Genomic DNA, 56,154 nt, shown 5'->3' with positions numbered 1-56,154 from the left:
CGGTCGGTGCTGGCCGTGGATCTCGACGGCCCGTTCCTGTGCGCGCAGCGGGCGGCCCGGCGCATGGTCGCGGCCGGCCGGGGCGGCCGCGTGGTGAACGTCACCAGCGTCCACGAGGAGTACCCGAAGGTGGGCTCGGGGCCGTACTGCGCGGCCAAGGGCGGGCTGCGCCTGCTCAGCCAGGTCCTGGCGCTGGAGCTGGCCGACCACGGCATCACCGTCAACACGGTGGCGCCGGGCGAGATCGCCACCCCGATGACCGGGCAGGAGGACGTGCCGCCGCAGACGGGCAGCCGGCCCGGCAACCCCATCCCCAGGCCGGGCGACGCCCGCGAGGTGGCCGCCGTGGTGGCCTTCCTCGCCGGGCCCACGGCGTCGTACGTCACGGGGGCGACGGTGTTCGTCGACGGCGGCATGACCCTGATGGGGCCGCAGGGCGCCTCCGCCCTCGGCACCGGCGACTGGCGCGCGATCTAGACCGATGGCAGGGTCGGGGGCATGACCCGGCCCTCGATGTACGAGTACGCGGGCGGCGAGCCGGCCTTCCTGGCGCTCGCCGCCGCCCACCACCGGCGCTGCCTGCTCGACCCCGTGCTGAACCACCCGTTCTCCCGGGGGACGCGTCCCGACCACGTGCGGCGGCTGGCCGGCTACTGGGGCGAGGTGTTCGGCGGTCCCGACCGCTACTCGCGGGCCTCCGACGGCCATTCCGGGATGCTGGAGCTGCACGCGGGCAACGGCATGGAGGAGGACCTGGGCGAGCGTTTCCTGGCCTGTTTCCTGGGGGCGATCGACGACGCCGGGCTGCCCGCGGACCCGGAGCTGCGGGCGGGCCTGCGCGCGTACATGGAGTGGGCCGTCCGGGAGGTGCTGGCCTGCTCGCCGCGTGACGCCGAGGTGCCCGCCGGGCTGCCCGTGCCGCGCTGGTCCTGGCAGGGCCACGTATAACCGCAGGGGTAGGTCACCCTTCCGGGGCCGCCAGGATTCCTGTCTGCCAGGAGACTCTACGCACAGTATCCATTTGATTACTTTTAGTAGCGACTGCCTGCCGACCTCCGGAGGAAAGATGCCCGCGGAGCCGACGGAATCCCGGCTGAGCCTGGACACCCGGGCCGCTCGTAACCTGGCCACCACCACCAAGACCCGCCCGCAGATGCAGGCCATCACCTCCCGCTGGCTGCTGCGCATGCTGCCCTGGGTCGACGTGCGGGGCGGGACGTACCGGGTCAACCGCCGGCTGACGCACCGGCCCGGGCGGGGGCGCGTCGGCGTGGCGCGTCACGGGGCCGGCGACGTACGGATCGTCCCGGAGACGCTGACGGAGATCCCCGCGCTGCGCGGCTTCGCGGACGCCGAGGTGCTGGCGGCGCTCGCCGGCACGTTCACCGCACGCGAGCTGCGGCCGGGCGAGATCGTCGCCGAGGCGGGCCGGCCCGTCAACGGGACCTGCGTCATCGCCCACGGCCGCGTCGAGCGCCTGGCCACCGGCAGGTACGGCAACCCCCAGTTCCTCGGCGTCATCGCCGACGGCGACCAGTTCGGCGACGAGGCGTTCGGCGAGCAGGACCCGCGCTGGCCGTGCACCTACCGGACCGCCACCGCCTGCACGATCCTGGTGTCGCCGCGCAACGCGTTCGAGCGGATCTCCGAGCAGTCCCCCGCGCTGCGCGAGCACATCGGCCGCTACCTGGACACCCTGCGCAGGCCGGTCAACCGCCGCGGCGAGGCGGCGGTGGACATCGCGGCCGGGCACTCCGGTGAGCCGGCCATCGGCGGCACGTTCGTGGACTACGACCTGGAGCCGCGCGAATACGAGCTCAGCGTCGCCCAGACCGTCCTGCGCGTCCACACCCGCGTGGCCGACCTCTACAACGACCCGATGAGCCAGATCGAGCAGCAGCTCCGCCTGACCATCCACGAGCTGCGCGAGCGCGAGGAGTGGGAGCTGCTCAACAACCGCGAGTTCGGGCTGCTCCACAACACCGACTACGGCCAGCGCATCTACCCCTGGTCCGGCCCGCCGACCCCCGACGACCTCGACGAGCTGATCAGCATGCGCCGCAAGACGCGGCTGCTGCTGGCCCACCCCAAGGCGATCGCGGCGTTCTTCCGCGAGTGCAACAAGCGCGGCCTGGTCGTGGGCAGCACCGAGGTGAACGGGCACGAGGTGCCGGCCTGGCGGGGCATCCCGATCTTCCCCTGCGGCAAGATCCCCGTCTCGGAGGATCGCACCACCTCGATCCTGGCCCTCCGTACGGGTGAGGACGATCAGGGCGTCGTCGGCCTCCACCAGACGGGCATCCCGGAGGAGTACGAGCCCGGCCTCAACGTGCGGTTCATGGGCATCAACCCGCAGGCCGTGATGTCGTACCTGGTCAGCGCCTACTACTCGGTGGCGATCCTGGTGCCCGACGCGATCGGGATCCTGGAGGACGTCGACGTCGCCGCCCCGCGCTCCTGACCGGCCGATCCTAGGAAGAGGCGCGCCATGCCAGACTTTTCGCCCTTTGACGTCGCCGCCGCGGTGCCGGCCGGTCCGACGGGCCTGGGCTCGTACACGCTGAGCCTCCGCTCGGCGCTCCTGCCGTCCCGTCCCCGGTTCGAGGAGGGGGACGGGCACGAGGACGGCGGCCGGCTCCCGTCGGCGGCCGGCGGGAGCCTCGCCCCGCTGGCCTACCACCAGCGCGAATGGGGGGACGGGACGTACCCGCCGCTCTACTGCCCCGAGACGGCCCGGGTGGACGACGCGCTCGGTGCCGAGGTCGACCGGCGGCTGGTGGCGTGGGCGGAGCGCATCGGGCTGCACGAGGGGCGGATCGAGGAGTTCGCCGCCACCGGGTTCGGGCGGCTGGCCATGCTCGCCCACGCCGACACCGACGACCCCGACCAGCTGCTGATCGCGGCGCAGATGAACGCCGCGTGGTGGGCCGCCGACGACTACTACGCCGACGAGACCGACCTCGGCGCCACGCCGACGGAGCTGCCGCCCCGGCTCGCGCTGGTGACCTCGGCCATGGACCCGCCGCCCGACGCCGGCGACTACACCGCTCAGCTGGAGGAGCAGATCCGGGGCGACCCCGTCCTGGTCTCGCTGCGCTCGGCCAGGAGCCACGTGTCCCGCCACGCCACCCCGTCGCAGATCATGCGGATCTGCAACATCACCAGCCAGATGTACGTGAGCTGGGCGGCCTACGCCGCCTGGCGGTACCTGGAGACGCCCCCGCCCGTCTGGCGCTACCTGGCCGCCCGCCAGCACGACAGCTTCTACACCTCCATGACGCTCATCGACATCGTCGGCGGCTACGAGCTGCCCGCCAACCTCTTCGCCGAGCGGCGCTTCCACACCGCGCTCATGCAGGCCGGCACCGCCAGCGTCCTGGTCAACGACCTGCACTCGGCGGCCAAGGAGGCGGCCGACGAGCTGCCCGACTCCAACGTGATCCTGCTCATGGCCGCCGAGGAGGGCTGCTCGACCCGCGAGGCCACCGAGCGCACCGTCCACCTGCACAACGCATTCGTCCGCGGCTTCGAGCAGAGCCAGCGGGCGCTGGCCGCCGTGCCCTCCCCCGAGCTCAAGCGCTACCTGCGCGGCGCGCAGGCGTGGATGGGCGGGTGCCTCGAATGGCACGGCAGCACCACCCGATACCAGTCCTGACCACGAACCGACCGCACCTGTAGGAAAGGAACCCGCGGTGACCGTTACCCCGAATGCCGTCCCCGTACTGAGCAGCCTCTACCAGCAGTCTGTCGCCGACTATTGGAACGCCGAGGAGAACCCCGTCAACCTGCGACTGGGGGAGGTGGACGGCCTCTACCACCACCACTACGGCATCGGCGAGGTGAACTGGTCCGTCCTGGACGCGCCCGCCGAGTCCAGGGAGAAACGCGTCGTCCAGGAGCTGCACCGGCTGGAGTCCGCGCAGGCGGAGGCGCTGCTCGCGCACCTCGGCCCGCTGGGCCCCGACCACCGGGTCATGGACGCCGGCTCGGGCCGCGGCGGCTCCAGCATCCTGGCGAACATGCGCTTCGGCTGCCAGGTGGACGGCGTGTCGATCTCCGAGTCCCAGGTGGCCTTCGCCAACCAGCAGGCCAAGGAGCGGGGGGTGGACGACCGGGTGCGCTTCCACTTCCGCAACATGCTCGACACCGGCTTCCCGACCGGGGCCTTCCAGGCGATCTGGAACAACGAGAGCACGATGTACGTCGAGCTGTCCCTGCTGTTCTCCGAGCACGCCCGGCTGCTGCGGCGGGGCGGCCGCTACGTGTGCATCACCGGCTGCTACAACGACGCCTACGGCCTGCCGTCCCGGGCCATCAGCCAGATCAACGCCCACTACATCTGCGACATCCACTCCCGTAGCACGTACTTCAAGGAGATGGCGGCCAACCGCCTCGTCCCGGTCAGCGTGGTGGACCTGACGGCCGCCACGATCCCGTACTGGGAGCTGCGCGCCAGGACCCACCTGGCCACCGGCATCGAGGAGGCCTTCCTCGACGCCTACAAGAGCGGCAGCTTCCAGTACCTGCTGATCGCCGCCGACCGCGTCTGACGGTCTCCTCCTCGCGCATCGTCCTCGGCCCGGCAGCCGCCGGTCCGGCCATCCTCTCAGCGGGACGAGGACGATCAGGAGCCCCCGTACGCCCGGCCCAGACCCGCTGCGCGAACATCCTGTGGATCTTCAGTACGGGAGCGGCCGCCACGCGAAGCCGTCCCCGCGCCGCTCGACCAGGCCCAGCCCCGGGAACGGCATGTGGTAGGCGTGGACGGGGAGGCGCTCGTCGGCCGCCCACTCCAGGATCCGGCGGCGGCTGGCCACCGACCGCGCGGCGTCGTGGTCCCACGGCGTGCGCCAGGCGGGACGGGCCAGCTGGAGCGGGTCGTAGAAGGTGTCGCCGACGCACAGCAGCCGCTCGCCGCGGGAGCGCAGCAGGATCGCCGTGTGCCCCGGGGTGTGGCCGGCGGCCTCGACGGTGTGGACGTGGGGCAGGATCTCGACGCCGTACTCGACGGGGCGCAGCCGCTCGCCGAAGAGCCTGATCGCCTCCAGCGCCGGGCGGCGCTGCTCCTCGGGGAGTGCCGTGGTGAGGTCCGACCAGAACACCACCTCGGCGGCGTGCGCGAACGCGACCGCCTCGGGGAACGTCGGCTCACCCGACCAGACGGCGCCCCGGATGTGGTCCTCGTGGAGGTGCGTGAACACGACGGCGACCGGCCCGGACGCCGGGAACCCGGCCTCGGCCAGCCCGTCGCCGAGGCGGCCGACCAGGGGCGTGATGCCCGGGCCGTAGCCGAGGAACCTCCTGCCCAGCCCGGTGTCGATCACCGCCGGACCGGCCGGTGTCTCCACGCACACGCAGTTGTACCCGCACGTCAACGTCGCCCTGCCGGCCCCTTCCCGGGCCACGGCGTCGCTCAGCTCGGCCTCGGGCACCCCGGAACCGGGGGTGAAGAACTCGGCCAGCGGGGGCTCCCAGGGTGGCTCCGGCTGGCCGTCGCTGATCACCGCGCAGGACAGATCGCCGACGGAGAAGCGATGAATCACCTGCCACCCACCTCCACGCCCCGACCCTACCGCCGGCCGTCCCACGGACACCGCCATGAGCGCGCGGACGTGGCGGCGCGCCGACGAGCAGCGAGCACGATCGACACAGCGCCCCGCTTCGGCGTGCGTTCCTCACCGCCACCGGCAACTCCCAACTGACCGGCACCTGACCGTCACGCGCATGCGCACCGCCGAAGGGTGACAGCGCCGGCACCGTGCACGAAGGCCGTCAGCGGACGAGGGAGCTCCGCGCCGATGACGTGCGGAAAAGGCGGGGCCGGGCCGACACCACGGCACCGTGACCCGCCATGAGAGAATCCTTCGCGATATATCCAGACTTTGACCGTGGAGTGTGATGATGTACGCGATCTCCCTCGGCGACGACGGCGCTGAGCTGCGCCCGCTGGAGCCGTGGCTGGCCGGGGAGTTCCTGGCCAACATCGACCGGGGGCGGGAGTTCATCGGGCAGCACATCGCGCTCCCCGACGTGGTGACCGACTTCGAGTCCAGCCGCGCGTTCCTCCAGGCGTACGCGGAGAGGGCGGCGGCCGACAAGGGGCGCATCCACGGCATCTGGACGGGCGGCGAGCTGGTCGGCGGGGTCCTCTTCCGTACGATGGACGTCCAGCTGGGCGTCGCCGAGGCGGGCTGCTGGCTGGAGCCGTCGGCCGTGGGCAAGGGCCTCGTCACCAGGGCGATCCGGGTGATCATCGACTGGGCCATCGAGGAGCGCGGCATCCACCGCATCGAGTGGCACGCCTCGTCGGCGAACGAGCCCAGCATCGCCGTGGCCCGGCGGCTCGGGATGACGAAGGACGGCGTGCTGCGGGAGAGCTACCCGTACCGGGGGAAGCGGCTGGACATGGAGATCTGGTCGGTGCTCGCGCCCGAGTGGCGGGCCGCCAAGTAGGCGTGCCGGCCCGAAGGGCACCCGCGTGGCGGGCCGCCAGGTGGGCGTACCCGCCCGAGGGGCACCCGCGTGGTTGGTGAGCCGCCAGGTAGGCGTGCCCCCGAGGGGCACCCGCGTGGCGAGCGCCAGACCCCGTCGGAGGCGCCCGGCTGGCGGCGGGCCACCGGAAATCGGTTGCCGGGCAAGGCGCGCATCCCCGATGATCTGGCCTTGTGACGACCAGGACCCCGGATGAGAGCCGCCCGCTCGCCCTGGTGACCGGGGTCGGCCGCACCGTCGGGATCGGCGCGGGCATCGCCCGGCGGCTCGCCTCCTCCGGGTGGGACGTCGCCTTCACGTTCTGGGCTCCGTACGATCAGCGCATGGCCTGGGGCCCCGAACCCGGCGCCGCCGACGCCATCGCCGCGGAGCTCACCGAACTCGGCGCCGCCACCGCGGCCGTCGAGGCCGACCTCTCCGACCCCGACGCACCCACGCTCGTCCTCGACGAGGTCGAACGCCGCCTCGGCGGCGTCACGGCCCTGGTGATGTGTCACTGCGAGTCGGTCGCCTCCGGCCTGCTCGACACCTCCGTCGAGAGCTTCGACCGCCATTTCGCGGTCAACGCGCGTGCCACCTGGCTGCTGATCCGCGAGTACGGCCGGCGCTTCACCGGCGCTCCCGGCACCGGCCGGATCGTCGCCCTGACCAGCGATCACACCGTCGGCAACCTGCCCTACGGGGCCAGCAAGGGCGCCCTGGACCGGATCACCCTCGCCGCCGCACACGAGCTGTCCCACCTCGGCGTCACCGCCAACGTCATCAACCCCGGACCGGTGGACACCGGCTGGATGTCCGGCGAGATACGCGAGCAGGTGATCAGCCACACGCCCCTGGGCCGCCTCGGCACTCCCCAGGACACCGCACACCTGGTGGACTTCCTCTGCTCGCCCCAGGGCCAGTGGATCAACGGGCAACTGCTGATGAGCAACGGCGGCCTCGCCTGACCTCCACCCTCCTCGGCCCCGCACAGCCCGCAGCCGCCCTCCTCACCGGCCACCCCCTGCGGCTCGGACCACCCTTCGCATAGACCGCCCCTGGCGCGCCGGGCCATCCCATCCCTGTCAACACCGCAGGACCGTCCCGCGCCGGTCAAGCCGGCGCGGCGTTGATCACAGGACCATGGTCGCTCCACTTCGCGCGGCGTTGACGAGTGGGCAGGTGCCCACTATGGTGGGCGCATGCCCACTTCATGGCCTTCAGAGAACGAGCCGCATCGGCACCGGCAGGTGGCCGAGTCGTTCGGCACGGACGCCGACCGCTACGACCGGGCCCGGCCCCGCTACCCCGACGCCCTCATCGAGCGGATCGTCGCCGCCAGCCCCGGGCCCGACGTGCTCGACGTCGGGTGCGGCACCGGCATCGCCGCCCGCCAGTTCCAGGCCGCCGGCTGCCGGGTGCTCGGGGTCGAGCCCGACGCGCGGATGGCCGAGGTGGCCAGGCGACAGGGGCTGGAGGTCGACGTGGCGACGTTCGAGGACTGGGATCCGGCCGGCCGGTCGTTCGACACGGCCATCGCCGCGACGGCCTGGCACTGGGTCGACCCGGTCGCCGGAGCGGCCAAGGCCGCCCAGGCGCTGCGGCCCGGCGGCCGGTTCGCGGCGTTCTGGAACGCCTTCGAATTTCCGCCCGCCCTGGGGGAGGTCACCGCGGAGGTCTGCCGGCGGGTGATCCCGGACTCGCCGTTCGACTTCCAGGCCCTGGCGAAGTCATCCGTCGACGGTTACCAGCCGCTGCTCGACAAGACTGCCGACGGGTTCCGGGAGGTGGGCGGGTTCGGCCGTCCGGAGCAGTGGCGGCACCACTGGGAGTGGTTCTACACGCGGGACGCGTGGCTGGACCAGATGCCCACCACGGGCGCCTTCACCCGGCTCCCGCCGGACCAGCTGGCGGAGGTGCTGGAGGGGGTCGGCGCCGCCCTCGACGAGATGGGTGGGGGCTTCACGATGCGCTACGCGACGGCGATGGTCGCCGTCACACGCACCCCTACCACCTGATCGCCCGCGCCGGGCCCCCGCGATTCGACCGGTGGGCGGGATCCTGCATCGGTCCCTCGGTTCCGTCATAGGAGGTGCAGGCAGGCATGGCGGAGATGCTCTCAACGGCATCACCGTCAGGCAATCGAGTATTTCGGCATTCTTGCTTCATAGGCAAGAAGGCATGTCGGAGGTGCAAGGCGCGCGTAGGGTCGGAGGCATGGCACACGACCACCAGCACGGCGGCCCAGCGCACCGTGACCACCAGCACGGCCGGCACGAGCACCACCAGCACCAGCACCAGCACGGTGGTGGGGATGCGGCGGACGTCGCCGCGATGGCTGAGATGTTGGATCTCGACGCCGAGGTGCTGCACTCCTACCTGTCCGACCTGACCGCCTGGATCCGGGAGCTGGCCGGTGAGCGGCCTCCCCGCCGCATCCTCGACCTGGGCAGCGGGACCGGCGCCGGCTCGTTCGCGCTGCTCGAACGCTTCGACGGAACCGAAGTGATCGCGCTGGACGCGTCCGAGCCCATGCTGCGCCACCTGGAGGCCGCCGCCCGGGAACGCGGGCTGGCCGACCGGATCCGTACCGTGCAGGCGGACCTCGACGCGAGCCGGCCGGAGCTGGAGCCCGTGGACCTGGTGTGGGCCTCGGCGTCGCTGCACCACATGGCCGACCCCGACCGCGTCCTGGCCGACGTCCTCACCATGCTCCGCCCCGACGGGCTCATGATCGCGGTGGAGCCGGACGCCTTCCCCCGCTTCCTGCCCGACGACCTGGGCTTCGGCCGTCCCGGGCTCGAGGAGCGCTGCCACGCGGCGATGGCCGAGTGGCGGGCCGCTCAGATGCCGCATTTCGGCGCCGACTGGGGCCCGCTCCTGGCGAAGGCGGGCTTCAGCGTGGAAGCCGAGCGGGTCTTCACCATCGACCTGACACCGCCGTTGCCGGACTCCGCCGGGCGTTACGCCCAGGCGTCGTTGCGGCGGATGCGGACCGGACTGGACGGCGTGCTGGACAGCGACGACCTGGCCGCTCTCGACCGCCTGCTCGACGACGACGGCGGGCCCGGGAGCGTCCTGCGGCGCGATGACCTTCACGTACGCGCCCGCCGGATGGCCTGGGCCGCCCGGCGGCCGCAGACGACATAGCGGGCGCCTGGGCCGTGGTGGCCGGTGCGACTGCGACTGCGCGTGCGGTGCGGGTGCGGCTGTCCCAACCTTTGCCATGCACTGGTCTGGGCGGGAGCTCGAACGCCGGGCATACGGGAAGGTTCGTGGTCGGATCGGCTCAAACTCACCGCACCGGGAGATGATCGTGCCCATCATCAAAGGCAAGACCAAAGCGTTGAAGCATTCGGGCAGCCAGCCGTGGCTGCACGTGGACGGCACCGAGATCCAGGAATTCGGCACTGTCCGGACGTGGCCGCTGGCCGTGTCGGGCGAGGCCCGCAGCTACTCCTGCGAGCGGCTGAACCAGATCCTGTCCGACACGCAGATCCTCTACCACCTGTACAAGAAGCACCACTGGCTGATGCGCGGCCCGACCTTCTACCAGCTGCATCTGCTGCTGGACAAGCACGCGGGAGAGCAGCTCGAGCTCGTGGACATGATGGCGGAGCGGATCCAGACGCTGGGCGGCATCGCGGTCGGCGACCCGCGGCACGTCGCCGAGATCACCGTGGTCCCGCGGCCGCCCAACGGCGCCGAGGAGGTCCCGGCGATGCTCTCGCGCCTGATCGAGGCGCACGAGACCATCCTCGTCGCCGCCCACGACGCGGCCGCCCGCGCCGCCGAGATGGGCGACGACGGCACCAACGACCTGCTGGTCTCCAACGTCATCCGGACCGGCGAGCTGCAGACCTGGTTCCTGGTCGAGCACCTCGTGGACACCCCGCTCGTCGAGACGCCCGGCAACGGGCACGGGCGCGGGACGCGCCACTCCCGCCGCGGCGGGAGATAGCGCGGGGTCCACGTACGCCATGACGCGAGGTCCGTTGTGCGTGACTCCGGCGGGAGCCTGGCCGAGCCGGCCGGGCGCTGCTACCGTCAATCCTGGTGCGCCGGGAAGTCTGGTCGGCAACGTCACATCGGACCGGCCTCATGGAGGCGCGCATGGCGAACAACCCTGCCATCCTGGTCAGTGCCCTGACCAAGAGTTACGGCAAGATCCGTGCCCTCGACGGGCTCGAACTCACCGTACGGACCGGGGAGGTCCACGGCTTCCTCGGCCCGAACGGCTCGGGCAAGACCACCACCCTGCGCATCCTGCTCGGCCTGCTCCGCGCCGACGGCGGCCATGCCGAGCTGCTCGGCGGCGACCCCTGGCGGGACGCGGTCGAGCTGCACCGGCGGCTGGCGTACGTGCCCGGCGACGTCGTCCTGTGGCCCACCCTGACCGGCGGCGAGGCCATCGACCTGCTCGGCCGGCTGCGCGGCGGGCTCGACCGGCGGCGCAAGGCCGCCCTGCTGGACCGCTTCGACCTCGACCCCACGAGGAAGGGCCGCACCTACTCCAAGGGCAACCGCCAGAAGGTGGCCCTCGTCGCCGCCCTGGCCTCCGACGTCGAGCTGCTCCTGCTGGACGAGCCCACCGCCGGGCTGGACCCGCTCATGGAGGCGGCCTTCCGCGACGCGATCGCCGAGGAGCGCGGCAACGGCCGTACGGTGCTGCTGTCCAGCCACATCCTGTCCGAGGTCGAGGCGCTGTGCGACCAGGTCACGATCGTCCGCGACGGCCGCGTCGTGGAGACCGGCACGCTGGCCCAGCTCCGCCACCTCACCAGCACGTCGATCACCGCCGAGCTCGACAGCGTCCCGGCCGGCCTGGCGAGCCTCGAAGGCGTCCACGACCTGGTCGTGGACGGCTCCCATGTCCGCTTCCAGATCGACTCCGAGCGCCTGGACGAGGTGTTACGCCTGCTCACCGGCTCCGGCGTCCGCGGTCTGACCTGCCGGCCACCCACCCTGGAAGAGCTGTTCCTGCGCCACTACCAGGTCGCGGCGTGACCGGCACGGTGGCGCTGGTGCGGCTGGCGCTGCGCCGCGACCGCGTGCTGCTGCTCGTCTGGATCGTCGTCGTCGTCGTCGGCCTGATCGCCGCCAGCGCGTCGGCCATCGCCGAGCTGTACCCCCAGGCGGCTCAGCGGATCGCGCTGGGTGCCACCATCGGCACCGCGCCCGCCCTGCAGGCCCTGACCGGGCCGGTCTTCGACGCGACGTCGGTGGGCGGGCTCACCGCGTGGCGCGGCACCACCATGGCGTCGGTGCTGGCCGCCCTGATGAGCATCGCGGCGGTGGTCCGGCACACCCGCGCCGAGGAGGAGACCGGCCGTGCCGAGCTGGTCGGCGCCTGCGCGGTCGGCCGGGCCGCGATCCCGGCCGCGGCGGTGCTCGTCGCCGGGGCGGCCAACCTGCTCATCGCCCTATTGGTGACGCTGGGCCTGGCCGGGCAGGGGCTGCCCGTGGCGGGGGCGCTCGCGCTCGGCCTGGCGGTGGGCGGCACGGGCTGGGTGTTCACCGGCGTCGCGGTCCTGGCCGCGCAGCTCACGGCGCACGCGCGGACCGCCGTCGGCATCGCCGCCGCGGCGCTCGGCCTGGCGTTCCTCCTGCGCGCGCTGGGTGACGCCGCCGGGATCGAGACGCTCTCGTGGATGTCGCCGCTGGGCTGGGCGCAGCGCGTACGGGCGTTCGCGGACGAGCGCTGGTGGGTGGTCGCCCTGCTGGCGGTGGCCGGGCTGGCCCTGGTGGCGGTGGCCGCGGTCCTGGCCCGGCGGCGGGATCTGGGCGCGGGGCTGATGGCGCCGCGCACCGGGCCGGGGGACGCGGCCCGGTACCTGGCGGGCCCGCTGGCACTGGCGTGGCGGCTGCAGCGCGGGGCCCTGCTCGGCTGGACGGTGGGGTTCGCGCTGGTGGGGGTGATGTTCGGGGCGCTGGCGGACAGCGTGGGCGACATCGTCCGCGACAACCCGCAGATCGCCGCCATCCTGGCCATGGTGGGCGGGGCGGGCGCGCTGATCGACTCGTTCCTGTCCGCCGAGACGGCGCTGCTGGGCCTGGTCGCGGGCGGGTACGCCGTCCAGGCGACGCTGCGGCTGCAGGGTGAGGAGGCGGCGGTCCGGGCCGAGCCGGTGCTCGCGGGGGCCGTACCGCGCTGGCGCTGGACGGCCGGTCACCTGGTGCTGGCGCTGGGCGGCAGCACGCTGATCCTGGCGGCGGGCGGGCTGGCGGCCGGGCTCGCGCACGGCGTGCGGATCGGTGACCCGGCCGGGCAGGCGGCGCGTCTGCTGGGCGCGGCGCTGGTCCAGGCGCCCGCCACCTGGACGCTGGCGGGGATCGCGATGCTGCTGTTCGGGCTGGCGCCCCGGCTGACCTCGCTCGCCTGGGCGGCGCTGGTGGCCTTCGCCCTGCTCGCCCAGCTCGGCGAGCTGCTCCAGATCGACGAATGGATCAGGGATCTGTCGCCGTTCGCGCACGTGCCGCAGGCGCTGGGCCGGGCGGTGGACGCGGGCCCGCTGCTGTGGCTGGCCGCCGTCACCGCCACGCTGCTGCTGGCCGGGGTCACCGCCTTCCGGCTGCGTGACCTGAGAGGGAACTGATCGGGATCCGGAGGGGGCGGGTCCGCCCCCTCCGGATCAGGTCAAGCTCAGAACGGCTGGTTGACCAGCGAGTTCACCTTGATCGAAGTGATCTTCACCTGCAGCATCCGCACCTGCGGCGTGCCCGCGGGCTTGGTGCAGGCGAAGCTGACCTGTCCCGAGGTGGTGAAGTTGTGCACGACGTTCAGGAAGACACCCGCCTTGCTGTGGGGCGGCAGGGTGACCTCCGCGAGGTCGGTGTCGGCGCCGCCGGCCGCGCTGATCACGCACGAGTAGTTGATCGCCGTCGCGCCCGTGTTGCTCGCCGTGAGCTTGGCGGTGATCGTGTACGGTCCCGCGGACAGGAACTGGCTGAAGCCGGGGCTCAGCGCGTTGCTGTGCACCAGCTCGTTGTTCCAGCGGCTGATCACCTCCGGCGGCACCGCCTCGGCCGACGTGGCGTTCCCCGCCAGCAGCGCGCCCGCGGCCACCGCGGTGGTCGCCACGGCGGCCAGCGCTGACAGGCGCAGCCGCCTGCCTCTGCGGGCGGGAACGATCGATGGCATGGTCATACGGATCTCCGAATCCTGGATGCGATGTCCCCGTGCGGGATCGCGCGGGGCGGCACGCCTGTCGCCGGGCGAGGCGGTGTCACCGGCTCGCGTGCACCCCGGGAACGTATCCGCCGGACGTCCTCGGGGACCGCGCACAAATACCCGTCCCTGGTGTGCCGCGCGTCATCGCGCCCGGTTCACCGGGTCAGGGCGGCGATGAGGGACGCGTCCGCGGCCGGGAGGCCGAGCGCCGCCAAGGCTTCCTCCGTCACGGCCGCGGCCTCGGGAAACGTGTGCGTGAGCCCTTCCGGCAACCCCGGCACGTACGTCCCCAGCCCCCTCACCAGCCGCGCCGCCGCCCCCGTTGCCCGCACCCCGTCCTCGAACGGGCTCCACGTCCCCGGGGCGGGGCCGCCCTCCGTGCCGAGCAGCCGCCCGACCCTCCCCACCAGGTGGATCAGCCCCTCCCAGTACGGCAGGTGCGCCACCAGCACCAGGTGCCCGTCCCCGCCGGGCGAGACCTCCAGCACCCCGGGGGCCCCGCCCACGGTGATCGTGCGCCGGTACGTGCCCCCGTCCACGACCTCCACGCCGGGGATCGCCCGTTCCGCCAGGCGGGCGCGTGCCGCGTCCCAGTCGTAGCCGGGCGCGTACGGCAGCCGCAGCGCCAGCCCGCCGTCGGCGGCCAGCCGGTCGGCGCGGTGCCTGCGCTCGCGCAGGGCGGTCGGCGCGGCCCGGAACACCTCCCGCATCGTCCGGTTGAACTGCCGCAGGCTCCCGAACCCCGACGCGAAAGCCACGTCGACCACCGGCAGGTCGGTGTCGTCGAGCAGCCGGCGGGCGAAGTGGGCCCGGCGGGAGCGGGCGAGCTGGTCGGGGGTCGCGCCGAGGTGCCGCAGGAACAGCCGGCGCAGGTGCCGCGGCGACACGCCGACCCGCTCGGCGAGGCCCGCCTCCGTGCCGCCGTCGAGGACCCCCTCGATGATCAGCCGCCACGCCCGGCACACCAGCTCGGGCGAGCCGGCGGCGAGCGGGGCCGCCACCCGGTACGGCCGGCAGCGCAGGCACGCGCGGAAGCCGGCGACCTCGGCGGCCGCCGGGTGCTCGTACGTGCGGGTGTTCCTGGCCAGCGGCCGGGCGCCGCAGCCCGGGCGGCAGTAGATGCCGGTGGTGACGACGGCGGAGTAGGTGGTCACGGCGCCGGCCCTCAGGGATGCGCGGGCCGGTCCTTGCCGAAGCCGTCGAGGGATTCGCGCTCGTCCTGCGTACGCAGCTCCTGGAAGACCGTGATGTGCAGCCCGGCGGGCGCGTCGAGCCGGGCGTTGAGCGACTCCCAGGGCGTGACCGTGGGCGGCGCGACCTCGGCCGCGCCCGCCGACACCAGCCGCTCGGTGGTGCCCCTGGCGTCGTCCACCTCGAAGGCGACCCGGATCTTGGGCGCGACCTGGCGGCCCACCTCGACCTCGTCGATCATCTCCTTCTGCGCCGGGTTGGCGATCTCCAGGGTGGCCCGGCCGGCGTCGAGGATCGTCACCCGCGCGCCGCCCCCGCCGGAGAAGGCCGCCTGCTCGGGCAGGCCGAGGACGTCGCGGTAGAAGGCCAGCGCGGCCTCGTAGTCCTCCGCCTCGACCACCAGCCGGAGCTGGTGGACGGCGGGGGGCTGGGGGTCTGCGTGCGTGCTCATGGCCGGCTCTCCTCGTGTACGGCGGGGGGCGGTCGCCCTTTCCTCGTGCCAACCCGTCCGCCGCGCCACTTCATCCCCGGGAACGAGGCCGAACGATCTCAGCCGCGGCCGTATCGGTCCTCGGCCCGCCAGAAGTACCAGAACCCGGCCGTGAGCGCGAAGAACGCCCACAGCAGGCACGACAGCCACACCATCTGCGGCGGGGTGTGGCCGCCGATGAGGATGTCGCGCATCCACTCGATGTAGGAGGCGGCCGGGTTCAGGTACATCGCGGTGGCCACCCACTCCGGCAGGCCCGCGCTGTTGACCACCTTGTCGTGGATGGCGAAGAACACGCCCGAGGCGTACAGCCAGGTGCGCATGATGAACGGCAGCAGCTGGTTGAGGTCGCGCATGGAGGAGCCCAGCCTGGCCAGGATCAGCCCGGCCCCGACGTTGAACATCGTCTGCAGCACCAGCACGACCGGGATCATCAGCCAGAACCAGGTCGGCAGCTCGCCGGTGATCACCACGATGACCAGCAGCACGCCCATGGAGATGGTGAGCTGCTGCAGCTCCTGGATCGTGTACGCGAGCGGCAGCGAGGCGCGCGGGAAGTGCAGGGCGCGGATCAGCGACAGGTTTCCGGAGATCGACTTGGCCCCCGCGGTGACGGTGCGCTGCGTGTACGTGAAGACGAACATCCCCGTCAGCAGGAACGCCGGGTAGTTCGGGATGTTCTTGCTGCCGCCCAGGATCAGGCCGAACATCACGTAGTAGATCGCGGCGTTCAGCAGCGGGGTGATGACCTGCCAGAGCTGGCCCAGGGCCGAGCCGGAGTATTTCGAAACGTTGCGCGAGGTCGCGTACGTCAGCACGAAGTGCCGCCGGTCCCAGAGCTGGCGAAGGTAGAAGGAGAACCTGGGCCGCGCGATGGCGGGGCGGAGCCCGTGCCGGCGGGCCAGCTCCGCCAGCGTCTGCGGCGCGGGGTCTTCCACTTGGCTCATGAGCACCTCGAAGCGTCGCGGTCACCGTGCGGCCGCCAGGTGACCGAAGGGCCGTCCGACTGACGATCATCCCCTGTCAGAGGGGGTGTCGGTCCAGTTTTGGCCCGGAGCGTCGCGGAGTCGAGCACTTTCACCCCGCCGGCGCGGGCCGGTATGGCGATCAGCCGGGCAAATAGGGGCGGAGCGTCTGGTCGAGAGCGTCGCGGATCGCGTCGGGGAGCGGGCCGTCGCCGGACAGGGCCCACAGGATGAGCGCGCCGTTGTAGGCCACCTGGACCGCGCGGGCCAGCGGGCCGAGCTCCGCCCCGCCCGCCAGCTCCCCCGCCGCCACCGCGTCCGCCAGCAGGCCGGCGATCTCGTCGCGGGTGCGCCAGGCGTGCTCGGCCGCGTACGCCCGGAACTCGGCGTCGGTCAGGTCGAGCTGCAGGAAGCCCAGGCTGCCGGCCAGCTCGACCGGCGTGGACACGCCCTCGGCCAGGCGTACGAGCGCGGCCCTCAGGGCCGCCAGCGGCGAGCCGTGCTCCTGCCGCGCCCGCTCGAACGGCTCCCCGGCCGTCCGGGCGGCGTGGGCGGCGAACGCCAGGAGCAGCCCCCGCTTCGACCCGAACCGCTGCACCAGCGTGGCCGGGGACAGCCCGGCCTCCTGGGCGACCGCGGCCAGCGTGAGGCCCTGCGGCCCGTGCCGCCCGATCGCGCGGGCGGTAGCACCGAGGATCGCCTCGTCGCTGGTCGTGCGCGGCCTGCCCATGCTCGCCCTCCCGCGGGACGGTTTACCGAATGCGCGTTCACAAACTAGCAGCCCGGCCCGGCAGGCGGCGCCTCGTGGCAGCGGAGTCAGTCAGGGGAGTCCGTCAGGGGAGTCCGTCAGGGGAGTCCGTCAGGGGAGTCCGTCAGGGGAGAGAGCCGCACGGCCCGCCGGTGGCCAGGTCGGGCAGGTGGCGGCGGGCATGCTCGATGAACGCCCTGGCCGCCGGGCTCTGCCGGCCACCCTCCCGCCACACCACGCCCATCCGGCCGCGCATGCTCGGCTCCGTCACCGCCAGCACGTGCAGCTCGGACGCGGCGGCGGCGACCGCCGATTCGGGCAGGACGGCCACGCCGAGCCCGCGCGCGGCCAGCTGCCCCAGCACGTAGGGCTCGCCGGCCTCGAACGCCACGTGCGGCGCGAACCCCGCCCGCCCGCACGCCTCCTCCAGCGCCGCCCGCAGGCCGGTGCTGGTCGGCAGGCTGATCAGCGGCAGGCCCTTCAGCTCCGGCACCGCGATCGACTCCGCGCCGGCCAGCTCGTGCCCGCGGTGCACGACGGCGACCAGCCGCTGGTCCACGACGATCTGCACCTCGACGCCCGGTGGCAGCGGAGCCCCGAGCCCGAGCAGGGCGAGGTCGAGCCGCCCGGTCACGATGCCGTCGAGCAGCGCCTCGGGGTCGCTCTCCACGAGCGAGATCTCCACGGCCGGATGGCGCTCGTGGAAGCCGGCGAGCATGCCCGGCAGGTCGAGCACCGAGGGTGCGGAGACCCCGCCCATCACCACGCGCCCGCGCAGCAGCCCGGTGAACTCGTCGGCGACCAGCCGCATCCCGGACACCGCCGCCAGCGCGGCCCGCGCGTACGGCAGCACGGCCTCGCCCACCGCCGTCAGCCGCACCGCGCGCCCGGACCGGTCGAACAGCGGCTCGCCCAGCTCCCGCTCCAGCTGGCGGATCTGCGCGCTGACGCCCGGCTGGGCGACGTGCAGCCGGGCGGCGGCCCTGGTGAAGCCGCCCTCCTCGGCCACGGCCACGAGGTATTCGAGCTGCCGCAGTTCCATGCCCAGGAATGCTAGCCAGCCGCTACGACGGAAGGCTCACGCCCGTCACCGCGAAGCGCTCGACGGCGGCCACGTGACCGCCGGTGGAGGCCACGACGGTCAGCGTCCTGCCCGGCTCGGCGGTGAAGGAGACCTTCGCCGACCAGGCCGCGTTCTCGCCTCCGGCGCCCAGGCAGCACCGCTCCCCCACCGGCGTGGCCGAGCCGGGGTGGCGTACCTCGATCCGGATGCTCTCGTCGACGCCGGTGATCCGGCCGCCGACGGTCAGCGGGGAGCCGACGGTGGCGCCGTAGCCGGGCTTCGTCAGGGTGAGGGTGGTGTCGTCGGTGCCGACCACCTCCCAGGGGGCGTTCCTGCCGCTGCCGTACCGCATGAGGTGCACGACCGCGGCCACCAGCGGGCGGGGGCCCTCCTCGCTGCGGAAGCCGACGTGCACCCGGGCGTGCTCGCCGTCCCGCACCGTCTTGACGGCCTGGTCGATCTCGGTGAAGCCGAGGAAGTCGCGGGTGAAGGCGATCGCGGTGCGGGCGGCGTCCAGGTGCCACGCCTCGCGGCCGTCCGCCTGGTAGGCGCGCTGCCAGGCGGCGACCTCGCCGGGGCCGGAGAACGGCCACAGCGGCCGGTAGTGGCCGGCGATCAGGGTCTCGCGCGGGGTGGGCGGCGCCTGCGGCGTGCTCGGGGCGGCGGCGGAGGGTGCGGTCGGCGGGGTGGCCCGTGCCCGGGGCGTGTCCGCCTCCCCGCAGCCCGCCAGGCCGGCTCCGAGGACGGCCAGCAGAGACAGGGCTCGTACGAGGACCCTCATGCGCATCCTCCCGGGGTGGGGCGGCCTGACGATGAAGACGTACCCCGTGGGGCGGCGGGCGGACCGGAGGTCCCCGGCGCGGCGGGGGCCGGGCACCATGGCTGGGTGGCGTCTGCGCGGGTAGCGTCCAGACATGGCCACCTTCGACCTGACCAGCCTGCGCGCCGTCGTCTTCGACACCGACGGCGTGGTCACCGACACGGCCCGGGTGCACGCCGCGGCGTGGAAGCACGTCTTCGACGCGTTCCTGCGGGGACGCTCGGCGCCGTTCGACATCCGCGCCGACTACCTGGCCCACGTGGACGGCCGGCCGCGGCTGGACGGCGTGCGCACGTTCCTGGCCTCGCGCGACATCTCGCTGCCCGAGGGCGGCCCGGACGACGAGCCGGGCGCGCCGACCGTGCGCGGGCTGGGGCTGGCCAAGGACGCGCTGTTCGTCGAGCAGATCGAGGCGCACGGCGTGGCCGCCTTCCCCTCCACGGTCGTGCTGCTGCACGAGCTGCGCCGGCGCGGCTGCCGTACCGGGGTGGTCTCGGCCAGCCGCCACTGCCGCGCGGTCGTGCAGTCGGCGGGGCTGATGCACCTGTTCGACGTGCTGGTGGACGGCAACGACGCGGCCGCGCTGGGGCTGCCGGGCAAGCCGGAGCCGGCGCTGTTCCTGGAGGCCGCGCGCCGGCTGGAGCTGCCGGCCGCGCAGGTGGCGATCGTGGAGGACGCGCTGCCGGGCGTGCAGGCCGGGCACCGGGGCGGCTTCGGGGCGGTGGTCGCCGTGGACCGGAGCGGCACCCAGGCCGCCGCGATGCTGGCCGCCGGGGCCGACGCGGTGGTCACCGACCTGGCCGACGCCGACGTCGCCGGGCGGGTGCCCGTGGGGCGGCGATGAACGCCTGGACGCTGGTCTACGAGGGCTTCGACCCGGCCGGCGAGGGGCTGCGCGAGGCGCTGTGCACGCTGGGCAACGGCCGGTTCGCCACGCGCGGCGCCACCCCGGACGGCGAGCCGCGCACGCCGGGCACGTACCTGGCGGGCTGCTACGACCGGCTGGACACGGTGGTCGCCGGCCGTACGGTGACGAACGAGGACATCGTCAACCTGCCGGACTGGCTGCCGCTGACGTTCGCCACGCCGGGGTCCGGCTGGTTCCGGCCCGAGCGGGCCGACCTGCCGCTCTACCGGCACGAGCTGGACCTGCGGCGCGGCGTGCTGGTGCGCGACCTGCGCTGGCGCGACGGCGACGGCCGGGTCACGCGGGTACGCCAGCGCCGCCTGGTGTCGATGGCCGACCCCTACCTGGCGGCGCTCGAGACCACCTTCACCGCCGAGAACTGGTCGGGCCCGCTGCGCGTGCGCGCCACGCTGGAGGGCCGGGTGGCGAACGACGGCGTGGCCCGCTACCGCGACCTGCGCGGCGACCACCTCACCGGGCACGCCACCGGCTCGGAGGACGACCTGGCCTGGCTGACGGCGCGCACGTGCTCCTCCCACGTCGTCGTGGCGCTGGCGGCCAGGGTCGACGCCGACGCCCCTGCCGCCCGCCCGTCGCTGGGCACCGACCACATCGCCTCCGACCACGTGCTCGACCTGGCCGAGGGCGCACCGGCCAGGTTCACGAAGATCGTGGCGCTGACGTCCTCGCGCGACCCCGCCACCCACGACCCCCGCTCGTCGGCGCTGCGGCACGTACGCCGGGCGCCGCCCTTCGAGGAGCTGCTGGCCTGCCACGAGGCCGCCTGGGAGCGGCTGTGGCGCCAGGCCCGGCTCGACGTGGACGGCCCGGACCTGTCGCAGGTCGTCCACCTGCACATCTTCCACCTGCTGCAGACGCTCTCCCCGCACACCGCCGACCTCGACGCCGGGGTGCCGGCCCGCGGCCTGCACGGGGAGGCGTACCGGGGGCACGTGTTCTGGGACGAGCTGTTCGTGCAGCCGTGGCTGGACCTGCGCTTCCCGGAGATCTCGCGCGGCCTGCTGCGCTACCGCTGGCGGCGGCTGCCGGAGGCCAGGGACGCCGCCAGGGAGCTCGGCCACGAGGGGGCGATGTTCCCGTGGCAGAGCGGCAGCGACGGCCGCGAGGAGACCCAGACCCTGCACCTCAACCCGGCCTCGGGGCGCTGGCTGCCGGACCACTCCCGCCTGCAGCGCCACGTCGGCCTGGCCATCGCCTACAACGTGTGGCAGCACTACCTGGCCACCGGCTCGATGCCGTCGTGGTGCGGCGAGCTGCTGCTGGACATCGCCCGGTTCTTCGCCTCGCTGGCCGAGGAGGTGGCCGGCCGTTACGAGATCCGCGGGGTCATGGGGCCCGACGAGTACCACGACGCCTACCCGGGCGCGGCCCTGCCGGGCGTGGACAACAACGCCTACACCAACGTCATGACCGCGTGGCTGATGGCGCGGGCCGCCGACACCGCGGCCCTGGTCCCCCACCTGGCGCCCGGGGCGGAGGAGCTGGCCCGCTGGGACGACGTCGGCCGCCGCCTGCGGGTCGACTTCCACGACGGCGTGATCAGCCAGTTCACCGGCTACGGGGACCTGCTGGAGCTCGACTGGGAGCGCTATCGCGGGGTGCGCCGCCTGGACCGGGCGCTGGAGGCCGACGGCGACGACGTCAACAAGTACAAGGCCTCCAAGCAGGCCGACACCCTCATGCTGTGCTACCTGCTGCCGGGCGACGGGCTGGCCACCATCCTGGAGCGGCTCGGCTACCCCGTCGATCCCGGCCTGGTCTCCCGGACGATCTCGTACTACCTGGCGCGCACCAGCCACGGCTCCACGCTCAGCGCGGTCGTGCACGCCTGGGTGCTGGCCCGCTCCAACCGGCCGCGGTCCTGGGAGTTCTTCATCGAGGCCCTGTACAGCGACATGAAGGACGTCCAGGGCGGCACCACGGCGGAGGGGATCCACCTGGGCGCCATGGGCGGCACGCTGGACCTGCTGCAGCGCTGCTATCTGGGCCTGGAGCTGCGGCGGGACGGGCTGCGGCTGGACCCGCTGCTGCCCGGGGCGCTCGGGGTGGTGTCGATGCCCATCCACTACCGGGGGCGCCGGATCTTCATCGACGCCGAACGCGACGAGGCACGAGTCAACGGCACCCCGTGCCGTACCTATATGCGAGGAGAAAAGATCATGACACGCACCGGTGATCTCGGCCGCCGCGTCATCCACCACCGCGAGCGGCTCGGCCTGACCCGCGAGCAGGTCGCCGCGCGGGCGGAGATGTCGCCGGGCTACCTGAAATATCTCGAGGAGAACGCCGACACCCCCGACACCGGGGCTCTCTACCGGCTGGCGGACGCCCTCGGGACGACGGTGGACGACCTGCTGGGCGGTGGCCAGGACCGCCCGCCCGGGCACGGCCCCGCCATGGCGCATCCCACGCTGGAGACGCTGGAGGACACGGAGTGCCGGCGGCTGATCGAGCCGGGCGGGATCGGGCGGGTGGCGTTCAACGGCTCGCACGGGCCGACCGTGATGCCCGTCAACTACAAGATGCACGAAGGGGCCATCGTCTTCCGCACCGCCGTGGGCGGGGCCATGGACAAGGACCTGCGTACCGGGCTGGAAGGCGTCGACATCATGATCGCCTTCGAGATCGACATGATCGACGAGGCCAACCGGGAGGGGTGGAGCGTGCTGGTGCAGGGGGCGGCGCACCACGTGTCGCCGGAGGAGGCGGGCGACCTGGCCGAGGCGGGGGTCACCCCATGGGCGGGGGGCGAGCGGCACCTCTACATCCGCATCGTCCCCCACCAGATCACCGGCCGCCGCATCCACGGCATGTGAGGGGCGTCAGCTGCAGCCCGTGGTGGCGAACGCCATGAACTGCGTCACCTCGCGCTCGTCGAAGTTGTCGTCCGAGCCGATCACCAGGGTGCACTCACCGCTCGCCAGGCGCGGGCCCCAGGACATGCTCTCCAGGTTCTGCACCGGGGGCCGGAAGTCGCCCAGGTCGTGGACCAGGCGCTTGGTCACCGGCCGGTAGGCGCCGCCGTGTGCCAGGGAGCCGCGGTCCAGGACGTTGGTGGCGCCGCGCAGGTCGATCTCGTACAGCTTGACGCGGTAGTTCACGCCCTCGATCCAGGAGCGTTCCAGCGCCAGGTAGCGGAACTCGTCGATGGGCAGCAGCTCCGACACCCCGCTGTCGGCCTGCCCGGTCGGCGGGTTCGGCGGGGCGGGCAGGCGGTCGAGCGGGTAGGCGTACTGGGCGCGGGGGCGGCCCTGGCGGTTCCACACGGTCAGCCGCGTCGCCGAGCCGCGCTCCGCCGTCGGCACCGGGCCGTCCTCGAAGCGCGGCCCCTCGGTCACGGCGGTGATGGCCCGGGCCGAGACGGCCAGCCCCTCGAATCCGGAATTGCGCCGCGGCCCGGTCTCCTCGCTCGTCAGGCGCAAATTCTGCGGGATCGGGAATTCACCCACCTGGCGCCCGTTCATATCCATTCCGCGCACCGCGGCGCCGGAAATCGGAATATTCGGGTTTCGGGTGTCCGGCCGGTCGCCCTCGTCGCCCCACAGCAGCCGCCCGCTCCACCGGTCGAGCCTGATCGACTCGGGGTCGGCGGACTCCGCCTGGCCGTAGCCGGGGAACGGTGTCCCGTCGGGCCTGGTCAGCGTCTTGACGCCGGTCAGCCGAACCCCGGTGAAGCCGCCCGTCACCCGGTCGATGTCCAGCCGGCCGGTGTAGAAGCGGGCCGGGTTGTAGCGGGCGCGGTCGTCGGAGATGAAATACCAGGTCCCGGTGCGCGGATCCCGGTCGATCCCGGACAGGCCGCCCACGACGGTCCCCTCGAACCTCGTCATGTACGGGATCCGCTGCTCCCCGAGGAACCGCGTGATCCGCACCGGCTCCCGCGGCGCCGCCACCGCCGGTGGAGCGGCGCTCACCACCAACGCGAATGCGACGGCGATTTCCATTGTTCTCCGCGTACGAGTCATTTGTTCCTCCGTCAGGAAAATCGACGGAGCAAATAAAAGCGCGAATCACCGGCGAAGTCCACGAGCAAAGAACCCGCATGCCGCACTGCAAAAGGGGCAAATCATTGGGCGATGTCGGGCAGCGTGAGCAGGTGCAGCGACCCCTCCCGCAGCCCCGCCGCCGAGACGTCCAGGACGCTGCCGTTGGCGTCGATCCTCGTCGCGCTCGCTTCCCAAACGCCCGAGGCGGTGCGGCCGCGGTCCCAGACCCCGGAGCCGGGCACGACCGTCTGCACGCGCAGGCCGCCGTCCGGCAGGCCGGCCGCCGACACGGCGCTCACCGACCCGTTGGCGTCGATCCTGGCCGCGCTCGCGTCCCACGTCCCGGCCGCGGCGCGGCGCAGGTTCCACACTCCCGATCCCGGCACGACGGTCTGCACGTGCAGGGTGCCGTCCGGCAGGCCCGCGGCCGAGATCGCGGCCACCGCCGCCTCGCCGTCGATCCGCACCGAGCTCGCGGCCCAGGTCCCGGCCTGGTCACGGGTACGGTTCCAGACCCCCGCCCCCGGCACCACGGTCTGCGCGTGCACGGAGCCGTCCGGCAGCGCGGCGGCCGACACCCGGGAGACCAGCCCGTTGTCGTCGATCTTCACCGCGCTCGCGTCCCACGCGCCCGAGGCGCCGCGCCCCCGGCTCCACACCCCCGACCCCGGCACGACGGTCAGCACCTGCAGGCCGCCGCCGGGCAGGGCGGCGGCGGCCACGTCCGTGATGTCGCCGTTGCCGTCGATCCTGACGGCGTGCTCGTCCCACACGCCCGCGGGGCTGCGGCCCCGGCTCCACACCCCGCTGCCCGGCACCACGGTCAGCACCTGCAGGCCGCCGTCGGGCAGCGCCGCCACCGCCGCACCGGAGATGCCGCCGTTGCCGTCGACCTCGGCCGTGCCCGCGTCCCACGCGCCGGAGGCGGCGCGGACCCGGTCCCGGACGGTGCCGCGCAGCGGCCGGTCGGCGACGCTGTAGTACGGGCTCCACACCCGCGCCTTGTAGAAGGCCGCGCCGGTGCGCTTGCGGGTCATGGAGGGCGAGAAGAAGTCCACGGTGTCGGTGCACCACGTGCTCGCGGTACACGACCCGGGCGGCGTCTTGGCGGCGTCGGCCCTCGTCTGGACGATCTGGCCCGAGGGCTGGTTGCCGATGGACTTGACCGCGCCCCGGTTCGCCCCGGCGGGTGCGGCGGTGAAGATCCTGGTCGCCTTGTCGTACAGGTAGGCGGCCGAGCCGGTGGTGACCCAGAGCTTGCCGGTGTCGTGGGCGTAGGCGTACACGTCGTGGCCGCCGGGGGTCTCCAGGGCCCTGCGGCGCTGGGTGTCCTCGCGCAGCGCCGGGCGCGCCGGGGTGCCCTCGACCGCGAGCGCGGTCAGGATGTGCTGCCTGGTGACGGGGTCCTGGCCGATGACCCACAGGCGCCTGATGGCGGGGTCCCAGAGGGCGGCGTGCGCGTCGGCGAGCGGGAACTCGGCGTACGCGGCCGCGTTCGGGCCCTGAGAGGACGCGTACACCCTGACCCAGCCCCCGGTGGAGGCGGCCACCGCGATGTTGCCGTCGGGCAGCAGCTCGGCGGCGTGCAGGTTGCCCGGCAGGATCCGCGCCCACTGCCGCACGCCGCCCGGGTAGGAGACGATCGCCGCGATGCCCCGGCTGCCGCCGGCCGCGACCACGACGCTCCGCTCGCCCGACGGGCGCTCGCGCAGCTTGAAGTCGGCGATGAGCCCGAACGCCGAGACCTCGTCCGCGGTGAACCGGCCGGTCGTCACGCTGGGCTGCCACGTCCATTTCACGGCGGAGGGGCTGTTCCAGTCGGCCACCGCCGGATCGAACGCGATCAGCCGCCGGCCCGTCTGGTCCCCTCCCGCCACCCAGTAGTCCCCCGGGGCCGCGACCGCCGTCCCCGCGGGAAGTCCCATGCTCACCAGCATGACGGCGACCATCGCTGATTTGCGCACCCGCTGCCTCCTCCTCCACCGACGGATGATCGTCGATTATGGAGACCCGGGACCGGGTTCGTCCTGCTATTGGGCGGTTTACTGGGGGCGGAGGGAGGCCGCCACGCCGTCGACGATGAGCCGCACGCCACGGGCGAACGCCTCGTCGCTGGTGGGCGCGCCGCCGGCCCTGACGGCCGCGACGGTGAGCGGGAAGTCGGCGTAGGAGGCGAGCTCCCGCGTCCCGCCGCGCTCCTGGCGCTCGCGCCGGGCCTGCTCGTTCAGGACGAAACCGAGGGTGTAGTGGCTGATGGACGCGATCGCGTGCAGCCCCTGCTCCGGCGTGAACCCGAGCCCGGCCAGGATCGCGAGCTCGTCCTCGAAGCCGCGGGCCACGCCGGGTCCGGGGTCGCTGCCGGTGACCAGCCGCGCGCCGTCGCGGTGGCTCAGCAGCGTGCGCCGGTAGGCGTGCGCGCGGCGGGTCAGCCACTCCCGCCACGACTCGCCCTCGCCGGGTCCGCCCATGTCGGGGGCCAGCAGCTCGCGGGCCATCTCGTCGAGGAGCTCCTGCTTGTCGCGGAAGTGCCAGTAGAGGGCCGGGTTCTGCACGCCCAGGCGGGCGGCCAGGCGGCGCACGGACAGGCGCTCCAGGCCGACCTCGTCGAGCAGTTCGAGCGCCGCGCGCACGACCGTGTCGCGCGCCAGTCCCTTCTGTGCCATCGCGGCCCACCTTAACACCGCTAAGCTCCTCGCCCGGGAATCGGGCTGCACCCCGGGCGGGCGGCCGTGACCAGCCAGGGGCGGTGGTCGGGGCGGTGGTCGGGGATCAGGCGGGATGGGTGCCGATGATCGCGGTGGCGTCCAGTTCGTCGGAGGTCGCCACCCGGGCCGTCAGGCCGGCGGCCGTCACCGCTTCGGCCGTGGCCGCCGCCTGGCGGGAGCTCGTCTCCACCAGCAGGTGGCCGCCGGGGGCGAGCCAGCCGGGCGCCTGCGCGATCACCCGTCGCACGACGTCGAGCCCGTCGGCGCCGCCGTCCAGCGACATCAGCGGCTCGTGCAGCCGCGCCTCGGGAGGCAGCAACCCGACCGACTCCGACGGCACGTACGGCGGGCTGGCGATCAGCACGTCCACCCGGCCCCGCAACGTGGCGGGCAGCGGGTCGTACAGGTCGCCCTCGTGGACGTGCGCCCCGGCCAGGTTGCGCCGGGCGCAGCGCACCGCGGCCGGATCGAGGTCGGCGGCGTGCAGCTCGGACCGCTCCAGACCCACCGCCACCGCCGCGCCCATCGCACCAGTCCCGCAGCACATGTCCAGGATCACCGGCGTGCCGGGAAGCTCCCGCGCCACGGCGACGGCGCGTTCGATGAGGAAGCCGGTACGCGGCCGGGGCACGAACACCCCGGGCTCCACGGCCACGCGCAGGCCGCAGAACTCCGCCCAGCCCAGCACGTGTTCGAGGGGCTCACCGGCGACGCGGCGCTCCACCATGGCGGCCAGGTCGCCGGCGGTGGGCGCGGTGGAGACGAGCAGCTCGGCCTCGTCCTCGGCGAACACGCAGCCGGCCGCCCGGAGCCGGGCGACGATCACAGAAGTAGGGATAGATGATGAAAAAACCGACATGGGAGCCTTTCGGGATGCCGATGGGCGCTCCCGCGGTCACCTGATCCCGGTGGGCCGCGCGCGGCCGGTGGAAGGGAGCACCCAGCCTGACACAGCGGTAATGGGTCTCACCTCCCAGGGACGATCGCTTCGAGACCGTCACAGTACCAGAGCGCTTTTCACGTCTTCCCGTCCCCCGCCACCGGAGCGGCCGCGTCCGGGATGACCCCGTGCAGGTGCAGACCGGCCCCGCGACCGGTGTCGATGGTGAGGGTGCCGCCGATGGCGCCGAGGCGGTCGTACATGTTGGTGATCCCGTGCCCGGACCTGAGCAGGTCGGGGCTGGCGCCGTCGCCGGTGTCGCGGAAGTCGAAGGACAGCCCGTCCTTGTCCCGCAGCTCGATGGCCACCGTGGCGTGCTCGCCCGCGTGCTTGCCGGCGTTCTGCAGCGCCTCCAGGAGGCAGAAGTAGATGTTGATCTCGATCTCGGGCGGGTAGCGGCCGATGCCGTGGGCGTGGATCTCGGCCGGCAGCGGGGAGTGCCGGACCGCCGCGCGCAGCGCCGCCTCCAGCCCAGACTCGGCCAGTTGCGGCGGGTAGATCCCGTGCGCGAGGTCGCGCAGCTCCGCCCCGGCCTCGCGCAGGTCCTCCGACAGCTGTGCCAGCAGCGGGCTCACGTCGGCGGGCTGGGTGGCCAGCAGCCGCTGCGCGACGCGCGACTGCACGGCCGCGGCCACGAGGCGCTGCTGGGCGCCGTCGTGCAGGTCGCGCTCGATCTGGCGGCGTTCGCGGTCGGCCGCGGCCACCAGGCGGCCCCGCGACTCCTGCAGCGCCTCGGCCCGGGCCACCAGCATCACGTGGTTGTGCCAGGCGAGGTAGGAGGCCCTGGTCAGGCCCAGGACGACCAGGACGATGACGGTCGCGGAGACGACCCAGCCGGGGGCGTTGCGCTCGAACCCGACGCCGGGCAGGAACCGGCCCGCCAGGGTGACGGCGACGGCCGTGGCGATCGTACAGCCCATGATGACCTTGAAGCGCCGGCGCGGCAGGTACGCCACGGACAGCAGCACCGGCGACACCGTCACCAGCGTCGCGTACGGCAGGGCGGACGGGATCATCGCGGTCAGCGCGAGCGCGTAGCACCAGGTGATGCCCGCCGAGATGCCGATGGCCCGCTCGATGCGGTCGCGCCTGACCACGCGCAGCGCCAGGACGATCAGCAGGGCCACCGTCCCGCAGCCGGCGGCCAGGGCCGGCAGCCAGGGGATGCGGGCGCCGGGGAACATCGCGACAGAGAGCGCGCCGGCTGCGAGCGCGACGCCGAGGATGGCCCACAGGCCGGTGGCGATGTACTGGTGGGGATGCGGGTGGGTGCTGCGCTGGAGGTCGGTGTAGAGACGGGCGACGACGTACCAGATCGCCTCCAGCGCGGCCCGTACGGCGCCGCCGCGCTCCTCGGCGGCACGCTGCACGCCCGCGCTCTCCAGCACGGCGCGGGGCAGGTGCCCGTGCAGGCGCATCCCGCCGCCCGGCCGGGTGTCGATGGTGAGGGTGCCGCCGATGGCGCCGAGGCGGTCGGTCATGTTGATCATGCCGGTGCCCTGGTGGATCGCGTCGGGGAAGCAGCCGGCACCGGTGTCGCGGAAGTCGAAGGACAGGCCGTTGCGGTCCTGGAGGGTGATGGTGACGGTGGCGCCGTCCCCGGCGTGCCGGCTCGCGTTCCGCAGGGCCTCCAGGAGGCAGAAGTAGATGTTGATCTCGATCTCGGGCGGGTAGCGGCCGATGCCGAAGGCCCGGACCGTGGTGGGCAGCGGGGCGTGCTGGGCGACCGCGCGCAGAGCCGTCTCCAGGCCGTACTGGCCGAGCTGGGGCGGGTAGATCCCGTGCGCCAGGCCGCGCAACTCGGCGCTGGCCTCCTGCAGGTCGTCCGACAGCCGGGCCAGCAGCGGGGCCACCTGGGCGGGGTCGGTGTCCAGCAGCAGCCGGGCCTCCCGCGTCTGCTCGGCGGCGGCCATCAGGCGCCGCTGGGCGCCCTCGTGCAGGTTCCGCTCGATCTGGCAGCGCTCGCGGTCGGCCGCCGCCACCAGCCGGGCCCGCGACTCCTGCAGCGCCTCGGTCCTGGCGACCAGCATCCCGTGGTTCTGCCAGGCGGCCAGCGACACCAGGATCGTGATGAACGGGATGAACGTGATCGCCAGCGCGTGGGTGACCCCCGGCGGCACCTGGTCCTCGAGCCCCACCCCGCCGTGCACGGTGCCCACGACCACCAGCGCCGTACCGACCAGCATGGTCGCGCCGAGCATCGCGGCCAGCCGCGCGTGGTTCATGTGCTGTACGGCCACCAGCACCGGCAGCAGCACCGCCAGCGCCAGCGTGGACAGCGCGAACGGCACCATCGAGGTGACCGCGACGGCCACGATCCAGTTCGCCAGCGCGAACACCACGACCGCGGCGAAGCGCCGGAACCGGTGGATCAGCTGGACGGCCCGGACCAGGAACCCCGCCATGACCAGCAGCAACGACACGATCACGACGAGCCAGGGGTTGTCCACCACCAGGAGCCGCAGGACGATCAGCCAGCCGACGGCCACCAGGACGCCGGCCAGATCCGCCTGGATGTACGTGCGCAGCCGCTCCCACTCGGGCGCGCCTATCTCGATGATCTCGTGTCCCCGCAGGCCGGCTAAGAGTTCACGCGCCCCCCGTCGCTCCACAGCGCCTCCAGTTCGTCGGGGCCGAAGCGGTCCTTGTGCCGATAATGAGCCCCCATCACCATCGCGTCACGAGGCAGATCCTCTGTGTTGTTGACCGACAGCAGGACCACCGTGATGTCCGGATGGCGGCACCGGATCCGGCGCGCCGCCTCCAGGCCGCCCATGCCGGGCATGTTCACGTCCATCAGCACCATCCCGACGGCCTCGTCCTCGATGAACTCCAGGGCCTCCTCGCCGCTGACCGCCTCCCCCGCCAGCACGAACCCGTCCGCCACGGCGATCACGCCGGCCACGGCCCGGCGGAACGACGGCAGGTCGTCCACCACCAGCACGCGCACGAGATGTTGCTCCACAGACCTGATCGTCGCATCGGATCGCCGCCGTGTCGGTGGTGCCACCATCACTATCTTCGGCTTTGTCGCGGTCACCCGGGCGGGGAGTCCAGGAACATCAGGACCGCCTTGACCCGCCGGTTGGTGTCACGGTCGCCGCGCAGGCCCAGCTTCAGGAAGATGGAGTTGATGTACTTCTCCACCGCCCGCTCCGAGACGTTGAACGCGGACGCGATGGCGAGGTTCGACCGGCCGGCGGCGACCTCGGCGAGCGTCTGGCGCTCGCGGGGCGTGAGCTGCCGCAGCGGGCCCGCGTCGTTGCGGGCCTTGGCCGAGACCAGCGACTCCACGACCACCGGATCGATGAACGAGCCGCCGGAGGCCACCGTGCGGATCGCCGAGATCAGCTCGCCCGGCGCCGCGATGCGCTCCTTGAGCAGGTATCCGCGCCTGCTGCTGCCCTGCGCGATCAGAGTCAGCAGGTAGCTCGGGTCGAGGAACTGCGACAGCACCAGCACGGCCACCTCCGGATGGGTGTCGCGCAGTGCCGTGGCGGCCCTGATGCCCTCGTCGCTCATGGTCGGCGGCATGCGGATGTCGGAGACCACGACGTCCGGCTTCTCCTCGTCGACGCAGGCCATGAGCGCGTCGTAGCCCGAGCAGGCGCCGACGACCGCCACATCGGCCTCGGTCGCGACCAGCGCCTGGATGCCGGTCCGGACCAGCAAATTGTCCTCGGCGATCACCATCCGTAAGGAGGTCACCCCGTCAACGTAGTCCGCCGCACCCCGAATGCTCAACGGGTGCGGAAAACCGAACCACGGACTCGGAAGCCACCTTTATCGCCGAATTAGCGGGGGCGCGGGAAACTTGGCACAACGGCAGTGAACCTGCGAGCGGATATCAGGGGTTTCAGCTAGGGCCGAGACGGAGGGGAAGTGGGGGCCGAAATGCTGGACGTCGCCGAGGGAGTATCGCGAATCAGGTCCCGGATCAGCGCGTGGCTGGTCCGCGTCGACCGGGCGCTGTACGCGAAGCACGACGAGCGGGCCCGCCGGTACGGGTGGACGGTCACCAAGACGGGCTTCGGCTCCCGGAAATATCGCGATCCGCGCTTCGACGCGCTCAAGGCGGCCCGGGTCGCGGAGCTCCGCGCGGCCGGGGAAGCACCGGTACGTTCCGCTGTCAGGAGTTGATCGACATGTCCATGCGTAATATGCGCCGCAACCCGTACGCGCCGGTCGAGGGGGCGTACCCGGTGCCGGGGGCCGGGTCGCTGGTGGTGCTGTGGCGGTGGCGTACGGAACTGGCGCTGGCCGCGCTGGTGGCCGCCGCGGGGTTCGTGATCGCGGCGGCCGTGGGCCAGGGGCTGTGGTGGGCGCCGATCGCGCTCGCCGGCAGCGTCTCGGTCCCCGCCACGGTGCCGGTCGGCCGCAAATGGATTCGGCGCCACTTCTGGTGCCTGTTTTCCCGGCACCGGCTGCAGCGGGTGTGCCTGGAGACGTCCATGCACACCCGAAAGAACAGAATTCCGCTGATCCTCTGGATAACGCCGACCGACTTGGGGGAAAGGGCTTTCATTCTGCTCCGGGCCGGCATTTGCGCCGAGGACTTCGAGGCGTTCGCGGGGGAAATAGCGGCGGCCTGCTGCGCGGCTTCCGTACGGGTACGGCGGCACCCGGGGCGGGCGCAGTTCGTCACGGTGGAGATCGTGCGGCGGGGCGTGGTGCTCGGGGCGGGGACGTGGGGCGACGACGGCGAGCCGGGGGCGGGACGCCCGCTGGAGAAGCTCGCCGGATAGTACTCCAGCGACACTTTGCGATCTTGAGGGGTCGGGGTCGCATGGCGACGGCCACCGCGTGATCATTCGGAGTTTGTGAAGACAACCAAAGATCGTGCGGTGACCGCGAGCCACAGCGTAGACCCTGACGGCTGGATGGTCATCTTCAACGAGCTGATGGCCCGGATCGCCGGCCGGTTCGGCCGCGTCGAACCCCGTCGCGCCGCGACCGCGTACGTGCGCGGGCTGCTGGCCGACATTGACCGTAAGAACTGCTGGAACCTGGCCGAACACGCTCAGCTGAGCGGGCCGCAGACGTTGCAGCGGTTGCTGCGCACCGCCCGCTGGGACGCCGATCAGGTGCGCGATGATGTCCGGGACATCGTCGTCGACCGGCTCGGCCCCGGCGGCGTGCTGATCGTGGATGAGACCGGTTTCGTCAAGAAGGGCACCGGATCGGCCGGGGTGCAACGGCAATACACCGGCACCGCGGGCCGCATCGAGAACTCCCAGGTCGGCGTGTTCCTCGCCTACGCCACTCCGGCCGGGCGGGCGCTGCTGGACCGGCGGCTCTACCTGCCGGAGCACACGTGGCTGGCCGACCGCGGGCGGTGCCGGGCGGCCGGCATCCCGGACGAGACCGGCTTCGCCACCAAGCCCGCGCTGGCCACCGCCATGGTGCTGGCTGCGCTGGAGGCGGGGGTGAGCGCTCCTTGGCTGACCGGCGATGAGGTCTACGGCCAGGACCCGCGCCTGCGCGCCGCCCTGGAGCAGCGCCGGATGGGATATGTGCTGGCCATCGCGGGCAACCGGCGCGTCGAGCTCGAGGGGGTTCAGGTGAGCGCGGCCGAGGTTGCCACGCGCGTGGCCGACCGGCACTGGCACCGCTACCGCGCCGGCCAGGGCGCCAAAGGGCCGCGCTGGTATGCCTGGGCCTGGGCCCGGATCGACGAACGCGAGGCCCAGGGCTGTCGGTGGTTGCTGATCCGGCGCAACCTGACCACCGGCGAGCTGGCGTTCTACCGCTGCTACGCGCCCGCCCGGCAGCCGCTGACGGCCCTAGTCAAGATCGCAGGAGCCCGGTGGGCGGTGGAGGAGTCCTTCCAGGCTGCCAAGGGCCAGGTCGGCCTGGACCACTACCAGGTGCGCGGCTGGACGGCCTGGCACCGTCACATGACCCTGGCTCTGCTCGCCCTGGCCGTGCTGACGGCCATCGCCGCCGCCCAGCCACCCAGCACCGCCGACGACCGCATCCCGCTGACCCTGCCCGAGATCCGCCGGCTGCTCGCCGCACTCGTGCTGACCCGGCACCGCTCCGTCGCGGATCTTCTGCGCTGGTCAGACTGGCGCCGACGCCACCAGGCCACCGCCCGGCACTGCCACTACCAGCGCAGATCCGAACCATGATCGCGAAGTGTCACTGGAGTAATAGGCCCCGCCCCGGATCCGGGGGCGGTGCGGCTCCACGCCACCCGAGCCCACCGCCCTTCCGACCCCCGGGCGCGCCCCTGCTGCCCGTGCGGCCTGAGCAGGGTGGTCGTCGGGGCCCTCGTCCGGATCGCGTCAGGCCGACCTCTCGCGGCGTTCCGGGCCGCGGTGGCCGCGGGGCACCAGGGTCGGGTTGACGTTGTCGAGCACCGTGTCGCGCGTGACCACGACGCGGGCCACGTCGTCGCGGCTCGGCACCTCGTACATCACGTTGAGCAGCACCTCCTCGAGGATCGCGCGGGCCGCCCGGGCGCCGGTGCGGCGCAGCAGCGCCTGCTCGGCGACGGCGGCCACGGCGCCCTCGTCGAACTCGAGCTCCACCCCGTCGAGCTCGAACAGCCGCCGGTACTGCTTGATCAGCGCGTTGCGCGGCTCCGTCAGGATTCGCATCAGCGCCGTGCGGTCCAGCGGGCGCAGCGGCGCGATCACGGGCAGGCGCCCGACGAACTCCGGGATGAGCCCGTACTTCAGCAGGTCCTGCGGCATCACCTGGGACAGCACGTCGTCGTCACCGTCGCGCAGGACGGCGTTGAAGCCGGCGCCCCGCCGGGCGACCCGCCGCTCGATGATCTCCTCCAGCCCGGCGAACGCGCCGCCCGCGATGAACAGCACGTTCGTCGTGTCGATCTGGACGAGGTCCTGGTGCGGGTGCTTGCGGCCGCCCTGCGGCGGCACCCCGGCGACCGTGCCCTCCAGCAGCTTCAGCAGCGCCTGCTGCACGCCCTCGCCGGAGACGTCACGCGTGATCGACGGGTTCTCGCTCTTGCGGGCGATCTTGTCGATCTCGTCGATGTAGACGATGCCGGTCTGCGCTCGCGCGACGTCGTGGCCGGCCGCCTGGAGGAGCTTGAGCAGGATGTTCTCGACGTCCTCGCCGACGTAGCCGGCCTCGGTGAGCGCGGTGGCGTCGGCGATCGCGAACGGCACGTCGAGCAGCCGCGCCAGCGTCTGTACGAGGTGCGTCTTGCCGCTGCCGGTGGGCCCGGCGAGCAGGATGTTCGACTTGCCGAGCTCGATCGGCTCCGGCTCCGCGGTCCCGCCCGGAGAGGAGGAGCGGTGCACGCGCTTGTAGTGGTTGTAGACGGCGACGGACAGGGCGCGCTTGGCCTGGTCCTGGCCGACGACGTACTGGTCGAGGAAGTCGTGGATCTCGCGCGGCCGGGGCAGTTCCCTGGCCTCGCCGCGGCCCTCCGCCGCGCGTTCCTCGGTGATGAGCTCGTTGCACAGGCCGACGCACTCGTCACAGATGTAGACGGTCGGCGGGCCCGCGATGAGCTTGCGCACCTCGGTCTGGCTCTTGCCGCAGAACGAGCAGCCCACCGCGTCGCCGTTCTTGCCGATTCGTGCCATCGGGCGCCTCAGCCGGCCCGGCGCGGATCGGTCACGTCGATCTCCAGCACGTCCTTCATGGCCCCGCTCCGCATTTTCGCATGATCCCATCATCTGGATGTTCACGGTATCTTGAGCCGAGAGCGTACGGCAACGAGGAGGACGCTTGGTCCGGCTCACCAGAGCGGAGGCCCAGGAGCGCAATCGCGCGAAAGTGCTGGCCGCGGCCAGGCAGGAGTTCGCTGAGCGCGGATTCCGGGACGCGAAGATCGATGGCATCGCCGAGCGCGCCGACCTCACCCGGGGGGCGGTCTACTCCAACTTTCCCGGCAAGCGCGCGCTCTATTTCGCCGTCCTGGCCGACCTGGCCGAGCGCGCCCCCGTGACGGCCCGCGTCGAGCCGGCGCGCAGCGTGCGCGAGGCGCTGGCCGCGGTGGCACGCGTGTGGGCGACCCGGCTGCCGCTGATGGGCGACGACGATCACGCCCCGAGCAGGCTGGGCACGGGCCTGCTGCCCGAGATCCTCGCCGACGAGGCCACGTGGAAGCCGTTCGCGCAGCTCATGAGGCTGAACGCGATCCTGCTCGGGCTGGCCGTGGAGCGGCTGCGGGCGCCCGGGGAGCCGGACGGGCGGCAGGTGCGGCTGGCCGAGGCCGTGCTCACGGTGCTGCAAGGGGCGGGGCAGCTCGCGGGCGCTGCACCCGGGTTCGTGGAGCCGTTCGACCTGATCCGGGTGTGCGAGCAGCTCGCCGGCCTCGACCTGGGCGACCGGTGGACGGTGGCGCCCATGCTCCCGCAGGTGCGGGAGGGTGCCGGGGCCTGGTCGCCGCCGGGCCGGGCGGTGGACGCGGTCAGCGGCGGGCCGGCCCGGCTGGAGCGCGACGGGGTGGTGGCGGTGCTCGGGTTGCACCGGCTGTCGGCCGCCGAGGAGGCCGTACGCGCGGCGCCGCCCGGGGCCGAGGTCACCGCCGTCGTGGTGACGAGCGCGCCCGGCGAGCTGCTGCCGCTGGCCCGGCTGGTGCTCGCCGAGGTGGTCACGTGCCTGCGGCAGGCGTTCCCGCGGGCGGCGTGGCCGCGGTTGCGGGTGGTGTTCGACGAGTCGGGGGCGCTGGCGGCGGCTGCGGGGGTGGCGGCGCCGCGGGACATGACGGAGGTGGCGATCCGGGTGGAGTCCGGGCGGATCGCCCTGCGTGCCGAGGGTTTCGGCGCGTGCCACGCCGCCGCGTCCGCCCGTCACTGACGCTGTCCCCGTTTCACCGGCCCCGTCCCCTACGCCTCCAGCCAGAAGCCGGCGCTCTGCCGCCACAGCTCCAGCAGCGCGGTGTCGCCGATGAGCTCGATGCCGGGGGCGGGCCGGTTGTAGACGTACAGGAGCAGGTCCGTGATCGGGCCGCGCGCCGCGACGGCGGCCTTCTCGTGCGCGTGCCGCCAGGAGGGCGCCTCGCCGGTGAGGTCCACCAGCCACTCCCCCGCCGCCCCGTCGGCGTGGAAGTGCAGCGTGTGGCCGGGCCCGAGCAGCCCGGGCACCCCCTCGTACGCCTCCGGCACCGTGGAGAAGTGCAGCCACTCCTCCAGCCCGTCGCGCGCCACCTCCTCGGCCACCGCGTAGTCGGCGCCCACGGCCAGCGCCGCGTCGGCCCGGTGCACCACGGTCTCGTGGGTGGTCCGCCGTGCCCAGAACCGCGGCGACCGGTCCGTCGCCTGCTCGTCCGCCGGCGACCACACGCGCACGTCGGGCCCGGCCTCGCGCAGCGTCTCCGCCAGCCGCTCGGCCCCCTCCGCCAGCCAGGAGTCCAGCACGGCGGCGTCCTCGTCGGTGTACGCGGACACGTCGTTGAGCACGTCGTCCGGGACCGGCTCCGTGGCCCGGGTGCGCACGACGGTCTCGGCCCAGCGGTGGTGGCCGCCGAGGTGGCGCAGGAGCCGGCCCAGGTTCCAGCCGGGGCACGTGGGCACGGGTGCCGTCATGTCGGCGTTCTTGACGTGTGATCTCAGCAGGTCCGTCTGGGTGACGATCTCGTCGCAGCAGCGTTCGAAGCCCAAGGAGGTCATGCCCTCACGCTACCGACGCGGCTCCTTTCCCAGGCGCGCGGCGCGGCCCCTCCGGCCGGTCGAGCAGGCGGTGCGCGCACCGCATCGCCGCTCTGTCAATGGATCATCGAATCGATGGAACCGCCGGGCCCGGATGAGCTGTCCAAGCAATGGGCGACGCCCACGCCGGCACCCCGGCCGCTCGCCGGAAAGCCGGCTGACGCCGCAGACGGCCCTTCCCGTCCGCGGGCGCGCGCTGGACGTCGCCCCCCACCAGCTCCGTCAGAGGGTGGTCGGCAGCACCGGGAGGCCGCGGACGCCGGGGTCGGCCGCGAAGACGGCGCCCGCCTCGGGCTGCTCCGCGCGGTCCACGCCGAGCGCGGAGGTGGTGACGAACAGCCGGTCGAGGTCCTCGCCGCCGAACGTGACCGCCGTGACCTTGCGTACCGGCAGGGTGATGACGGCGTCGAGCCGCCCGCCGGCGTCGTAGCGGTGCACGGCCCCGCCCTCCCACAGCGCCACCCACACGCCGCCCTCGGCGTCCACCGTCAGCCCGTCGGGCGCGCCCCGCTCCGGGTCCACGACGGCGAACGGCCGCCGCCCCGTCAGCCCGCCCTCGGGGTCGTAGTCGAGCACGTCCACGCGCCCGGTCGCGGTGTCGGCGTAGTAGGCCAGCCGCCCGTCCGGGCTGAAGCCGAACCCGTTGGAGATCGTCACCCCGGGCAGCACCACGCTCAGCCCGCCCCCGGGCCCGGCCACGTAGAACGAGCCGCGCCCCGGGGCGGCGTCGTAGGCCATGCTGCCGATGTAGAAGCGGCCGTCGGGGTCGCAGCCGCCCTCGTTCATGCGGATCGCGGGGTCGGTCCACGCCTCGCCCAGGGAGCGCAGCGGGGCGTCCAGGTCGTCGGAGTCGGACAGCAGCAGCTCGCGCTCGGCGGCGACGAGGTAGCCGCCGGAGGTGCGGGGGCGTACGACGGCGGCCACCGCGCCGACGTGGCGGCGGCGCACCTCGCCGCCCGGGCCCAGCGCGAGCACGTCGCCGGCCAGCATGTCCACCCACCGCAGGCCACCCCACCGGCCGGACCACACGGGTCCCTCGCCGTGCTCGGCGACGGGGTCTGTCACGGTGTACGCGGTGATGGTCATGCCGCTCTCCTCCAATGCTCGCGATCGGTGATCCACGACCCTATTCGTCCGATACGCCACCGTGAACCAGGCCGGGGCGACGGGCCACCACGGGGGCGGGGTTCGAGGACGCCCGAGGCAGCGGGCGCGGCCGGGAGGGCTGGAGCTGGGCGACGACGAGGGCGGCCAGCACGACGAGCGCGCCGAGCGCCTGGGCGGCGGTGAGGTCCTGGCCCAGCACGAGCCAGCCGAGCGCGGTGGCCACGACGGGGCTGAGCAGGCCGAGGAACGTGACCTTGGTGGCCGACAGCACCCGCAGCCCCCTGAACCACAGGGCGTAGGCGAGGGCGGCCCCGATGAGGGTGAGGTAGGCGTACCCGGCGAGGTTCGCGGTGGTCAGCGCGGCCGGCGGCGGGCCCTCGACCAGCAGGGCCACCGGGAGCAGCAGCAGGCCGCCCGCGACGAGCTGCCAGCCGGTGGAGGCCAGCAGCGGGGCGGGCGATTGCCACCGCTTGCTGAGCACGACCCCGGCGGCCATGACGGCGGCGCCCCCGAGCGCGGCGGCCACCCCGAGCGCGTCCAGCCGCGCGTCGGCGCGCAGCACGAGGAGGCTGACCCCGGCCACGCCCGCCACGGCGGCCAGCGTGGTGCGCAGGGTGAGCCGCTCGCCGAGCAGCCCGGCCGCCAGCAGGGCGACCAGCAGCGGCTGGATGGCGCCGACGGTCGCCGCCACCCCGCCGGGCAGCCGGTACGCCCCCACGAACAGCAACGCGAAGAACACCCCGATGTTCAGCGCGCCCAGCACCAGGGCCCGCCACCACCAGACGCCCTTCGGCAGCCGGCGGGTGATGGCGACGAGGAGGAGACCGGCGGGCAGGGCCCGGATCACGGCGGCCAGGAGGGGGCGGCCGGGCGGCAGCAGCTCGGTGGTGACCAGGTAGGTGGTCCCCCAGATGGCGGGGGTCAGCGCGGTCACGAGGACGATTCCCATGCGATTGCTTAGCACTAAGACAAAGTATCTCAGCACTAAGCGACTTGTCACGTGATTTACCTCAGCGCTAAGACATCGGTAGGCTGGAGCGGTGGCTGATCACGTCGACCTCGTCCTGGAGCAATGGCACGCCCAGCGGCCCGACCTGGATGTCTCCCCGATGGGGATCATCGGGCGGCTCTCGCGGCTGCACCGGCTGATCGACGCGGAGCTGGGCCGCACGTTCGCGGCGCACGGGCTGGACCGGGCCTCGTTCGACGTGCTGGCCACGCTGCGCCGCAGCGAACCGCCGCACCGGCTGACGCCCGCCGAGCTGATGCGGGCGTCCATGGTCACGTCGGGGGCGGTCACCCAGCGGCTGGACCGCCTGGAGTCGCGCGGGCTGGTGAAGCGCACGCCGAGCGAGTCCGACGGGCGCGGCGTCCACGTGACGCTCACCGAGGAGGGCTACGCGCTGATCGAACGGGTGCTGCCCGACCACCTGGCGACGGAGCACCGGGTGCTGGCCGCACTCTCCGGGGAGCGCCGCGAGGACCTCGCGCGCACGCTGCGCGACCTGCTGGAGTCGCTGGGGGACACCACCGGCGGCGGGTGACGGCGGCGGGGGGATGCGTCAGCGGGGACGGCGGGTGAGGGCGGCGGACGGATGCGTCAGCGGCGGCGCCGGGGGCGGCGGGGTGTGGCCGGGGATGGGCGTGTGGCGTTTCCCCGCTTCTCCCCCGGGCCCTCCGCCGTCCAGTGGGCGGGCCGGGTGAGGGCGGCGGGCAGGCGGGTGGCAGGGGTGCCCTTGGCGGCGTTGACCTGGGCCTGGGTGAGGAAGACGGCGCCGGACAGGTCGGCACCGGACAGGTCGGCGCCCCGCAGGTCGGCCCCGATCAGGTCGGCCTGCCGCAGGTCGGCGCCCCGCAGGTCGGCCCCGATCAGATAGGCCCCGCGCAGGTTGGCGGCCCGCAGGTCGGCGCCCCTCAGCCGGGCCCCGATCAGGTCCGCGCCGCGCCGCTCCTTGCCGTCGTGCCCGGCCCGCGCCAGCTCGCTCGTACGCAGGAGCAGCTCGTTGACCCGGGCCCGATGCGCCGCGACGTCCAGTTTCTCCAGCACGTCGGCGCTCTCCCGGGTGAGCCGCTCCGTCTCCTCCAGGGCCTCGGCCACCGAGGCGTGGATCGGCCGGGCGGCCTCCACCGTCAGCGCCTCCGCCAGATACCACAGCAGCTCGTGCAGCTGCCGCATGACCGGGAACACCGCGTACATCTGCCGCGCCGTCCCCGGCGCCTCCCGCCAGCCGCGGCCCTCGAACGTGACCTGCGAGACCTTCTGACCGGCCCCGAAACAGTCGAACACCGTGCATCCCGTGAACCCGCGCTCCCTGAGCCGCTCGTGGATCGAGCAGCGGAAGTCGTCGCGCAGGTTGTGGCAGGGCTGCCCGGCGTCCTTGTCGACCGCGAAGTCGGCCGAGGCCGAGAACGGCAGGGCGACGCAGCACAGCCCGAAACAGCTCTCGCAGTCGGCCAGCAGGCCGAGCTCCCGGGGGTTCGTCGCGGGCAACGTGCCGGTCTCCTCGTGGGTGATGGGGTGTGGCAGGTCAGTCAAGGGTACTCACGGATGGACGTACGGCGTCGTCGTGGTGAGCGGCGTGAAGCCGAGCCGCGCCAGGATGGGGCGGCTCTGGTCGGAGGCGTCCACCTGCAGGTAGTCGTAGCCGCGCGCGACCGCCTCACGGGCCCGGTAGGCCACGAGCGCGCGGTAGACGCCGCGCCCGCGCCATTCCGGTACGGTGCCGCCGCCCCACAGGCCGGCGAACCGGGTGCCGGGGTGCAGGTCCATCCGGGCCGCGCTGATGGGCACGTCGCCGGCCAGGGCGAGGACGGCGACGACGGTCCCGGTGGCGAGCTGGGCGGGCAGGCGTTCCCTGATGTGGTCGTGGGTGGCGCCGAAGGCGATCTCGTGCACGCCGGCCAGCCGCTCGACGCCGTCCCGGCCGCTCACCGGCTCCAGCCGGACGCCGTCCGGCACCACCACGCCCGCGCCGGCGATCGGGGCGGCTTCGGCGATCATGAGCGTTTCGGCCGGCTCGGCGGTGAAGCCGGCGGCCAGGAGGCGGCGGTCGAGGTCGGCGGGCCGGTCGTGGTCGTACAGCTTCCACTCGAACGCCCGCCCCAGCGCCCCGAAGAACCGCACCTGCTCGGCGATGGCCGCGTCGGCGTCACCGGGGCCGAGGCCGGACCAGATGACGCCGTTCCAGGCGTGCTCGGGACCCACCTGGCGGACCACGTCGCCGACCCGCTCGACCTTGCTCTCCGGGCCGTCGGGGGCGGCCTCGCGCCGCAGCTCCCGGTCGAAGAGTGCGAGCACCTCATCTCGATTCACCCGCACACCCCACCAGTCGCACCCGCCTCCGGGCAACCGGTTAACCGCGGGTCAGCCGCCGTAACGGCGCTGGCGGGCCGCGAAGCTGCGCAGCGCGCGCAGGAAGTCGATCTCGCGGAACGCCGGCCAGTACGCCTCGCAGAAGTACAGCTCGGAGTAGGCGGACTGCCAGAGCAGGAAGTTGGACATGCGCTGCTCGCCGCTGGTCCGGATGACCAGGTCGGGGTCGGGCTGCCCGGCCGTGTAGAGGTGCGGGGCGATGTCGTCCACGGACAGGTCGGAGGCCAGCTCCAGCATCGACTGGCCGGCCTCGGCCCGCTCGTACAGCAGCTCGCGCAGGGCCTCGATGACCTCCTGGCGGCCGCCGTACCCGATGGCCAGGGTGAGGTGGAACCCCGTCTCGCAGGTGCGGGTCGCCTCGACGGCGCTCTTGAGCGCCCGGGCCGTGGTGTCGGGCAGGATGTCGAGCATTCCGGCGACGTGGACGCGCCAGCGGGCGTCGGGGCGGTCGAAGCGGTCGGTGACCATCTGCTCGATCACCCGCAGCAGGAAGGCCACCTCCTCGTCGCCGCGGCGCTGCAGGTTCTCCGTCGAGCACAGGAAGACGGTCACGTGCCGGATGCCGAGCCCCTCGCACCACGACAGGACGTGCTCGATGTGCTCGGCGCCGTACTTGTGGCCGATGCTGGGGTTGGCCATGCCCATCTGCCTGGCCCAGCGCCGGTTGCCGTCCATGATGAGGCCGACGTGCCGGGGCAGCGGGCCCGCCATGACGTGCCGCCGCAGGCGCCGGGCGTAGAGGGAGTGAAGGAGGTTTGTCGTCTGCACCCTCCAAGGATGGCGCGGGCGGCGGACCGGAATGCGATCTTTCCCGATTTCCGGGCCCGGCTCACCGCCCGGTCAGCGCCAGCTTGGCCCCCAGCGCCACGAACGCCGCCCCGAACCCGCGCCGCATCCAGGTCAGCACCTTGGGCCGGGAGATCACCTGGTTCCTGACGGCGGCGGCGCACAGGCCGTACCCGGCGAAGACCACGAACGTCAGCAGCATGAACACGCCGCCCAGCTCCAGCATGCGCGCCAGCGCGGCCGGCTCGCCGGCGCTGACGAACTGCGGCAGGAACGCGAAGAAGAAGATCGACAGCTTGGGGTTGAGGATGTTCACGAGCACACCGTCGGCGATCACCCTGGCCGCCGGGCGCGGCTCGGACTCCCCCTCCACGCTGAGCGCGCCACGCTCGCGCAGGGTGTTCCAGGCCATGTAGAGCAGGTACGCCACGCCCGCGTACTTGATGACCTGGAAGGCGACGGCGCTGGCGTGCAGCAGCGCCGCCAGGCCGGTGACGGCGGCGGCCATGTGCGGCACGATGCCGAGCGTGCAGCCGAACGCGGCGACGACCCCCGCCCGCCCGCCGCGGGACAGCCCGGCCGCCAGCGTGTAGAGCACGCCGGTGCCGGGGGTGACGACGATGACGAGCGAGGTCAGCAGGAACTCGATGCTCACGGCCGGCGGCCTTTCAGGAGGCGGGAGTGCTGTCACTGGCACCCAACCACTCCCCCGCCTTCTATGTCAATCTTGATTGGTTTTAGTCTGCGCCGGGGCATCTCGGGGTTCTTCACATGATCGCCGACCATCGCGCCACCGGTCCGAGAATCTCGGCATGATTACTGTCAGTTACGGGGATAACACTCCTCGTCTCACCAAGGGGCTACCTAGTCCGAAATATGCCTATGTGTCAGGAGAATTGGAGGCATCGACGATGCGGAACGGCGGCACCATACTCGTCAGCACGTTCACGGTGGTGCTGCTCGTGACCGCGGGATGCACCTCGGGCGGCTCCAGCAGCCCGCCGCAGAGGCCGCAGGCGCACGTCCCGCCGCCCCAACTGTCCCTCACGCCGGCTGACGGCACGAAGAAGGTCCCGCCGGACACCGGGATCGGCGTCAGGGTCACCGACGGCAAGGTCACCGAGCTGACCGTCGCCGACGCCAAGGGGCGCGAGGTCAGCGGGAGCCTGGGCGCGGACGGGACGTGGCGGCCGAGGTGGCCGTTGAAGCCGGCCACGGCGTACACGGTGAACGCGCGGGCCACCAGCCCCGACGGCACGCAGGTGATCACGAAGCGGGCCGCGTTCACCACGCTGAAGCCGCAGCGGGTGCTGGAGAGCGGCATGGCGCCGCTGGACGGCGAGAAGGTCGGCATCGGGATGCCGATCCAGCTCCTGCTGTCGAAGCCGGTGACCGAGCAGAAGGACCGGGCCGCGGTCGAGCGGTCACTGACGGTCCAGATGTCCAAGCCGGTCGAGGGCACGTGGAGCTGGGTGAGCGACCGGGAGGTGCAGTTCCGGCCGCGCGAATACTGGCCGACCGGCGAGAAGGTCACGGTGGTCGCCCACCTGGCCGGCCTGCGGATCGGCCGGAACCTGTGGGGCACCAAGGACCGCACCGTGACCTTCACCGTCGGCCCCGAGCACATCACCACGATCCACAACAAGACCCACCGGGCCGTCGTGCGCAAGAACGGCGAGGTCGTCAGAACCATCCCGGTCAGCCTGGGCAAGCCGGGCTACGAGAGCTATTCCGGCACCATGATCGCCCAGGAGAAGGCGGCGGACTTCCTCATGGACTCGGCCACCGTCGGCATCCCGGGCGAGTATCTCCACCACACCAAGTGGAACGTCCGGATGACCTACAGCGGCATGTTCTTCCACGCCGCACCCTGGTCGACCAGCGCGCAGGGCAACCGCAACGTCAGCCACGGATGCGTGAACGCCAGCACGTCCAACGCCCGCTGGTTCTACAACTTCACCCAGCGGGGGGACATCATCAAGGTCACGGGGACGTCGCGCAAGCTCAGGTTCGGCAACGGGCCGACGCCCTGGACCAAGTCGTGGGAGGAGTGGCTGGCGGGCAGCGCCCTCAGGACATCGACCGACGCCTGACCCCCGGCGGTGGCCGAAGGCCTTCTCGCGTGGGATCACGCAACGACCAGCCCGTCGCGCCCACCCAGCGGCCGGTGCGCGCCTGTCCCGCCCGGTGCGGCGCGGCAGAGCTCACGCGGCCCACGACGGCCGTACGTGCCGAGCGCGACCACAACACGGCGAGCACCGCCACACCCGGTGCCCGGCCACGATCGGCGGACACCGGCGACCGGCACCATCGCACGCTTCCGGCGCGTTCCGCCGATCGGCGGGCTGCACGAATCCACCCGGGAAGAAGTGAGCACCTCGCCGCTGGAGGAGCCGCTGGAGGAGCCGCTGGAGGAGCCGGCGGGCCTCGCGCGGCCCGACGCTCGCCGGGCCGCCAGGCAAAGGACGAGGTGATCGCCGGTCACCTGCGGGCGGGTGAGCGGCGGCGGGACGGTGCGCCCTGCTCGCCGCGCCTCGGCCGGGCGGGGGTGCGGCTCCGCGGGGCCGCCTCCACGGGCTCCTCCTCGGGCTCTTCCTCTTCCTCTTCGGCCTCTTCCTCGTACTCGGCTTCCTCGCCCTCCTCGGGCTCCTCCTCTTCCTCCTCGTACTCGGCCTCTTCGCCTTCCTCGGGCTCCTCCTCGCCCGGTTCGGCCTCCTCGGCCTCCTCGTACTCGGCCTCCTCGCCCTCTTCGGGCTCCTCCTCCTCGGGCTCTTCCTCGGCCTCCTCGTACTCGGCTTCCTCGCCCTCCTCGGGCTCCTCCTCGTACTCGGCCTGCTCGCCTTCCTCGGGCTCTTCCTCCTCGCCCGGTTCGGCCTCCTCGCGTTCCTCGGCGAGGGCCGTCTCGTGGTCCTTGACGACCTTGCCTTCGCGGATCTCGCCCCGCCAGCCGCTCTCGTCCATCTCGTCCGGCTTCAGCATGACCTGCGTCATGACGTGCCGGGCGAAGTGCTTGAGCTCCAGCCGGGCCCGGCGGCCCTGGGCGCGCCAGAGGTTGCCCGTGTACTCGAAGAGCCCCTTCGGGTGGTACTCCAGGACCACCATGACGCGGGTGAAGTCAGGGGTGAGCGCGTGGAAACTCACCGCGCCGTCGACGTAGCCCTTGTCGCCTTCGGAGCGCCACATGATCCGCTCGTCGGGGATCTGCTCGCGGATGGTCGACTTCCACGTACGGTGCGACCAAAAGATCTGCGCCTTCCAGGCCAGCTTCTCGTCCGACTCCTGGTTGACGTTCTCGACCTTCTTCATGAAGTTGGCGAAGTCCTGGAACTCGGTCCACTGGTTGTAGACGATCCGGCGCGGAGCCCCGATGTCGATCGTCTCGACGATGTTGGTGACCTTGAGCTTCTTGCCGCCCTTGTTCTTCCCCTTGCCCTTCCTGCTGAAGATGCCCTTCAACGCCCCCTTCGCCGCGCCGGCGAGCGTCGAACCCGCGATCGACTTGTCCGAGCCGGTGATCGCGCCCAGGAGGTTCGATCCGCTGCCCTCCGCGTACTCACCGAGCCGCCCGGTCAACCCCTCGATCTTGCCGGTCGTCGCCGTCAGCGCCCGCTGCGCCAGGGCCATCGTGAGGTCCTGCAGGGCGGAGGTGAGCTGCCCGGTCGGCAGCTCCGGCATCGCCTTACCCGCTGGTGTGCTCTCTGCGGCCTGCTGCCCTTGGCTGACGGCCTTGTCCGCCAGTTTCGTGGCCTGGGTCATCGCCCTTCACTCCCCTGTCCCTCTCGATGTGGACGACCGCTTGCGCCCGGCGCCCGGCATCCGTGCCCGGGCCTGCTCCCCGACCGTCCGGCTGGGCAGCTTCGGCGCGCGCGGCTTCGGCACCCGCGCCTTGGGCTTCTGCTCGGATGCCTCCTGCTCGGCGTTCTCGTCCTCTTGGGCCCGCTCCCCCGCCTCCGGTTGGCCGAGCGTCTCGGTCTGCTCGTTCAGCCTCGCGGTGAGGGATTCGATCTGCTTGGTGACCGCCGCGACGGCCGCGGCCTTCGCCACGTCCAGCAGCTCGCCCTTGAGCCGGCTGGTCAGGTCGGCGAGCTCTGGGGAGGAGCTGAGTGCTGTGCGCCCCTGCTCCACCAGCCCGCCGCGGTCCCGCCGGATCTTGCGCACGGCGCCGGCGCTCGCCAGGGCGATCGCCATCCGCAGCTTGCGCTGCCTGCCCAGGCAGTAGCCGCCGATGGCCGCCAACGCCACCTTGCCCGTGTCCTTCATGGCATGCTCCTTACCTACCGGCCCCGTCGACTCCCGCCTCTGACCGGCCCCTTCAGCCGGTTCGTCCATGCCCTCGGCTGGCATACCAAAACACGCATATGCCCATAAAACGGACAATCCTGCTTGGTCTTGTGCAGGCCTAAGGTTTGCGGGCCGGAAACGCGCGGCGGACGCGGCGGTAAGGGACGACAATTGCGGGCGGCCGAGGCGGGGGCCGGCTACGAGGCGGTGCCGGGCCAGTCGTCGCCCCAGTCCACCTCCCTGGCGCGGCGGTAGAGGTCGCCCTGCCGCTTGGAGACGAGCACGTCGCGGATGCCGTCGCCCTCCGTGCACAGGCGCAGGGAGACCAGGCCCTTGCGCTTCTGCGGATGGCGCAGGACCCGTGCGGCGGGGCGGGGCCAGGCGGTGGTGGTGGCGGCCACGTACGAGAACTTCTCGTCCTCGAAGCTGAGGGTGCCCGCCTTGACGCGGCGGTGCAGGGCGGTTCTGGGCAGGCGTACGGAGAAGTGGCACCAGTCGCGGCCCGGCTCGATCGGGCAGCGGCCGTCGTGGGGGCAGGGGGCGACGATGGTCAGGCCGCGGGCGGCCAGGACGTCGCGGGCGGCGGAGACGGTGGCCCAGCCGGCCGGGGTGCCGGGCTCGATGATGATCACCATGGCGGCGTCCTCGGCCAGCCAGCGTACGACGTCGGGGCGTTCGTTCTCGGGGAGCTCGCCCAGGGCGTACGACATGGTGACCAGGTCGGCCGAAGGCCGGTCGAGTCCTGGGGTGATGGAGGCGCGCCGCCAGGTCGTGTCCCGCAGGGCCGCCGAGCCGCGGGCCAGGCGCCGGCCCAGGTCGATGATGTCGGGGTCGTGTTCGATGACCGTCACCTTCTCGAGGGACGGCCATATCTGGCCCGCCGCCCAGATCGCCGCCCCGGTGCCGCCGCCGGCGTCGAGGTGGCTGCGCGGTTCGAAGCCGGGGGTCAGCGTGGCCGCCTGGCGCATGGCTGTGGCGGCGGCGGCGTAGGTGGCGGGCATGCGGTAGGCGGCGTAGGCGGCGATGTCGGCGCGCGAGCGCAGGTGGTTGCCGCCGGTGGACAGGCCGGTGGCGGCGCCGGTGCGGTAGCGCTCGGTGAGCTTGGCCGCGGAGTCGGACAGTTCCTGCGGCGAGAAGCGGGCCAGGGTCTGGTCGAGGGCCGTTCTGAGGGCATCGGGGAGCATGGCTGAATTCACCTTGACGTGGACAAAGGGGAAGGTAGGGCGGGGCGGGCTCGATCACCCGGCGCGCGGGGCTAACCGCGCGGACGAGGTCACCCGGCGCGGAGCGACCTGTGCGGACGGGTTCACCCGGCGCCGGGTGAACCGTGCGGACGGTTCACCCGGCGCCGGGTGAACCGTGCGGACGGGGCCGCCCGGCGCGGGCCGTGGCGCGCAGGCGGGATCACGCGGCGCCGGCCGCGGCGGGCGGGCGCGACCGTGCCGGGCGGGCCAGGCCGTCGCGCGAGCGCGAGCGCGCAGCGGAGGTCTGGGCGGGCAAGCGCGATCACACGGCGCCGGCCGGGGTGGGTGGAGGCGATCATGACGGGCGGGCCAGGGCGAGCGGGCGCCAGGCGGCTGCCGCGATGGCCGCCGTCGCGGCGCAGGCCAGCCAGTACGGTGCCGTGATCGTCCACGTGCGCGCGAGCAGGCCGCCCAGCAGCGACCCGATGGCCGCGCCACCGTAGTCGAACAGCGCGCTCACGCTCGCCACCCGCCCCAGCAGCCCGGCCGGCACGATCCGCTGCCGCAGGGTGGTGACGATCACGCCCCACACCATCGTGTGGATCCCGAACACGACCAGCACCACCGCGGCCACGACCGGCACGGTGGTGGCGGCCAGCACGCCGTGGGTGACGGCCTCGACGACGAGCCCGGCCCGCAGCAGGGCCGTCGCCCCGAGCCGGGCCGCGAGCCCCGTCCCGACGAGCCCGCCCACCCCGAACGTGGTGAGCAGCACCCCGTACCCGATCTCGGAAAGTCCCAGCCGCTCGCGCGCGTAGAGCACGAAGACGGCGAACGCGGCGCAGAACACGACGTTGGCCAGCCCCATGGCGAGCGCCAGCGTGCGCATGAGCCGGTGCCGCCACAACCAGCGCAGCCCGGCCGCTATCTCGGCGCGCAGCCCGCCGCCCCGCTCGTACGGCCGCGCGGGCGCCGGCCGTACGGTCGCCACCAGCGCCGCGGCCACCGCGAAGGACACCGCGTCCACCCCGAACGGCAGCGCCGCCGACGCGGCGAACAGCCCGGCGCCCACGGGCTTGGCCAGCAACTGGTTGACGACCGTGAACGTGGCCATCAGCCGCGCGTTGGCCGAGGCCAGCCGCTCCGGCGGCACGATGGCGGGCAGCAGGGCCGCCGAGGCGGTGTCGGCCAGCGTCTCGCCCACGCCGAGCAGGAAGAACGCCAGGTAGATGACCGGGATGCCGGTCGAGCCGGTGGCCACGGAGACGGCCAGGGCGCCGAGCACCAGTCCGCGCAGCAGGTTGACGGCCACGATGAGCCGGCGGCGGTCGAGCCGGTCCACGTACGCGCCGCTGACCAGCGCGAACAGCAGCCACGGCAGCTGCTGCGCGAACGCGGCGCCGGCCACCAGCGCGGGGTCGGCGGTGAGGGAGGCGACGAGCAGGGGCCCGGCGGCCATGGTGATGCCGTCGCCGAGGTTGGACACGGCCGAGGCCGTCCACAGCTTGGAGAAGTCCGCGCCGAGGCGCGCGGACATGGAGGCACGCAAAAGAGCTCCTCGCAGGAGTAAGGGGAGAAACGGTCGGTTATGCGAGCGACCGCTTCAGGCGAGGAGCATTCGCCCGCCGGCACGATCCCGACGGCGACCTGCTACGACGTGGTACGCCCTCGCCCGGAAGCGGCGGCACAGACCTTGGCGAGGCGCATACGAACCCCCATCAATGGCGATGTCAATCGGGGACATTATCGGACATTCGACAGCACAAATGGTAGGACCGCGGCCATCCCCCTGAACTACCGCCCCCCTCCAGGCCAGACCGGCCGTCATCCTCCCTGGACGGCCTGGCAGCCGTTGCGGAAGAGCCGCCAGAACGCCAGCGCCGCTTCGTCGGTGCGCTCGGGCCGCTCCCCGGCCACCCAGTGTGCGAGCACGCCGACGAGGGCCCCGGCCAGGTAGGCGGCGTGCACGTCGACGGGGACGTCGTCCCACCCGGCGGGGCGGCTGCCGCCGGCGAAGCGGCCGGACAGCTCGGCGGTGAGGCGTTCGCGCATGCGCGCGGCGAAGCGGGCGCTGCCGTGGGGGCCGAGCATGCGCGCGTACATGGTGGCGTTGCCTGCCACGTGCTCGAACAGCTCGCCCAGCGGGTCGGGGGCCCGGTCGCGGGGGGCGTCGAGGGGGCACAGGGCGGCCGCCCTGGCGACCGCGGCGACGGCCTCCTCCATCGCGTCGGTGATCAGCGAGTCCACGTCGGGGTAGTGCAGGTAGACCGTCGCCCGGTTCACCTCCGCGCGCTTGGCCAGCGCGGACACCGTGATGGTGGCGAGCTCCTGCTGCGCGGCCAGCTCCAGCACCGCTGCCTTCAGCCGGGTACGGGTGCGCTGCGCGCGCGGATCGTCCGAGTTCACAACCGCAACTATACGACATTCATTGCATATACGACATGTGTTGACTAATAGACATTTGTCGCATACTTTGATGGCATGCGAATTGAGATCTGGGCGGATGTCGTCTGCGGGTGGGCCCACATCGGCAAGCGGCGGCTGGAGAAGGCGCTCGCCTCCTGGGAGGGGGAGCCGGTCGAGGTGGTCTGGCGGCCGTACCAGATCGACCCGTCCGCGCCCGCGCGCGCCGTGCCGATGGCGCAGGTGCTGCTCGACCCCGTGGCCGACGAGGCGCTGCGCACCTGCTCGCCCGGGCTGTCCCCGGCCGAGAACCGGGAGCGCGTGGCCGAGGTGGCCGCCGCCGAGGGGCTGGGGCCGCAGTGGGGCTCCGAGTGGCGGGCGAGCACGCTGGAGGCGCACCGGCTGATCGCGCTGGCGTACGAGAAGGGCGGCGCCGAGCTGCAGGGCCGGGTCGTGGAGCGGGTGCTGCGGGCCCATTTCGTGGACTTCCAGGACATCAGCGACCTCGCCGTGCTGACCGCGATCGCCGCCGAGGCGGATCTGGCGGAGGAGGCGGGCTACACCGGCGAGCCGGATCCCGCGCGCCAGACGCTGCCCGGGGCCGAGCTGGTGCGGGAGCTGCTGCTCGTCGGCAAGGCCAAGGGCGTGCGGACCTCGCCCACGATCGTGGCCGGTGACCTGGCGCTGGAGGGCGCGCAGCCGCCGGAGACGATCAGGGAGTTCCTGGAGGAGGCGAGCCGGCACGCTCCGCGCCGCCTGCCCGCGGAGGTGGAGCGGTTGCGCCGGGCCGAGTCGCTGCTCGACCAGCGCGACCCCCTGGGCGCTCTCACGCTGCTGCGGCCCCTGGTGACCGAGCACGGGGACGACCGCGGCGTGCGGCTGCTGGCGGCGCGGGCGTACTTCGCCTCGGCCCAGCTCAACCGGGCGCGCGCGGCGCTGGAGTCGCTGGTGGCCGAGTCGCCGGACGACTCCTACGCCCGCCACCTCCTGGGCCGCACGCTGCAGCGGCAGGGCCGGCACGAGGAGGCCGCCTCCCACCTCACCCTGGCCGCCGTCATGACGCCGGACTACGCGTAACACCCCTGCGCCGCAGGTCACGGGCCGCGAGGAGGAGCAGCGCGGCCCACCCGGCGCAGTACGCGCCGAAGGCCGCGCCCCCGCGGTCCGTGAGCGCCGCGCCGCCGAGCATGCCCGCCGCCCCGGCCGCGGCCACGGCCGCGCACAGCCAGTGCGCGGTCAGCACCCCCGCGTACGGCCACCGCCGCCGGATCCGGAGCCGCCCGGCCAGCAGAATCACCATGACCAGCACCCCGGCACCCGCGTTGCCCCATTGGGCCAACGCCACCTCCCCCGGCCCGTAGGCCAGGTAGGCGTCCGGCGACACCCTCGGCCCGCCGGTCACCCCCAGCCGCCCCTCCAGGGCGAAGACGACCTTCGAGGCCACGTACAGTCCGGTCCACGCGATGCCCGCGTCCGCGATCTTCACCCGTCGACCCTGTCACCGGCCCGCACCCTCCCGGCTCCCCCACGCGGGGGAGCCGCCTCCCCCGCCGGAGCTGTGCCCCTGGCGAACAGGCGGGCCGCGCGGCCCGCCGCCGCACTAGCGTTCGGGGCATGCCGATCGTGGACGACATCAAGATCGCGTACGAGGACGCGGGGCCCGGCACACCGCCGGGCACCGTCGTGTTCGTGCACGCCGGGGTGGCCGACATGCGCATGTGGGAGCACCAGTTCAGGGCGCTGGCGCGGCGTTACCGCGTGATCCGCTACGACTGGCGCGGCCACGGCCTGTCCGGTGACGCGGAGGGCGAGGTGTGCCACCACGAGGACCTGCTGGCGGTCATGGACGCGCTGGGGGTGGAGCGGGCGGTGCTGGCAGGTTGCTCGATGGGCGGGGCCTACGCCGTCGAGGCCGCCCTCGCCGCGCCGTCGCGGGTCGCCGGGCTCGCCCTGATCTGCTCCGGCCTGGCCGGTCACCAGTGGCCGCGCGAGATGCTGGAGCAGGCCGCCGAGCGGGTGCACTCCTCGGTGCCGGCCGACCGCCTGGCCCGCTACCGCGCGGGCACGGCCGGGCACGTGGATCCCGGCGACGTGCGCGCGATGGCCGAGGCGCACACGCTGTGGCAGGTCGCGGGCCCCGATCGCGGCCGCGAGGCGCTCTCCGGCGAGGTGTGGGCGGCGGCGGTGGAGATGTGCCGGCTGGTGTTCGAACGCTCCTGGACCGGCCCCAGGTCCGCCGAACGCCTCCTCGACCCGCCCGCCGCCACCCGCCTGCACGAGGTCGCCGCCCCCACGCTGGTGATCAACGGGCTGGCGGACGTGCCCGGCATCCAGGAGGTCTCCGGCCTGCTCGCGGCGGGCATCCCGGGCGCCCGCCGGATCGATCTGCCGGAGACCGGCCACCTGCCGCCCGTGGAGCGTCCCGCCGAGGTGACGCGGGCGCTGACGGGCTTCCTGGCGGACGTCTTCGGTCCCTGACCGCAGTGGGTGGCCCTCCGCGTGCAGGACGGAGGATGCGGAGGGTCGCCGAGGCCGTCGAACCCTCCGGCTAAGTGCGGCTAGGACGCCCCGCCGTCCCGCGTGGCGTGCGCGGTCAGGAGGCCGCCGATGGCCGCGGCCAGCAGGTCCCGGTGCTCGTGCGGCAGGTCGCCCGCCAGCGTCTCCAGCCGCCGCGCCACCTCCTCGTGCGCCAGCACCCCGACCCGCGTCCCCTCCGGGGTCAGCTCGATCAGGCAGACGCGGCGGTCTCCGGGGTCACGCGTGCGCGCCACCAGCCCCCGCTTCTCGGCCCGGTCCACGAGCCCGGTCAGGCTCGACTTCTCCAGGTGCAGCGCGCGGCTCAGCTCGCCCATCCCCACCGGCCCGTCCACCAGCAGGCAGAGCAGCTGCGCCTGCTGCGGCGTCAGGTCGTGCTCGCGGCTGACCTCCCCGAACACCTGCTGCACCAGGTGCGCCAGCCGTACGAGCGCGTGGGTGAGCGGCAGGACCGGTTCCTTCGTGGTGACCACGGGCCCGAGTCTAGTTGACAGTTGTTCGCGAGACGAACTAATTTCTTCGTACAACCAACTGTTCGCAATACAAACTAATGGGAGCCACCCGTGCCCGACTACGGCCACGATCTGCTCTTCAGCGCCAACCTGGTGCCCGTCGCCCGGCAGGCGGACGACGTCGTGGCCCGGGCCCGGCTCGCCGAGCGCGCGGGGCTCGACCTCGTCACCTTCCAGGACCACCCGTACCAGCCGGCCCTGCTGGACGCCTGGACGCTGCTCAGCTACGTCGCCGCCGCCACCGAGACGATCCGGCTGGCGGGCAACGTGCACCCGCTGCCGCTGCGGCCGCCCGCGATGCTCGCGCAGGCCGCCGCCAGCCTGGACCTGCTCAGCCACGGGCGCTTCGAGCTGGCCCTGGGCGCCGGTGGCTACTGGGACGCCATCGCCTCCATGGGCGCGCCCCGCCTGAGCCCGGGCCAGGCGGTGGACGCGCTCGAGGAGGGCATCCAGATCATCCGCGCCGCGTGGGACACCGACGCCCCCGGCGGCATCCGGCACCACGGCGAGCACCACCGGGTGGACGGCGCCGGACGGGGCCCGCGGCCGGCCCACGACATCGGCATCTGGCTGGGCGCGTACAAGCCGCGCATGCTCCGCCTCACCGGCCGGCTCGCCGACGGGTGGCTGCCCTCGCTGCCCCGCTTCCGGAGCTTCGAGGAGATCGCCGCGGGCAACGCCATCGTCGACGAGGCCGCCGCCGAGGCGGGCCGCTCGCCCGCCAACATCCGCCGCCTGCTCAACCTGGCCGAGGAGCTGCCGCCCGAGCAGCTCGCCGAGCTCGCCCTGCGGCACGGGATCAGCGTCTTCACGCTGATGGCCGACGATCCGCGCCGCATCGAGCGGTTCGCCGCGGAGACCGCCCCCGCCGTACGCGAGCTCGTCGCCGCCGAACGCGCCCCGGCCGTCCCCACCGCTCCCGCCGAACGCGCCCCGGCAACCCCTGGCGCCGCCGCCCCCGGACGCGCCCCGGCCCACCCGCGCGCCGCGGGCACGCCCGCCGGCGGCCTCCAGGACTCCGCACTCCCCGAGAGCGCCGCGCTGGGCATCACCCCCACGCCGGACGACGGCGTACGGCTGACCGACGTCCGCGTCTGGGACGAGAGCACCCGCCCCACCGCCCCCCGCCCCGACCCGGGCAGGCCCTACACCGCCAGGGAGCGGGCCAACGGCCGGCACCTCATCGACGTCCACGACCACCTGCGCGCCGAGCTGGCCCAGCTGCGCGACCTCGCCGACCAGGTCGCCGCCGGGGTGCTCGACCCGGGCGCGGCCCGCTCGCACATCAGCACCATGACGATGCGCCAGAACAACTGGACCCTGGGCGCCTACTGCGAGTCCTACTGCCGCCTGGTCACGATGCACCACTCCGCCGAGGACGCGATGCTCTTCCCCCAGCTGCGCCGCACGGAGCCCGGCCTCGCCCCCGTCCTCGACCGCCTCCGGGAGGAGCACCACGCCATCCACAAGGTCCTCGAACAGGTCGACCGCGCCCTGGTCGCCTTCGTCACGGACCCGGCCGGCCTGACCGGCCTGCGCGCCGCCGTGGACCTGCTCACCGACAGCCTGCTGTCCCACCTGTCGTACGAGGAGCGCGAGCTGGTCGAGCCCCTGGCCAGGCACGGCCTCTGACCGGGAACGCGTGCCGCCGCGCCCCCACCACGATCACCAGGGCCGCCGCGACCAGGGGGAACGCCGTCCATGGCAGGGCCCCCGCCCCGGCGCCCTCCAGCACCACCCCGCCGGCCAGCGACCCGGCCGCGATGCCGGCGTTGTACACGGTCGTCTGCAGGGACGTCGCCACGTCGGCGTTCCCCGCGCCCGCGACGTTCACCAGCGCCGTCTGCAGCAACGTCGGCACGCCCCCGAACGCCATCCCCCACAGCGCCGCCGCCCCGACCACCACGCCCCCGGTCCCCCCGAAGGCCCCCAGGACGGCCATCGCCCCCGCCACGACACCCAGCACCACCACCAGCGCCCCTCTCAGGAACCGGTCGATCACCGCCCCGACCACCCAGATCCCGGCCACCGTCCCGACCCCGAACACCAGCAGCACCACGCTCGTCCGCTCCCGCGCCAGCGGCGCCAGGTACGTGTACACCGCCTGGTGCCCCACCAGCACCAGCGACGTCACCCCGAGCGAGGTGCGCACCCCGGGCATGACCACCACCCGCCGCAACGGCACCCGCGCCGCCGCCTTCTCGCCGGGAAAGTTCGGCACCTGCCACCACACCCACGCGATCAGTACGAGCGCCGCCCCCGCCAGCCCGCCGAACGCCCAGCGCCACCCGGACACCGACGCCAGCGCCGCCCCCGCCGGGATCCCCGCGCACAACGCCACCGTGATGCCCGCCGAGACGATCGCGATCGCCCGGCCCCGCCGCTCGGCCGGCACCATCCGGGCCGCGTACCCGACCAGCATGGCCCACAGCACCCCGCCCATGACCCCGGCCAGCACCCGCGCCCCGAACGTCACCGCGTACGACGACGACAGCGCGGTCACCGCGTTCAGCACGGCGAACCCGGCCAGCACCCCGACCAGCACCGGCCGCCGGTCGAGGCCGCGCAACACCGCCGTCACCGGGATGGCCGCCAGGAACGACGCCACCGCGTACGCCGTCACCAGGAACCCGGCCCGCCCCTCGGACACCCCCAGGGCGCCCGCGATCTGCGGCAGCAGCCCCGCCGGGAGCAACTCCGTCATCACCGCCGTGAACGCCGCCGAGAACAGTGCCAGCAGCCCCGGCCAGGGCATCGTCGCGCGCACCCGGGCCGGACTGGCGATCGCCACATCAGACATGCGACCATGCTGAAACCTTCACATCAATGTGAAGGCAAATCCCGGCACGACCGAGGCACACCA

At 73.2% G+C, this 56,154-nt stretch carries 56 protein-coding genes (2 of these 56 only partly in view); 25 read left to right on the top strand and 31 right to left on the bottom strand.

The genetic code is table 11. The features are described 5' to 3' along the window. The 5 genes from ACBJ59_RS22020 to ACBJ59_RS22000 all read left to right on the top strand — a co-directional run. On the top strand, nt 1–477 hold the 3' portion of the coding sequence (locus tag ACBJ59_RS22020) for an SDR family oxidoreductase (protein WP_375112096.1). It extends 324 nt beyond the left edge of the window; only the last 477 of its 801 coding nucleotides appear in the window; its start codon lies off the left edge, out of view; its stop codon occupies nt 475–477. Nucleotides 478–498: 21 nt separating this feature from the next. Next, nucleotides 499–948 (top strand): oxidoreductase, encoded by a 450-nt coding sequence (locus ACBJ59_RS22015; protein WP_375112095.1) that lies wholly within the window; start codon nt 499–501, stop codon nt 946–948. A gap of 118 nt (nt 949–1,066) precedes the next feature. Beyond that, nucleotides 1,067–2,461: a family 2B encapsulin nanocompartment shell protein gene (locus ACBJ59_RS22010; RefSeq protein WP_375112094.1), complete on the top strand. Its 1,395-nt coding sequence runs from the start codon at nt 1,067–1,069 to the stop codon at nt 2,459–2,461. A gap of 27 nt (nt 2,462–2,488) precedes the next feature. Then, nucleotides 2,489–3,655 (top strand): family 2 encapsulin nanocompartment cargo protein terpene cyclase, encoded by a 1,167-nt coding sequence (locus ACBJ59_RS22005; RefSeq protein WP_375112093.1) that lies wholly within the window; start codon nt 2,489–2,491, stop codon nt 3,653–3,655. 37 nt (nt 3,656–3,692) lie between these two features. After that, nucleotides 3,693–4,550: a geranyl diphosphate 2-C-methyltransferase gene (locus ACBJ59_RS22000; RefSeq protein ID WP_364132963.1), complete on the top strand. Its 858-nt coding sequence runs from the start codon at nt 3,693–3,695 to the stop codon at nt 4,548–4,550. 129 nt (nt 4,551–4,679) lie between these two features. Here ACBJ59_RS22000 and ACBJ59_RS21995 read toward each other — a convergent pair whose 3' ends face one another. Further along, nucleotides 4,680–5,543: an MBL fold metallo-hydrolase gene (locus tag ACBJ59_RS21995; RefSeq protein ID WP_375112092.1), complete on the bottom strand. Its 864-nt coding sequence runs from the start codon at nt 5,541–5,543 to the stop codon at nt 4,680–4,682. Nucleotides 5,544–5,901: 358 nt separating this feature from the next. On the opposite strand from ACBJ59_RS21995, the gene ACBJ59_RS21990 reads away from it, so the two are divergent. The 7 genes from ACBJ59_RS21990 (at nt 5,902) to ACBJ59_RS21960 (ending at nt 13,067) form a co-directional block, all read left to right on the top strand. Next, a complete protein-coding gene (locus ACBJ59_RS21990; RefSeq protein WP_375112423.1) occupies nt 5,902–6,453 on the top strand; it encodes a GNAT family N-acetyltransferase in 552 nt (183 codons plus the stop codon). Nucleotides 6,454–6,665: 212 nt separating this feature from the next. Next, nucleotides 6,666–7,439, top strand: coding sequence for an SDR family oxidoreductase (locus ACBJ59_RS21985; RefSeq protein ID WP_375112091.1), 774 nt, complete (start codon nt 6,666–6,668; stop codon nt 7,437–7,439). Between the two features lie 234 nt (nt 7,440–7,673). Then, a complete protein-coding gene (locus tag ACBJ59_RS21980) occupies nt 7,674–8,489 on the top strand; it encodes a class I SAM-dependent methyltransferase (RefSeq protein WP_375112090.1) in 816 nt (271 codons plus the stop codon). A gap of 199 nt (nt 8,490–8,688) precedes the next feature. Next, entirely contained in the window at nt 8,689–9,621 is a 933-nt protein-coding gene (locus ACBJ59_RS21975) for a class I SAM-dependent methyltransferase (RefSeq protein WP_375112089.1), read from the top strand. A 166-nt stretch (nt 9,622–9,787) separates the two neighbouring features. Continuing rightward, nucleotides 9,788–10,432 carry a Dps family protein gene (locus ACBJ59_RS21970; protein ID WP_375112088.1) on the top strand — a complete coding sequence of 215 codons (645 nt, stop codon included), beginning with the start codon at nt 9,788–9,790 and terminating at the stop codon, nt 10,430–10,432. A gap of 152 nt (nt 10,433–10,584) precedes the next feature. Then, nucleotides 10,585–11,478, top strand: a complete 894-nt coding sequence (locus ACBJ59_RS21965) for an ATP-binding cassette domain-containing protein (protein ID WP_375112087.1) — start codon at nt 10,585–10,587, stop codon at nt 11,476–11,478. After that, a complete protein-coding gene (locus tag ACBJ59_RS21960; protein ID WP_375112086.1) occupies nt 11,475–13,067 on the top strand; it encodes an ABC transporter permease in 1,593 nt (530 codons plus the stop codon). The genes ACBJ59_RS21965 and ACBJ59_RS21960 overlap by 4 nt, the downstream gene beginning before the upstream one ends. Before the next feature lie 47 nt (nt 13,068–13,114). On the opposite strand, the gene ACBJ59_RS21955 is transcribed toward ACBJ59_RS21960, so the two are convergent. The 7 genes from ACBJ59_RS21955 to ACBJ59_RS21925 all read right to left on the bottom strand — a co-directional run bounded on the left by ACBJ59_RS21955 (nt 13,115) and on the right by ACBJ59_RS21925 (nt 18,880). Next, nucleotides 13,115–13,618 carry a hypothetical protein gene (locus tag ACBJ59_RS21955; RefSeq protein ID WP_375112085.1) on the bottom strand — a complete coding sequence of 168 codons (504 nt, stop codon included), beginning with the start codon at nt 13,616–13,618 and terminating at the stop codon, nt 13,115–13,117. 179 nt (nt 13,619–13,797) lie between these two features. After that, nucleotides 13,798–14,796, bottom strand: a complete 999-nt coding sequence (locus ACBJ59_RS21950; RefSeq protein WP_375112084.1) for a helix-turn-helix domain-containing protein — start codon at nt 14,794–14,796, stop codon at nt 13,798–13,800. Between the two features lie 11 nt (nt 14,797–14,807). Then, nucleotides 14,808–15,284 carry a VOC family protein gene (locus tag ACBJ59_RS21945; protein WP_375112083.1) on the bottom strand — a complete coding sequence of 159 codons (477 nt, stop codon included), beginning with the start codon at nt 15,282–15,284 and terminating at the stop codon, nt 14,808–14,810. A gap of 98 nt (nt 15,285–15,382) precedes the next feature. Beyond that, a complete protein-coding gene (locus tag ACBJ59_RS21940) occupies nt 15,383–16,270 on the bottom strand; it encodes an ABC transporter permease (RefSeq protein ID WP_375112082.1) in 888 nt (295 codons plus the stop codon). A 160-nt stretch (nt 16,271–16,430) separates the two neighbouring features. After that, nucleotides 16,431–17,018, bottom strand: a complete 588-nt coding sequence (locus ACBJ59_RS21935; protein WP_375112081.1) for a TetR family transcriptional regulator — start codon at nt 17,016–17,018, stop codon at nt 16,431–16,433. A 142-nt stretch (nt 17,019–17,160) separates the two neighbouring features. Further along, complete coding sequence (locus tag ACBJ59_RS21930; RefSeq protein WP_375112080.1) at nt 17,161–18,078, bottom strand: LysR family transcriptional regulator; 918 nt, start codon at nt 18,076–18,078, stop codon at nt 17,161–17,163. A gap of 22 nt (nt 18,079–18,100) precedes the next feature. Then, a complete protein-coding gene (locus ACBJ59_RS21925; protein ID WP_375112079.1) occupies nt 18,101–18,880 on the bottom strand; it encodes a hypothetical protein in 780 nt (259 codons plus the stop codon). Between the two features lie 133 nt (nt 18,881–19,013). Here ACBJ59_RS21925 and ACBJ59_RS21920 point away from each other — a divergent pair, with 133 nt between their 5' ends. Next, complete coding sequence (locus ACBJ59_RS21920; protein WP_375112078.1) at nt 19,014–19,763, top strand: HAD family hydrolase; 750 nt, start codon at nt 19,014–19,016, stop codon at nt 19,761–19,763. After that, nucleotides 19,760–22,663 carry a pyridoxamine 5'-phosphate oxidase family protein gene (locus tag ACBJ59_RS21915; protein ID WP_375112077.1) on the top strand — a complete coding sequence of 968 codons (2,904 nt, stop codon included), beginning with the start codon at nt 19,760–19,762 and terminating at the stop codon, nt 22,661–22,663. The genes ACBJ59_RS21920 and ACBJ59_RS21915 overlap by 4 nt, the downstream gene beginning before the upstream one ends. A 6-nt stretch (nt 22,664–22,669) precedes the next feature. Here ACBJ59_RS21915 and ACBJ59_RS21910 read toward each other — a convergent pair whose 3' ends face one another. The 7 genes from ACBJ59_RS21910 to ACBJ59_RS21880 all read right to left on the bottom strand — a co-directional run bounded on the left by ACBJ59_RS21910 (nt 22,670) and on the right by ACBJ59_RS21880 (nt 31,186). Then, nucleotides 22,670–23,791 carry an esterase-like activity of phytase family protein gene (locus tag ACBJ59_RS21910; RefSeq protein WP_375112076.1) on the bottom strand — a complete coding sequence of 374 codons (1,122 nt, stop codon included), beginning with the start codon at nt 23,789–23,791 and terminating at the stop codon, nt 22,670–22,672. Between the two features lie 122 nt (nt 23,792–23,913). Further along, a complete protein-coding gene (locus tag ACBJ59_RS21905) occupies nt 23,914–25,797 on the bottom strand; it encodes a DUF6528 family protein (RefSeq protein ID WP_375112075.1) in 1,884 nt (627 codons plus the stop codon). Between the two features lie 78 nt (nt 25,798–25,875). Beyond that, nucleotides 25,876–26,496, bottom strand: coding sequence for a TetR/AcrR family transcriptional regulator C-terminal domain-containing protein (locus tag ACBJ59_RS21900; protein WP_375112074.1), 621 nt, complete (start codon nt 26,494–26,496; stop codon nt 25,876–25,878). Between the two features lie 106 nt (nt 26,497–26,602). Then, nucleotides 26,603–27,397 carry a putative protein N(5)-glutamine methyltransferase gene (locus ACBJ59_RS21895; RefSeq protein WP_375112073.1) on the bottom strand — a complete coding sequence of 265 codons (795 nt, stop codon included), beginning with the start codon at nt 27,395–27,397 and terminating at the stop codon, nt 26,603–26,605. A 158-nt stretch (nt 27,398–27,555) separates the two neighbouring features. Beyond that, nucleotides 27,556–30,090, bottom strand: coding sequence for a sensor histidine kinase (locus ACBJ59_RS21890; RefSeq protein WP_375112072.1), 2,535 nt, complete (start codon nt 30,088–30,090; stop codon nt 27,556–27,558). Beyond that, the gene (locus tag ACBJ59_RS21885; protein ID WP_375112071.1) at nt 30,060–30,443 is read right to left on the bottom strand and encodes a response regulator transcription factor; all 384 of its coding nucleotides are present in this window, start codon (nt 30,441–30,443) and stop codon (nt 30,060–30,062) included. Before ACBJ59_RS21885 ends, ACBJ59_RS21890 begins: the two co-directional genes overlap by 31 nt. 71 nt (nt 30,444–30,514) lie before the next feature. Further along, nucleotides 30,515–31,186: a response regulator gene (locus ACBJ59_RS21880; protein WP_375112070.1), complete on the bottom strand. Its 672-nt coding sequence runs from the start codon at nt 31,184–31,186 to the stop codon at nt 30,515–30,517. A 174-nt stretch (nt 31,187–31,360) separates the two neighbouring features. Here ACBJ59_RS21880 and ACBJ59_RS21875 point away from each other — a divergent pair, with 174 nt between their 5' ends. The 3 genes from ACBJ59_RS21875 (at nt 31,361) to ACBJ59_RS21865 (ending at nt 33,609) form a co-directional block, all read left to right on the top strand. After that, the gene (locus ACBJ59_RS21875) at nt 31,361–31,618 is read left to right on the top strand and encodes a hypothetical protein (RefSeq protein ID WP_375112069.1); all 258 of its coding nucleotides are present in this window, start codon (nt 31,361–31,363) and stop codon (nt 31,616–31,618) included. A 5-nt stretch (nt 31,619–31,623) separates the two neighbouring features. Further along, nucleotides 31,624–32,223, top strand: coding sequence for a hypothetical protein (locus ACBJ59_RS21870; RefSeq protein ID WP_375112068.1), 600 nt, complete (start codon nt 31,624–31,626; stop codon nt 32,221–32,223). 156 nt (nt 32,224–32,379) lie between these two features. Continuing rightward, nucleotides 32,380–33,609: an IS701 family transposase gene (locus tag ACBJ59_RS21865; protein WP_375112422.1), complete on the top strand. Its 1,230-nt coding sequence runs from the start codon at nt 32,380–32,382 to the stop codon at nt 33,607–33,609. 156 nt (nt 33,610–33,765) lie between these two features. On the opposite strand, the gene clpX is transcribed toward ACBJ59_RS21865, so the two are convergent. Further along, the gene (gene clpX / locus ACBJ59_RS21860; protein WP_375112067.1) at nt 33,766–35,040 is read right to left on the bottom strand and encodes an ATP-dependent Clp protease ATP-binding subunit ClpX; all 1,275 of its coding nucleotides are present in this window, start codon (nt 35,038–35,040) and stop codon (nt 33,766–33,768) included. A gap of 145 nt (nt 35,041–35,185) precedes the next feature. On the opposite strand from clpX, the gene ACBJ59_RS21855 reads away from it, so the two are divergent. Next, complete coding sequence (locus tag ACBJ59_RS21855; RefSeq protein WP_375112066.1) at nt 35,186–36,259, top strand: TetR/AcrR family transcriptional regulator; 1,074 nt, start codon at nt 35,186–35,188, stop codon at nt 36,257–36,259. Between the two features lie 29 nt (nt 36,260–36,288). On the opposite strand, the gene ACBJ59_RS21850 is transcribed toward ACBJ59_RS21855, so the two are convergent. The 3 genes from ACBJ59_RS21850 to ACBJ59_RS21840 all read right to left on the bottom strand — a co-directional run bounded on the left by ACBJ59_RS21850 (nt 36,289) and on the right by ACBJ59_RS21840 (nt 39,166). Continuing rightward, on the bottom strand, nt 36,289–37,071 hold the full coding sequence (locus ACBJ59_RS21850; RefSeq protein ID WP_375112065.1) for a maleylpyruvate isomerase family mycothiol-dependent enzyme: 783 nt from the start codon (nt 37,069–37,071) through the stop codon (nt 36,289–36,291). Nucleotides 37,072–37,332: 261 nt separating this feature from the next. Next, entirely contained in the window at nt 37,333–38,196 is an 864-nt protein-coding gene (locus ACBJ59_RS21845; protein ID WP_375112064.1) for an SMP-30/gluconolactonase/LRE family protein, read from the bottom strand. 40 nt (nt 38,197–38,236) lie between these two features. Then, the gene (locus ACBJ59_RS21840; protein WP_375112063.1) at nt 38,237–39,166 is read right to left on the bottom strand and encodes an EamA family transporter; all 930 of its coding nucleotides are present in this window, start codon (nt 39,164–39,166) and stop codon (nt 38,237–38,239) included. A gap of 91 nt (nt 39,167–39,257) precedes the next feature. Between ACBJ59_RS21840 and ACBJ59_RS21835 the strand changes: the two genes are divergently transcribed. Continuing rightward, nucleotides 39,258–39,761, top strand: coding sequence for a MarR family winged helix-turn-helix transcriptional regulator (locus ACBJ59_RS21835; protein ID WP_375112062.1), 504 nt, complete (start codon nt 39,258–39,260; stop codon nt 39,759–39,761). Nucleotides 39,762–39,817: 56 nt separating this feature from the next. Here the strand turns inward: ACBJ59_RS21835 and ACBJ59_RS21830 are convergent, their stop codons facing one another. The 4 genes from ACBJ59_RS21830 to ACBJ59_RS21815 form a co-directional block, all read right to left on the bottom strand. Continuing rightward, on the bottom strand, nt 39,818–40,708 hold the full coding sequence (locus ACBJ59_RS21830; RefSeq protein WP_375112421.1) for a pentapeptide repeat-containing protein: 891 nt from the start codon (nt 40,706–40,708) through the stop codon (nt 39,818–39,820). Between the two features lie 51 nt (nt 40,709–40,759). After that, nucleotides 40,760–41,530, bottom strand: coding sequence for a GNAT family N-acetyltransferase (locus ACBJ59_RS21825; protein ID WP_375112061.1), 771 nt, complete (start codon nt 41,528–41,530; stop codon nt 40,760–40,762). A gap of 51 nt (nt 41,531–41,581) precedes the next feature. Continuing rightward, entirely contained in the window at nt 41,582–42,301 is a 720-nt protein-coding gene (uppS, locus tag ACBJ59_RS21820) for a polyprenyl diphosphate synthase (protein ID WP_364133079.1), read from the bottom strand. A gap of 118 nt (nt 42,302–42,419) precedes the next feature. After that, on the bottom strand, nt 42,420–43,031 hold the full coding sequence (locus tag ACBJ59_RS21815; RefSeq protein WP_375112060.1) for a LysE family translocator: 612 nt from the start codon (nt 43,029–43,031) through the stop codon (nt 42,420–42,422). 229 nt (nt 43,032–43,260) lie between these two features. On the opposite strand from ACBJ59_RS21815, the gene ACBJ59_RS21810 reads away from it, so the two are divergent. Continuing rightward, a complete protein-coding gene (locus tag ACBJ59_RS21810) occupies nt 43,261–44,469 on the top strand; it encodes an Ig-like domain-containing protein (RefSeq protein ID WP_375112059.1) in 1,209 nt (402 codons plus the stop codon). A 177-nt stretch (nt 44,470–44,646) separates the two neighbouring features. Continuing rightward, the gene (locus ACBJ59_RS21805; RefSeq protein WP_375112058.1) at nt 44,647–44,850 is read left to right on the top strand and encodes a hypothetical protein; all 204 of its coding nucleotides are present in this window, start codon (nt 44,647–44,649) and stop codon (nt 44,848–44,850) included. Between the two features lie 7 nt (nt 44,851–44,857). Here ACBJ59_RS21805 and ACBJ59_RS21800 read toward each other — a convergent pair whose 3' ends face one another. The 5 genes from ACBJ59_RS21800 to ACBJ59_RS21780 all read right to left on the bottom strand — a co-directional run bounded on the left by ACBJ59_RS21800 (nt 44,858) and on the right by ACBJ59_RS21780 (nt 50,247). Next, on the bottom strand, nt 44,858–46,132 hold the full coding sequence (locus ACBJ59_RS21800) for an SRPBCC family protein (RefSeq protein WP_375112057.1): 1,275 nt from the start codon (nt 46,130–46,132) through the stop codon (nt 44,858–44,860). Nucleotides 46,133–46,138: 6 nt separating this feature from the next. Further along, nucleotides 46,139–46,636, bottom strand: coding sequence for a hypothetical protein (locus tag ACBJ59_RS21795; protein WP_375112056.1), 498 nt, complete (start codon nt 46,634–46,636; stop codon nt 46,139–46,141). Between the two features lie 218 nt (nt 46,637–46,854). Beyond that, nucleotides 46,855–47,841 (bottom strand): small ribosomal subunit Rsm22 family protein, encoded by a 987-nt coding sequence (locus tag ACBJ59_RS21790; RefSeq protein WP_375112055.1) that lies wholly within the window; start codon nt 47,839–47,841, stop codon nt 46,855–46,857. Between the two features lie 355 nt (nt 47,842–48,196). After that, nucleotides 48,197–49,378 carry an MFS transporter gene (locus ACBJ59_RS21785; protein ID WP_375112054.1) on the bottom strand — a complete coding sequence of 394 codons (1,182 nt, stop codon included), beginning with the start codon at nt 49,376–49,378 and terminating at the stop codon, nt 48,197–48,199. 287 nt (nt 49,379–49,665) lie between these two features. Beyond that, the gene (locus ACBJ59_RS21780; RefSeq protein ID WP_375112053.1) at nt 49,666–50,247 is read right to left on the bottom strand and encodes a TetR/AcrR family transcriptional regulator; all 582 of its coding nucleotides are present in this window, start codon (nt 50,245–50,247) and stop codon (nt 49,666–49,668) included. 75 nt (nt 50,248–50,322) lie between these two features. On the opposite strand from ACBJ59_RS21780, the gene ACBJ59_RS21775 reads away from it, so the two are divergent. Further along, a complete protein-coding gene (locus ACBJ59_RS21775) occupies nt 50,323–51,321 on the top strand; it encodes a DsbA family protein (protein ID WP_375112052.1) in 999 nt (332 codons plus the stop codon). Here ACBJ59_RS21775 and ACBJ59_RS21770 read toward each other — a convergent pair. Further along, a complete protein-coding gene (locus ACBJ59_RS21770) occupies nt 51,299–51,730 on the bottom strand; it encodes a hypothetical protein (RefSeq protein ID WP_375112051.1) in 432 nt (143 codons plus the stop codon). The two genes, ACBJ59_RS21775 and ACBJ59_RS21770, sit on opposite strands and share 23 nt — an antisense overlap. A gap of 128 nt (nt 51,731–51,858) precedes the next feature. On the opposite strand from ACBJ59_RS21770, the gene ACBJ59_RS21765 reads away from it, so the two are divergent. After that, nucleotides 51,859–52,722 carry an alpha/beta fold hydrolase gene (locus ACBJ59_RS21765; protein WP_375112050.1) on the top strand — a complete coding sequence of 288 codons (864 nt, stop codon included), beginning with the start codon at nt 51,859–51,861 and terminating at the stop codon, nt 52,720–52,722. A gap of 80 nt (nt 52,723–52,802) precedes the next feature. Here the strand turns inward: ACBJ59_RS21765 and ACBJ59_RS21760 are convergent, their stop codons facing one another. Next, a complete protein-coding gene (locus ACBJ59_RS21760) occupies nt 52,803–53,252 on the bottom strand; it encodes a MarR family winged helix-turn-helix transcriptional regulator (protein ID WP_375112049.1) in 450 nt (149 codons plus the stop codon). 90 nt (nt 53,253–53,342) lie between these two features. Here ACBJ59_RS21760 and ACBJ59_RS21755 point away from each other — a divergent pair, with 90 nt between their 5' ends. Beyond that, the gene (locus tag ACBJ59_RS21755; RefSeq protein ID WP_375112048.1) at nt 53,343–54,923 is read left to right on the top strand and encodes an LLM class flavin-dependent oxidoreductase; all 1,581 of its coding nucleotides are present in this window, start codon (nt 53,343–53,345) and stop codon (nt 54,921–54,923) included. Here ACBJ59_RS21755 and ACBJ59_RS21750 read toward each other — a convergent pair. Continuing rightward, entirely contained in the window at nt 54,847–56,091 is a 1,245-nt protein-coding gene (locus tag ACBJ59_RS21750; RefSeq protein WP_375112047.1) for an MFS transporter, read from the bottom strand. The two genes, ACBJ59_RS21755 and ACBJ59_RS21750, sit on opposite strands and share 77 nt — an antisense overlap. A 62-nt stretch (nt 56,092–56,153) precedes the next feature. Between ACBJ59_RS21750 and ACBJ59_RS21745 the strand changes: the two genes are divergently transcribed. Further along, nucleotide 56,154, top strand: partial view of a MerR family transcriptional regulator gene (locus tag ACBJ59_RS21745; protein ID WP_375112046.1) — a 1-nt sliver only. 371 nt of this gene lie beyond the right edge of the window; only 1 of the gene's 372 nt is visible here; the start codon is cut by the window's right edge — 1 of its three bases falls inside, at nt 56,154; its stop codon lies beyond the right edge, outside the window.

This window comes from Nonomuraea sp. MTCD27, from assembly GCF_041950495.1.
Taxonomy (GTDB): Bacteria; Actinomycetota; Actinomycetes; order Streptosporangiales; family Streptosporangiaceae; genus Nonomuraea.
The sequence above is the reverse complement of the archived record's forward strand: the minus strand, read 5'-3'. Positions and strand labels throughout refer to the sequence as shown.

Coding starts and splice junctions, on each gene's coding strand:
- ACBJ59_RS22010 (WP_375112094.1), top strand. CDS start 1,067: ATGCCCGCGGAGCCGACGGAATCCCGGCTGAGCCTGGACACCCGGGCC.
- clpX (WP_375112067.1), bottom strand. CDS start 35,040: ATGGCACGAATCGGCAAGAACGGCGACGCGGTGGGCTGCTCGTTCTGC.
- ACBJ59_RS21840 (WP_375112063.1), bottom strand. CDS start 39,166: ATGGGAATCGTCCTCGTGACCGCGCTGACCCCCGCCATCTGGGGGACC.
- ACBJ59_RS21765 (WP_375112050.1), top strand. CDS start 51,859: ATGCCGATCGTGGACGACATCAAGATCGCGTACGAGGACGCGGGGCCC.
- ACBJ59_RS21775 (WP_375112052.1), top strand. CDS start 50,323: ATGCGAATTGAGATCTGGGCGGATGTCGTCTGCGGGTGGGCCCACATC.
- ACBJ59_RS21945 (WP_375112083.1), bottom strand. CDS start 15,284: ATGAGCACGCACGCAGACCCCCAGCCCCCCGCCGTCCACCAGCTCCGG.
- ACBJ59_RS21845 (WP_375112064.1), bottom strand. CDS start 38,196: ATGACCATCACCGCGTACACCGTGACAGACCCCGTCGCCGAGCACGGC.
- ACBJ59_RS21975 (WP_375112089.1), top strand. CDS start 8,689: ATGGCACACGACCACCAGCACGGCGGCCCAGCGCACCGTGACCACCAG.
- ACBJ59_RS21850 (WP_375112065.1), bottom strand. CDS start 37,071: ATGACCTCCTTGGGCTTCGAACGCTGCTGCGACGAGATCGTCACCCAG.
- ACBJ59_RS21915 (WP_375112077.1), top strand. CDS start 19,760: ATGAACGCCTGGACGCTGGTCTACGAGGGCTTCGACCCGGCCGGCGAG.
- ACBJ59_RS22005 (WP_375112093.1), top strand. CDS start 2,489: ATGCCAGACTTTTCGCCCTTTGACGTCGCCGCCGCGGTGCCGGCCGGT.
- ACBJ59_RS21920 (WP_375112078.1), top strand. CDS start 19,014: ATGGCCACCTTCGACCTGACCAGCCTGCGCGCCGTCGTCTTCGACACC.
- uppS (WP_364133079.1), bottom strand. CDS start 42,301: ATGGCGGGCCCGCTGCCCCGGCACGTCGGCCTCATCATGGACGGCAAC.
- ACBJ59_RS21940 (WP_375112082.1), bottom strand. CDS start 16,270: ATGAGCCAAGTGGAAGACCCCGCGCCGCAGACGCTGGCGGAGCTGGCC.
- ACBJ59_RS21870 (WP_375112068.1), top strand. CDS start 31,624: ATGTCCATGCGTAATATGCGCCGCAACCCGTACGCGCCGGTCGAGGGG.
- ACBJ59_RS21980 (WP_375112090.1), top strand. CDS start 7,674: ATGCCCACTTCATGGCCTTCAGAGAACGAGCCGCATCGGCACCGGCAG.
- ACBJ59_RS21955 (WP_375112085.1), bottom strand. CDS start 13,618: ATGACCATGCCATCGATCGTTCCCGCCCGCAGAGGCAGGCGGCTGCGC.
- ACBJ59_RS21930 (WP_375112080.1), bottom strand. CDS start 18,078: ATGGAACTGCGGCAGCTCGAATACCTCGTGGCCGTGGCCGAGGAGGGC.
- ACBJ59_RS21790 (WP_375112055.1), bottom strand. CDS start 47,841: ATGCTCCCCGATGCCCTCAGAACGGCCCTCGACCAGACCCTGGCCCGC.
- ACBJ59_RS21965 (WP_375112087.1), top strand. CDS start 10,585: ATGGCGAACAACCCTGCCATCCTGGTCAGTGCCCTGACCAAGAGTTAC.
- ACBJ59_RS21895 (WP_375112073.1), bottom strand. CDS start 27,397: ATGTCGGTTTTTTCATCATCTATCCCTACTTCTGTGATCGTCGCCCGG.
- ACBJ59_RS21925 (WP_375112079.1), bottom strand. CDS start 18,880: ATGAGGGTCCTCGTACGAGCCCTGTCTCTGCTGGCCGTCCTCGGAGCC.
- ACBJ59_RS21795 (WP_375112056.1), bottom strand. CDS start 46,636: ATGAAGGACACGGGCAAGGTGGCGTTGGCGGCCATCGGCGGCTACTGC.
- ACBJ59_RS21750 (WP_375112047.1), bottom strand. CDS start 56,091: ATGTCTGATGTGGCGATCGCCAGTCCGGCCCGGGTGCGCGCGACGATG.
- ACBJ59_RS21900 (WP_375112074.1), bottom strand. CDS start 26,496: ATGGCACAGAAGGGACTGGCGCGCGACACGGTCGTGCGCGCGGCGCTC.
- ACBJ59_RS21935 (WP_375112081.1), bottom strand. CDS start 17,018: ATGGGCAGGCCGCGCACGACCAGCGACGAGGCGATCCTCGGTGCTACC.
- ACBJ59_RS22015 (WP_375112095.1), top strand. CDS start 499: ATGACCCGGCCCTCGATGTACGAGTACGCGGGCGGCGAGCCGGCCTTC.
- ACBJ59_RS21910 (WP_375112076.1), bottom strand. CDS start 23,791: ATGGAAATCGCCGTCGCATTCGCGTTGGTGGTGAGCGCCGCTCCACCG.
- ACBJ59_RS21800 (WP_375112057.1), bottom strand. CDS start 46,132: ATGACCCAGGCCACGAAACTGGCGGACAAGGCCGTCAGCCAAGGGCAG.
- ACBJ59_RS21990 (WP_375112423.1), top strand. CDS start 5,902: ATGTACGCGATCTCCCTCGGCGACGACGGCGCTGAGCTGCGCCCGCTG.
- ACBJ59_RS21865 (WP_375112422.1), top strand. CDS start 32,380: ATGGCCCGGATCGCCGGCCGGTTCGGCCGCGTCGAACCCCGTCGCGCC.
- ACBJ59_RS21785 (WP_375112054.1), bottom strand. CDS start 49,378: ATGTCCGCGCGCCTCGGCGCGGACTTCTCCAAGCTGTGGACGGCCTCG.